The organism is Enterococcus columbae DSM 7374 = ATCC 51263 (assembly GCF_000406925.1).
Taxonomy (GTDB): domain Bacteria; phylum Bacillota; class Bacilli; order Lactobacillales; family Enterococcaceae; genus Enterococcus_E; species Enterococcus_E columbae.
The window spans coordinates 102,202-159,872 of sequence record NZ_KE136350.1; the positions used below are offsets into that span (position 1 = coordinate 102,202).

The following is a 57,671-nucleotide window of genomic DNA, read 5'->3' on the forward strand; positions in this document are numbered from 1 at the left end:
TTTTGTAATCTGTGTATATCGACTAGCTACTTCATCGGATAAGCCAGCCCGGCTGATAAAGTCTTGTAAGCTATGGACTTTTTCGCCTGGCTGGAGCTTATCCGCTCGTAGCTGAGCAAGTCGATCTACATCCTTTATTTCATTGTGACAAATTCTTCGGCACCAGTTGGATGAATGGCTACAGTTTGATCAAAATCCGCTTTGGTAGCGCCCATTTTAATCGCTACGGCAAAGCCTTGAAGCATTTCATCAACACCTACACCTATACCGTGTAAACCAATAATTTTTTCTTCTTCACCTAAGCAAATTAATTTCATTACTGATTTTTCACGGTATTCACTTAACGCATAATGCATAGGTGTAAAAGTTGAACGATAGACCTTAATTTGTTCTTCGCCGTATTTTTCAATAGCCGCTTCTTGTGAATAGCCAATCGTTGCAATTGGTGGATGCGTGAAGATTACTGTTGGTATATTATGATAGTCTAAATGAGCGTTGGTTTGATTATTGAATAAGCGTTCAGATAAGCGCCGACCAGCTGCAATAGCTACTGGCGTTAGCTCCACTTTACCAATAACATCGCCAACAGCATAAATTCCCTTGGCTGTTGTCTGTTGATATTTATCCACAGCAATATAACCTCGTTCATCTAAACGGACATCGGTATGCTCTAAGCCTAGATTTTCCACATTTGGTAGGCGACCACCGGCAAATAAAACATAATCCGTGGTAATCACTTGACCGTTTTCAAACAGCACTTGATATTGTTCACCTATTTTTTCAATAGCTTTTGGTACGTGATTGGCTCGCGTTTCAATTCCACGTTTTTGATAAATGTCCACTAAAGCCTGGATAATTTCTTGGTCAAATTGGCGAAGTGGGCGTTCTTTGCGATAAGCCCAAGTGACTTGACTACCTAAACCATGCATCACCCCAGCCAATTCAGCTGCAATATAACCTGCACCTAAAACTAAAACTTGTTGAGGCAATTGTGTTAAAGCAAAGAAATCATTGGAATCCTTCGCATATTCCCCACCTGGAATCGCTAATTTGGCTGGTCTACCTCCTGTCGCAATCAGAATGTTTTCCCCATAATATTCTTTTTTATCCACAGAAATCACATGTTTATCCACAAATTGTGCATAACCTCTAATCACGTCTACTTTGTTGCTATCTAAGCCTCTTTGATATGCTCCATGTAAAAATTCAATATATTTTTCACGGTTTTCCACAAGTTTCGCAAAATCAAAGTTTTCCACTTGTGGATAAATACCATAACCTTGACTTTCCATTCGGATCGCTTCTAACACATGGCTAGCTTGCCACATTACTTTTTTCGGTACACAGCCGACATTGACACAAGTTCCCCCTAAAGCCTTGCCTTCAACTAACAAAACCTTCGCACCACGCATCGCTGCTCGATTGGCAGAAGCAATCCCACCACTACCACCGCCGATAACGATATAATCATATTTGATTTGCTCTGTCATAATTTTTCCCCTTTATCCATTTATTTTATTATGAGTATAGCACAACTGCGCTTTTTTCTTGGCATGATTCGCACTAAAAAAGAGGAACGCACCTGCCTTCCTCTTTCAATATTTTTCAATGATTAACGCTGCATTTGAAGAACAATCATCCAAAAACCAAGTAAATTGTTCAAGGCATGAACCGCTAAGCTTTCATTCAGCGAGCGATGCTTTTGATATGTATAGGTCAAAACTGCACTCATTGCTAAATACACGACCAAATCCCAGGAAAACGCTAAAACATGCAAAAATGCAAAAATAAAAGTTGCCAGTATGAAAGCCAGCCTTTGATTGGTGAAAGTATGATAAATCAACGCGCGACAAATGGTTTCTTCCACTAACGGAGCCAAAATAACTAAAACTAAACCCATTATCCAAACAGGAACCGCACTAAAAAGACTTTCAACCCCTACTTGATTGGCTGTTGTTTGATTTTTTAAAAGGCCAAATAGATTCAAAACCATAGAGATACCGATATTGGCTGCTATTAAAATCGCAAACATCTTAAAAAGATAAAAAAGCTTTTCTTTATTCAAATATAATTGCCAGCTTTCTAGCCAACCAATTCCTTTAAGATAACGATAAAGGAAAAAGACTATTAAAAATAAACTAGCTAAGCCTAAAAATAAGAAAAACTGACGAAAAGTGCCCTGCAAATAAACGCTCATTGATAGTAGTGCAACTGGTAATTGTTCTAAAATAAATAAACCAATAAAAATCAGCGTCATTTTCAGATAAAAGAAAAAATTCCTTTGAGGCGATGTCATGTTAACCCCTCCTAATTTATCGACTAATCGCAATCGAAAATGGATGCCTACATTTTCAATCAATGATGATTATTGTAACATAAGATGACACAAAAACGAAAATTGCTAGCTAATTTGTAAAAAAATTAATTTTATTTTTTGGTGTATAACCCTGTAGCAAATAAGCTTAGGCCAAGCAAACCAGTCTTTCACCTAGCTAGTTGCAAAGGCTTATTTATAAATAAAAACGCCTAGATGGCTCTAAGCGCCTAAATAAATTAAGCAAATTCTTTTCCCAAATGAATATTTAAGCCAAATTCAGCTAGATCCTGATCTTCTATGTCTAACTCATTTTGAATGGTTAATAGCATCTCATAATAGGCTAAACGCTTACCTTCTAAAAACAATCGATCCCCTTCGTTTTGGATATTTTTAAACTCCGCCTTGACATCATTGGCTTTTTCTATCAATACAGCAATCAAATACTTCAAACTCGCTTCATTCATCATTGATTTCCTCTTTTCTAAATTTTTAATCTAGCTACTTAGATTATAGTTTATAGCTATACTATCCGCAGCTTTTTTTAGCTTATTTTACAAAAAATCTAGACAACCAACGATTAGAGAATAGCATAAACAGTTCAAGGGCTAGCCAATTTCAGCTAACCCTTGGATAGTTTGCTATTTTAATGTTCAAAGTGATGCGCAAAAGGAACTCATTCAATAAAAAACTTGATATATCAACCTTTTACCTTAGCTTTCTTTTTTCTTACGCATCATATCACCAGGTTTGACTGGTTCTAAAACAGGCATCGTCAAAATCATCATTGGATTTGGAGCACGATCAATTAATTCGCCTTCATCATTTTTCATCCATTCAACGGTTTGATGGAAATGATGGAAACCTGGTCCATAGAATTCTACTTCATCCCCTACACTAAAATGGTTCCGTTGTCGGATGGTCGCAATTTTGGTTTCTGGATCATAACTTAGCACTTCACCGATAAATTTGTATTCTGGAATTTTACGACGAGCACCAAATAACTGATCGTTTTCAGTTGGAATATGATAGTAAAAACCAGTAGACAGCTCACGTTGCGCTACTTTCCATAATTCATCAATCCATTCTTGCTTGCAAACATAATTTTCTGGATCAGCCATATAGCTATCGACAGCTGCTCGGTAAACATTACATACTGTTGAAACATAGTGAATGGATTTCATTCGTCCTTCAATTTTAAAGCTATCTACGCCATTTTGAATCAAATCAGGTAAATGCTCAATCATGGACATATCGACCGCACTCATTGAAAATTCCTCAGCCACTGCACCGTTTTTAACCAAGCTCCGACGCTCAGTTCCAAAAGGCATATCATATAAATCATATTTCCAACGGCAAGACTGTGAACAACCCCCACGGTTCGCATCACGCATGGACATATGATTAGATAAAGTACAACGACCAGAATAAGAAATACACATCGCGCCATGAATAAAGGCTTCAATCTCAATATCTGTATTTTTTCTAATCTCCGCCACTTCTTCCATCGACACTTCACGCGCTAAAACCACTCGTTCCAAACCTTCTTCTTTCCAAAACTCTAAGGTTTCAAAGTTGGTAGCTGACGCTTGCGTAGATAAATGAACCGGTAAACCAGGCGCTTCAGTGATACAAATCTCAATTAACGCTGGATCTGACACGATGACTGCCGAAATACCCACATCACGTAATTGACGGAAGAATTCACCCGCACCGGCCTGATTGCCTTCATGGGTAACCATATTTGCTGCCACATAGACCTTGGCGTTATGTGCCTTAGCAAACGCCACTCCTTCTGCCATCTCTTCATAGGTAAAATTTCCCGCTCTAGAACGTAAGCCATAAGCATTCCCGCCGATATATACAGCATCTGCACCATAATGAATCGCTGTTTTTAGCTTTTCTAAAGTACCAGCAGGGGCTAAAATCTCGGGACGTTTTAATGTTTGTTTTGTTGTCATTGTTTTTCCTTTCTCAACTATTTAATTGCATCTGGGTCCATATAATAAAAACCGGTTGTTAATTCTCGATTGGCTGGGTGATGCTGTTCAATCGTTGCATTCAACTGTGCGCATAACGCTTCAGTAAAATGATTAGCTTCAATTGCTTTACGCGCTTGATCAAAGCATTCAGCAATTGCCACAAAATCATCACCTGGACAAAAAATGCCATCTAGTTTCCAAGTTGTAAACTGATATTCGACTAAATCAGTCAGTTCATTCATCAGTTGAATATCCTTATCGGCAAAAATATGCGTGCCATGACTATCCTCAAAAATTGAATAATGCGTTTCTGCTTTTTTCGGCTCAGCTAAGAATAAACCACGCTCTTTAGCAACAGACTCATTTTGTTGGGTAAAATTATAATAATTTTTTAGCAATGGACGTAAAGATTGATGAATACAGGTGGCCCCATATACCAAGACTTCGGCCGGAATAACTAATTCCTGAGACATAATCTTCATCTCTTCAAAAGGAACTTCACGTGCCAAAACAGCTCCTATTGCGCCTTTTTTGGCCCAAAAATTCATTTGGCGCGCACTGGTAACTAAAGTCTCGCCATCATAGACAAATGGTAAAGCTAATTCCGGTTGCTTACGCATAATATAGACAATCCCTGGATCACCCAGAGAAATCACATCTACCTCAATCTCCTTTAAGAAAGCTAGATATTCCGGAACCTCTTTCATTTTTTCCGGGTGCATAATCCCGTTTACCGCCACCATTGCTTTTTTCCCTTGACTGTGGGCTAACTGCACTAATTGACGTTGTTCTTCACGCGAAAAATGATGAGGTAATCTTAAACCAAAGCGTTCCTCTCCAAAAAACAAGACATCTACAGAGGGTAATAACTTGTGTGCTTGTTCTATTGATTCAACTGTTGCAATGATAGTAATCATTTTTTCGGTTGCTCCTTTAAAATTTAATCCTATGTATCACAAAGAAAATTTAAAACTATGTACACACCTTCACTAACGGCTGTTTTTTATGTTCACTTGAATCATTATTCCCATGATACAACAGGCAATAATACTGTATCATTAATCTTTACTTTTGGCAATGGCTGCTCCATTGGTACATAGATCGGATAAAAAACACTAACCTTTAAATTCTCTTAACCTTTATTTGTTATCTTAAAAATAAATGATATGTTAAAAAATCATTATTAAAAGCATATAAAATGGGTTATATAATTAAATAATGATAATGACTAATATATTAAAAATATTTTTTATAAAAGTATTTTATCTATTGATAAATATGATGTAAAATTGCTATGTAAATTCCACTATAAATAAATTTAGTCACTCACTCCCCCCAGAGCTCTAAATGATACGCTTTTAGTGGAGCTTACAATTCATGCTTAAAAGAGGTGAGGTAAGGCTTTATTTATCAACGACTAAATAAAGAAAATCAAAACTAAGCTAGTGGGTGTTTACACTTTGAGTAGTTGAATCAGTTCAACTGAAGGTTAGATAGATAGAAAAGGAAATTGTGAACCTAAACGAATCAAGCTGTATCCATCCCTAATCAGACATTACTTGATAATCATTTACACTGAATTATCCAAGGTACGATTGTTTACAAACGACAAAACAAAAGAACCTCCATACAACGACATAAAAAAACGACAATCGTGTAAATGTATTCTCCATACTATCAATTTACGTAATGTTTGATCAAAAAACTCCATACAACGACATCAATTCAAGATCACAATTTCCCAAGAAAAATATTAAAAAAAACGACATCATTTTAAAAGGCTAGTCCTATAACAAACGGATGATCATCATCTTTTGTTTAGGACCAGCCTTTATTTATTATTCCTTAACTTTCGGTGGCTGTCAAGGCTTCTAGGGGTGTTTGCGCTAATACATCTTTCACATTTAATGTAATTTGCCCCTTAGATGCCCCGATCGTCACTTTATCGCCTAATTGAACTTGACCAGATAATAAAGCCTCACTTAAACGATCTTCAATTTGCTTTTGTAGAGCACGACGAATAGGTCTTGCACCATATTCAGGATCAAAGCCTGCCTTGCCGATCACGTCAATGGCAGCTGCAGTAATTTTCAACTGAATGCCTTGTTCTTTTAGACGAGCGATAATTTGTTTGCTCATAATTTTCACAATTTCATGAATTTCACTTTCGACTAAGGAACGGAAGACCACCGTTTCATCAATACGGTTAAGAAACTCTGGACGATAGGTCTTTTTCAATTCCTCTAAAATCCGTTTTTCCATCGCACGATAATCCTTGCTTTGATCCACTGCATTGAAACCAACACTTTTTTCTTCGCGTAATTGGGTCGCACCAATATTAGAAGTCATAATCAAAATAGTGTTTCTAAAATCAACGCGCCGTCCCTTCGCATCTGTTAAATAGCCATCGTCTAACACTTGCAATAAAATGTTAAAGATATCTGGATGCGCCTTTTCAACCTCATCAAGTAAGATGACCGAATATGGTTTGGTACGAACTTTTTCTGTTAATTGGCCCCCTTCTTCATAGCCAACATAACCTGGAGGCGAACCAATGAGACGAGAAGTCGAGTATTTCTCCATAAATTCCGACATATCAACCCTAATTAACGCATCCTCACTACCAAACATCGCTTGCGCTAAAGCTTTAGCCAATTCAGTTTTACCGACACCGGTTGGGCCTAAGAACATAAACGAACCAATTGGTCGATTTGGATCCTTCAAACCACTTCTAGCCCGTCGAATCGCTCGTGCCACTGCTTCAACTGCCTTATCTTGTCCAACCACTCGTTGATGAAGAATCTTTTCTAAATCAAGCAAACGTTGACTTTCTTTTTTGGCAATCTGTTGAACAGGAACACCTGTCCACTCAGAAACTACTTCTGCTACATCCTCAGCCCCGACAACTTTGCCATTTTCTTGATTAAGGGCCTCTTCTTTTTCCATCTCTTTAATTAGCTTCTCACTTAATTTCTTTTCAGTTAGGCGTAGCTTAGCTGCTTCTTCAAAGGATTGGCTATAAATTGCCTTTTCTTTGTCCGTCACTACTTGTGCTAATTCTAATTGCAATTGATTCACTTTAGATGGCTGACTTGCTGTATCTAATCGAACCTTCGCTGCGGATTCATCAATTAAATCAATCGCTTTATCAGGTAGTTGTCGCGAATGGATATAACGTACAGACATTTGAACAGCTGCCTCAATCGCCTCATCAGAAATAGTTAACCCATGGTGGGCTTCATATCTTGCTCGTAACCCTTTCAAAATTTGTACAGCTTCTTCAGCAGTTGGTTCATCTACTTGAACACGAGCTAAGCGACGTTCAAAGGCGCTATCTTTTTCGATATATTTTTGATATTCATTTAAAGTAGTCGCACCAATTAGCTGCAATTCACCTCTAGCTAAAGCAGGCTTCAAGATATTAGAAGCATCTACTGAACCTTCAGCGCTACCAGCACCAATCAAAGTATGAATTTCATCAATAAACAGGATAATTTCACCGTCTTGATAAATTTCATCAATGATTTTTTTCATGCGTTCTTCAAATTCACCACGGAATTTAGTGCCCGCAACCAAAGCGCCCATATCCAGCATCATCACGCGCTTGCGTTGCATTTCTTCAGGAACCTCACCCATAACAATCCGTTGCGCTAAGCCTTCAACAATCGCTGTCTTACCTACCCCGGGCTCACCAACGAGAACGGGATTGTTTTTCGTTCGTCGACTCAACACCTGCACTAGGCGGCGGACTTCCTTGTTACGACCAACCACTGGATCTAGACGTTGTTCAAAAGCTAAGCGAGTTAAATCACGAGCTAAGGCATCTAGGGTCGGTGTGCCCTCCATTGTTTCAGCCTTAGTTTGATTTTGTGCTTTACGACGTGCATTAGGAATGCCGGTTGTTGAATGACCTTGTTCGCCTAAGCCCATCTTCTTTTTCAATAATTGGCGCATGCGAGATAAGCTCAAGCCTAAATTAAGCATAATTCTGGAAGCTAAAATCTCTTCATCACGCAATAAACCTAAAAGTAAATGTTCAGTACCAATTTTAGGTGAACCAGAACGCTTCGCTTCATCATTAGCATAAGCGATAATCTGCTTAACCCTTGGTGAATACGGCAAATAATAGTTTTCTGGATAAGATTTAATAATACCATAACCCGTAAAATGCTCAATTTCTTCACGGATATCCGCATCCTGGATATTCATCTCTCTTAGCGTTTTACCGGCAATTCCTTCTTGTTCAATCACTAAAGCCAACAATAAATGCTCCGAACCAATTGTTTGGTGTCTGAAAAATTTTGCCTCTTCTTGGGCAATCATCAGCACCTCTTTGGCTCTAGGTGTAAATAGTTCTTCCATTTTACATCCCTCCTATATCTCGTAGCTTAACCTTTGTAATAATGCATGCATTAAGTTTGCACGTATTTTATTTTCATTACCCTCTTTACCTAATACCTGTTTAGCAAGCAACGCCAATAGTAAATGGCCTTCCTTTTGCGTCAATAGCTCTTCTTCATACAGCTTTTGAATGATTGCCTGCGCATCTTTTTCAGATAAGCTATCTGTAAACAAGGCATCCATCTGACTTAAAAAGCTCTGATGGTTGCTGATACGAACCTTTTCAATTCGAATATAGCCACCACCCCCACGCTTACTTTCCACATTATACCCTTTTTGAACAGTAAATCGTGTATTGATGACATAATTAATTTGTGAAGGTACACAATCAAATAGATCTGCCATTTCTGCTCGCCGAATCTCAATCATTGCCTGTTCTTCCAAAAACTTCTTTAAATAAGCTTCAATTAAATCAGAAGTATTGTGATTGCTCATTGCCACGCACCTTCCTTGACTAATATTGACCTTAATTATACAGAATTTTTCCATAATTAGCAAAAAATGCAACTTAGATTCAACCAAAGTGTAACGCTCTACAAAAAGAATAGCTGGTACTATCTAGCAAGGACGCCATACAAAAATAAATCGATTGCTTGATCAAGCGGTATCTGCTTTTTAGAATGACCACTAGGGGATTTAAACATCATATAAGTAGATAAGACCGTAAATAATTGTACGACAATCACCTCTTCTTTAATTCCCTCATATAAGGGTAATTCACTGCTTTTTAGCACACGGACAAATGGCGCTTGAAAGGATTCTTGCCAAATCACCATTAATCGTGAGGCGGACTCTCGTGGTAAAGCACGATGAATATCCTTAAACATCTGTGAAAAATCAAAAGGATGCTCGGTCTGTAAAAAATCTACCATTGCTATCAGTTTTTCTTTTAACGTCCAATCTTTTGAAGCCAAACGATTCAATTCACTAGCTACTTTTTGTGAAATAGATTCTAAAACACTGATGTAGATTTCTTCCTTATTAGGAAAATGATAGTAAAGATTCGGTTGCGTAATCCCTACCTTTTCAGCAATTTGTCTGGTTGATGTAGCATCAAAGCCCTGAATCATAAACAACTGTTCAGCTGCAGTGATAATGCGCTGACGTAAATATTCTTTATTTGCCACCATCGACACTCCCCCGTAAAAAAATTACTCTCCACCTGTATATTTTAGCATTTTACAATTATTTTTTTTATAAAAATTAAACAAAAAATTAAAAAAACTATTGAGAAATTAGCTAGCGCCAAGCTAGCTAATTTCTCATTAGTTTTTGCTTTTATTTTGTTACTTGCTCAGTCAATTGCCCATCCTTCATCTGAAAAACACGATCACAATAATCAACCATGCGAATATCATGTGTCACCATTATAGTTGCTTTATTTTTTTCTTTTGTTTCCTTGGCCAAAATTTCCACTACCTCAAACGCACGCTTTGAATCCAAGCTAGCGGTCGGTTCATCAGCTAAAATAATTGTTGGATTATTATATAAAGCTCGTGCAATCGCCACCCGTTGTCGTTCTCCGCCAGATAAATTTTCCGGATATTTATTCGCTAAATGACTAAGCCCTAATTGCGTAAACAATTCATCCATCAAAGCTGGATTGGCTTGCTGATTGATTTTATCAACTAACCGTAATTGATCCTTAATCGTTAAAAAAGGGACTAGATTAGAGGTCTGTAGAATAAAGCCAATCGATTCAAAGCGTAATTTCGCCCGTTTTTTTTCATTTTCTTCACTAAACGGTTGTTGATTTACCAAAATTTTTCCATTACTTGGTTGTAATAAACCCCCAGCCAAGGTTAGAAAAGTGCTTTTTCCTGATCCTGAAGGGCCAATAATTGCGACAAATTCACCTTGATTAATCACTAAATCAGTCGGCTTTAGTGCCTCAATCATCTGGCTACCATCTTTATATTCTTTATTTACATGAATAAACTCAATTGCACGCATCTTTTTCCCTCCTAACTAATTGCCTTTAACGGATCAATTCTTACAATGGTCGCAACCGAAAAGAGCGCACTCACACTAGCAATCAATAGCATCCCCAAACCAACAACTAAATAAAACGGCCAATGAATCAAAAAAGGAACCGCCTTAGGTAAAACGAAAGAACTCGCATAGGTACTAACTAAACCTAAAACGATACCTAAAAAAGCTAAAATGCTTGTTTGAACCAATACAGATTTACCAATATAAAAGCTAGCAATCCCTTGTGCTTTCATCACACCAAAAATCGCTTTTTTCTGCATCGTTAAGATATAGATAAAAATCCCAATGACAATCGCAGCAATAACAATTAAAAAACCTATCATAAAGCCAAAAGTTAGATTCTGTGCTCGATAACCCGGTAATTCTTGAATGAACGTAGGAATAGCAATTTTTTCTAACTGTTTGGGATAACTATTCACTTTTCCTCTGATGACCACTGCATTAATCGGTAGCGCTTGTTTGGCATCAGCTTGCCCAAAGCGTAACTTTTCGTAGGTGGCAAAATTCATATATAAAATGGGGGCGACATTAAAGGTTGCCTGTTTTGTAAAACCCACTATCTTCACAGCTTGTGGACTACCAGAAATCACCAAATGATCACCAATTGCTAAGCCATACTGTTTTTTTAGACTCTCATCAGCCACTACCTCATTATCCTTGGTAAACATCCGACCTTGTTCAATCTCAGGTTTTAAAAATGCATCTGCTTGAATACCAAAAAAACTAACATCAACCTTCGTGGCCTTTGGCTGATCCTTAGCATAAACCACGCCATTAAATTGGCCTAATAAGGCTTTTTCCTCTGCTTTCACTGCATCAGCCTGTTTCATTGATAAAACTGACCGATTTAAGGTCAAATTGGCTTCATCCGCCAATAAAATATAACGAGCTTGCCACTTATCGACACCTGAACGATTGGCCTGCGCTAACCCATAGGCTAAACCGGTTAAGAAAAAAACTAAATAAGCAATTAAAAAGACCACACCAATCACCAAAGCGTAACGCAGCTTAGCATGTTTCATTTCACTGATTGCTAAAAACATCTGATCACCTCATATTTTTACACTTTATATTTTATCATTCGATAAATTTATCATTTGATAAAAATAGCGTATGGTAAATCAACTAAAAATGCAACTAATAGGCTGATTTTACAGCATTTCATTGAATGATTAGGCAAAAAGCATATTAAAACACCTCTCAGCCTAAAAATACTAAATGAAGTATCAAAGCACCCTTTGGCATCATTGAAAATCGCACTAGTGTATATTCTCAGACTGGACTATAACTTATCCGCTCATGTCTAGGCAAGCTACTTCACATCCTTGATATAATCTGTGTTCAGTAGCTAGACATTTTGAAAATTCGCCTCTTCGCTGAAAAAATCCTCTTTACATTTTCTTGATTTTTTCGCGAAGAGTAACACTCGAATTTTCTCATGTCTGGGCAAGCTACTTCACATCCTTGATAAACAAAACCATCTGTCACTCGTTTGGTACAGATGGTTGGTTTGTCTCATTTAATTATTTAATTGGCTCTACAGACAATACAGCATTATTCGAATTCACTAGCACCGTCGTACCATCTGTAAATTTAATTTGTAATTGTTCTCCTTCATAATCCTTCCAGCTAGCTACCTTTCCCTTTTTCACTGTACCATCTGGTAATTGAACCATCGCATATTTAAACGTGTAAGTTGTATCCAAGAATTGCTTATTGCCACAAGCAGTAAAAAACAGTAGACCACCGACTAGGGTTGTAATGATTGCTAATTTTTTCATCCTAAACGCCCCCTTTTTTTCTCCATTTTAACAAAAATACACTGAACTAGCTATCTATAGCCAGCTTAAAAATAAGTCTAAAAAAAAACTAGTATAGATTGAACATCCATACTAGTTTTTAACCTTAAGGTACTTGAATGGTCGTTGCTTTAGAAACGACAGTAGAAACCTCTTTTTCATTATCGCGCTGAGCATAGATTGTTGCGGTTCCACCTTGTTGCACGGAAACGTCTACGCTCACCCGCTTATTATTATTTGAGGCATCTAAAATAAAGGATTGGACTTGTTTTTTGCTATCGCCAGTCGTGGCATCTTTTACCCAAATCGTAACGGTTTGACTCGCTGAATCTTGGGCATTGCCTTTATAGGTCGCCAAAACATCAACTGTAAAGGTACTCGTGTTGCTGCCCTTTGATAAAGTAACCGTAACCGAACTGTTTTTCTTCACCTTTTGTCCTGCTTGTGGATCCATACTGATGACTTGTCCAGCTGGTGTTTGATCACTATATTCTTCTTCAAAATTAACCTTAAAGCCTTTTTCATCGGCTTGACTTTGGACTTGATCACGTGTCAGACCAACTAAATTAGGCAATTCCACTTGATCAGATCCTGAGCTAACCACTAAGGTAATGGTCGTTTTACCTGGGATAATCTGTGCATCACTCGATGGATTTTGCGATAAAACCGTTCCTTCTGGTTGCTCACTCGTCTGATAGGTTTGTTTAATCTGACTACTTGTAATCCCGCGAGCATTTAAATCTGCAATCGCATCATTCACCTGCATGCCCATGTAATTGCCCATTTTCACCGGCTTTGGTCCTTTGCTGACTACAAAGCTTAACTTATCTTTAGTTGGGGCAACCTCGCTACCAGCAGTAGGTGTTTGCGAAATAATTTTTCCTTTTTCAACAGTATCATCATATTTTTCGGTCTTTTTAATTTGTGCATGCTTAAAGCCCAGCTTCAACAATGCCGTTAAGGTCTCTTTATAATCCGTACCAGTATAGTCTTTGATTTTAATTTTTTGACTACCGCTGCTTAGATATAAAACGATGGTCCGGCCTTTTTGCACAACCGCTTTGGCCTCAGGATCGGTTTTAACCACTTTTCCTTCAGCAATTTTGTCACTAGTAATCGATTCAGTTTGATCAGCGACCTTAAACCCAGCATTAGTTAGTTTGCTCCGCGCAGCTGATTCCGAAAGCCCGGCTACCGATGGAACACTCACTTCATTTTGCCCACCACCATAAACGAAAAAGAGGGTCAACAACGCTGCCAATAACACCAATAACGCGCTACCGATGATCGCCAGCTTTTTCTTACTAGGCTTCTTCTTTTTCGCTGGTTTTCCCTGCGCAGCTAGTGAGTCTTCGTTTTTAGAATGAGTCAATTGCTCTACTTCAGGCTTTACTTCTTCAGCTTGCACAGGTTCTATCTGTGATAAGGTAGCTGTTGGAATGACCTTTGTTTCTTCCATGACGTGATTCGGGTGCCAAACCGGCTCAGCTAAGCGCTGTGGTTCTAAAGCAGTCGCTAAATCAGCACTCATCTCTTCAGCACTTTGATAGCGATCAAGAGGGTCTTTGGCCGTTGCCTTTAAGACAATATTTTCTAATGATTGTGGCACATCCTTATTATAAATACGAATTGATGGAATCTCTGATTGGAAATGCTTAAGCGCAATGGTCACTGCTGACTCCCCATCAAATGGGACTTTACCAGTTAACATTTCATAAAGGATAATCCCAATCGCATAAATATCAGATTGATTAGTAGCCATGCTTCCTCTAGCCTGCTCGGGTGATAAATAATGAACCGAACCCAGCATGCTATTAGTCTGGGTAATCGAAGTTTCTGAAAGGGCAACGGCAATCCCAAAATCGGTAATTTTGACCGTTCCTTGCTCATCAATTAAAATATTTTGCGGCTTTAAATCACGATGAATAATGCGATGTTGATGGGCTAAAGAAACTGCTGATAAAATCTGTTGCATAATATCAACAATCCGATCATAGGCAATCGGATACTGCGTTTGGATATAGCGTTTCAGATCCATCCCTTTGACATATTCCATCACTAAAAATTGCGTCTGCTCTTCTTGTCCAGCATCATATACCGTTACAATGTTTGGATGAACCAATTCTGTTGCGGCTAGCATTTCTCTTTGGAAGCGACGGATAGCCGACTGGTCGTTTAAAAAGTCATAGCGCAAAACCTTAATGGCTACTTCACGATCTAAAATCAAATCTCTAGCCAAAAAGACATTAGCCATACCCCCACTACCGATATTGCCCAAAATCAGATAGCGACCATTAAATTTTTTGCCAATTTCGGTCATCCTTGCTCACCTCCTAATGCAATTACTATTGCAGTAATATTATCTAGTCCACCAGCTGAATTGGCCTTTTCAATTAACTGCTCTAAGGCTTGCTGCAAGTCATCAGAAAACAAAATTGTATTGGCAATCTCTGCATCTGAGACCATATTGGTTAAGCCATCTGAACATAATAAAAGATAATCCTTTGGTTGATAATAATAACTAGCTACATCCACCTCTAAGATCCCTGGCATACCTACTGAACGAATCAAGACATTTTTTCTAGGATGATTAATGGCTTGCTCTGGGGTAATTTCCCCACTTTTGACTAGCTCATTGACTAAGGAGTGATCTTCAGTTAGTTGCTGCAATCGACCTTGTCTTAGTAAATAAATACGACTATCTCCAACATGAGCAATGGTCATTTGCTTTTCAAATAAGGCAACGGCAACGATTGTCGTTCCCATTCCGGATAATTCAGGTTGCTCATTGCCCAAATCAAAAATAGCCTGATTTTCACTTTGAATTTGCTGGATAAACCATTGAGCTGTCTTTTCTGGATCAGCTAAGTCACTTTGCTGCCAGGCAGCACCAATTTCCTCAACTGCTTTTTTACTGGCTACATCGCCGGCACGATGTCCTCCCATACCATCAGCTAAAATCGCTAATGGGTAATTTTCTTGATTGTAAAAAACAGCGGCATAATCTTGATTGGTATTCCTTTTTTTGCCAACATCCGTTTGAAAACGAATCTCCATCTACCCTCACCTCTTTATTTTTTTCGTAAACAACTAATGAAAAAGCCATCCGTATGGTACTGATGTGGATAAATTGTTAACATTCCTGAATCTAGGCTTTGTGACAGATAATTTGAGACTGATAACGGCACTAGCTCAAAATCGGTATGTTTACTTAAAAATTGTTTGATAATATTTTGATTTTCTTCCGGTACAATTGTACAGGTGCTATAGACTAATTGTCCATTTGATTTTAACACACTCGCCGCACTTTCCAAAATCTCCATTTGAATTTTAGGTAATTGTTTAAAATCTGCCGGCTTTTTCTGATACTTAATATCCGGTTTTCGCCGCATCAGACCTAAACCAGAACAAGGGGCATCAACTAAAATACGATCAAACGTCTCTGGCGCAAAGACTTCCTTCACCTTGCGTGCATCTAATTGCTTCGTTTGCACGACCTCATCAACACCCAAGCGTTGCGCATTTTGTTGAATTAATTGAATCTTGTGGGCGTGAATATCTAATGCCAGTACTTGACCGCCTTGGGTTTTGTCTAAGAAGCTTGCGATATGAGTGGTTTTTCCACCAGGGGCAGCACAAGCATCTAAAATATAATCACTTGCTTTAGGCGCTAAGAGTGGCGCAACTAGCATGGAGCTTTCATCCTGAATTGTAAGCAAACCTTCTTGGTAAAGTCTGCTGCCGGCTAAAAAGCCTTTTTCTGCTACAATGCCATCAGCAGCAACCTGACTAGGCTTAGCGGTAATCCCTTCTTGAGCGAGGCGTTCAAGCGCTTGTTCTCTGGAAATAAAGGGCCGATTAATTCTAGCACTGACTTGACTTGGTAGAAATAGCGATTGACCCAGCTTTTGAGTTTCAGCTATGCCCAATATCGCTACTAACTTTTCAACCAACCATACAGGCATACTGAGCTCGATGGATAAACGTTCAAGCGGATCTTGAATCGTTTGTAAATCACGGACACCCTGTCTTTGGACATTCCGCAAAACGCCATTGACAAATTTAGCAATACCTGGATTGCCAAAAGCCTTAGCTAATTCAACGGCTTCATTGAAGATAGCATGACTCGGAACCTTATCTAAAAATAGTAATTGATAAACGGACATTTCTAACAATAACTGCACCCAATCATCTATTTTTTTGGCTTTAGCTGTAAAGGGGGCTAAATAAAAAGCTAACAAATATTTACGCGCAATACTTCCATAAACAATTTCGGTAAATAAGGCCGCATCTTGCTTGGATAATTGACCCTTATCAATAAATTCTCTCACTAACAAATTAGAATAAGAGCCACCCTTTTCTATTCGGTATAAAGCTTTTAAACAAGCAAAACGTACGGTTTTTGTAATAGGACCCGTTACTTTACGCTTCATCTTGACCCAGCCTCATTTCTACTTGAACCTGCTGACCACTACCATTTAAAAAGGCCTGAATTGTTTGCTTCGATTTGCCAGCTGGCTGCAATTCTTCAATAGCTAAGACCGTTTGTTCACCACAAGCAATCCATAATTTACCTTTTTCTTTGGCAATAATCGTTCCAGGTAAGGCTTGTGTCGTTTCCTCAACAACTTGACTGCGATAAATTTTCCAACGTTGCCCTTGATAAGTCGTATAAGCGACTGGCCATGGATGCATACCGCGAATTTGGCAATCAATCGCCTGTGCCGATTTTTGCCAATCAATTTGCTCTTGTTCGCGCGTAATATTAGGTGAGAAAGTAGCTAGAGCTTCATCTTGTGGGGTAGCTTTTAAATCATTAGCTAAAATTTGAGGTAGTGTTGCTAATAATAGCTTACGACCCAACAAGCTTAATTTAGTAAACATTGACCCGACATCATCTTGATTCGTAATTGGCAGACTCTCTTGTGCATAAATACCACCCGCATCCATTTTTTTAATCATTTCCATAATCGTTACACCAGTTTCCTTTTCGCCATTAATAATCGCATAATGCACCGGTGCACCCCCTCGATATTTCGGTAAAAGAGAGGCATGAACATTGATTGCTCCAAATTGAGGTGCTTGTAAAAGTTTTTCTGGTAAAAACTGGCCAAAAGCAGCCGTTACAATGACATCTGGTTGTAGGTCAATAAGCTGTTGCATTTCAGGTGAGCCACTGATTTTTTCTGGTTGCAATACAGGTAAGCCTAAGCGTAGCGCCGCTTGCTTAACCGGTGGCGCTTGAATCACTTTTTTACGCCCAACTGGACGATCAGGCTGTGTTACAACGGCTACTATTTCATAACCAGCTTCCACCAAGCCCTCTAGAATTGGTACTGAAAAATCTGGAGTACCCATAAAAACCATTTTAGTCATTCGTTTCTTCCTCCGCATAGTAATTTTCTAACTCTTCTTCGTCAATATAGTCAATCACCTTATCTGTAAATAAAATACCATTAAGATGATCAATTTCATGCTGCATCGCTCGCGCTAAAAAATCATAAGCTTCCACTTCGATTTCTTCGCCTTCACGATCATAATAGCTCACCGTAATTTGACTTGCTCGCTTCACTGTTCCATAGGTATGAGGAATGCTAAGACAACCTTCTACATCAATCTCCTCGCCACTTTTTTGAATAATTTTAGGGTTAATCATTTCAAAAAGATCCCCTTCTTCTACTTCGACAATAGCCACCTGCAGATTTTTTCCTACTTGAGGAGCAGCAATTCCTACGCCATCATTTGCCAGCATGGTTTCATACATGTCATCAAGCAAGGTGTGTAATTCATCGGTAATTGCCGTAATTTCCTGATTTGCTTGGCGCAAAATAGGATCTGGATCAAGTACAATTGGGTATTGCATTATGCTCACGCATCCTTTCTATTGTAAAGCTATTCCTTAAAAAATTTGGTGGCAACTTGCCATTTTTAAATAAATTGTAAGGGTTCATAATCCACCGAAACAAACAGTCCTTGTCTTTGTTCAAGCTGACTATTGTAAACAATCTCTCTTAGTACTCTAGCTAATTGCGGTTCACGCTTATATTTAATGACTATTTGATAGTAATACCGATTTTTTACGCGCATAATCGCACTAGGGGTAGGGCCTAAAAAGATACTTTGTGGACTCAGGTTTTGTTTTAGCTGCTGAAATACAGCAAAAGCCTTTTGCGCCGCTTTTTGTTCCTGCTCATGACTAAAGGTTAATTTCACCGTAAAATAATAAGGTGGATAATCACTCTGATGACGAATAAACATTTCTTGTTGGTAAAAAGCTTCATAGTCTTGGCTTTGTGCCAACGTAATTGCATGATGGGTCGGATTAAAGGTTTGGATAATAACCTTCCCTGGCTTATCCGCTCGACCTGCTCGACCACTTACCTGAGTTAATAGCTGAAAAGTACGCTCACTCGAACGAAAATCAGGTAAATTTAACGAAGTATCGGCATTTAATACGCCCACTAAAGTAATATCGGGAAAATCTAGTCCCTTGGCAATCATCTGCGTCCCCAAAAGAATATCCGCTTTTTTCTCACCAAAGGCTTTTAATAAACGTTCATGCGCACCTTTTTTTCGGGTCGTATCAACATCCATGCGAATAATTTTGGCTTCCGGAAATAATTGCTGTGCTTCTTCTTCGACCTTTTGTGTACCCGTACCATAATAGCGAATCTTATCCTGACCACAAGATGGACAACGACGAGGAATCGGCTCTTCATGCCCACAATAATGACATCGCATACGTTTAACATCCATGTGTAAGGTTAGTGAAATATCGCAGTTAGGACAAGGCAGTACATACCCACAATCTCGACACATCACAAACGAAGAATAGCCACGACGATTTAATAATAATACGATTTGCTCATGCTTATTTAACCGTTCATGAATCTTATCCTGTAATACTTGTGAAAAGGTTTGAGTAGCACTATTATTGGCTTCTTGGCGCATATCAACAATGGAAACTTTAGGCAATTGTGCCAAAGGATTGGCTCGCTTTGTCAGCGTTAGCAAGCGATAGAGCTTTTTTTGGGCACGAGCTCTTGACTCTAAAGAAGGGGTCGCACTTCCTAAAATTACCGGACATTGATGATACTTTCCTCGCCAAATCGCAATATCACGCGCATGATAGCGTGGTGTTTCATCTTGCTTATAGCTAGCTTCATGCTCTTCATCAATCACAATGACCCCGATATTTTTTAACGGTGCAAACACAGCCGAACGGGCTCCAACCACAACTTGGGCTTCTTCTCGTTCAATTTTACGCCACTCATCATATTTTTCCCCTTGCGATAAACCACTGTGTAAAACCGCCACACGATCAGAAAAACGGGCCTTAAACCGCTCCACCATTTGCGGTGTTAGCGCAATCTCTGGAACTAGCATCATGGCAGTTTGTCCCTTGGCTAAAACCTGCTCAATGACTTGCAGATAGACCTCTGTCTTACCACTACCCGTAATCCCTTCTAGTAAGAATACTTGGCTTTGCTGATTTTGATTGGCTTGCAAAATTTCTTGGCAGGCAGCTTGTTGTTGCACATTTAACTGCATCGCTTGTGTTGGTGTAAACTCGTAAGCAGCATAAGGATCACGGTAAATTTCGACCTCTTCAAAGCTTAGCCAGCCTAGGTCCATACCTTGATTCAAATGAGCCGTACTAATGCCTTGTTCTTTATAAAAACTAACCGGATGAACCTTCTGCTCACTTAATAACTGCAGAAGTTGGATTTTACGTAAAGCAGATTTTTTTTGAACTGCTTGGAGTGCCTGATATTCCTCACTAGTTAAACTAGGCTTTACATAGCGAAGCGTCTTTACCTGATTTTTAGTCTTCACTTGATATTCTAGCCGAACAACTCCTGCTGCCTGCAATTCTTTAAATTGCTTTAATGCTTGTGCTTGTTCAACACTTTGCCAGTCAATGACCGATCTATCTTTAAAAAATTGAGCCTTAATCGGATGTGTCTCATCTAATAGATGAAATTCCTTGTCATAATTCGCTTTTAATAAAGCAGGTAGCATCGTCTGTAAACAAGTAATTTTAAACGCATAGGTCACTTCCTGCATGTAATCAGCAATCGCTAATAATTCTTGATTTAAAACAGGCTGTAAATCAAGACAGCGAACAATCGATTTCAAACTAACTAAATCTAATGAATCCATTTGTTGGCTCGTACTAGTTTTTAAACCGACTACAAAACCTTGAACATGACGATTGCCATTGCCAAAAGGAACTTCTACTCGCATACCGATTGCAATGACTTTACGCAAACTATCAGGGATTAAGTAAGTAAACGGTTGATCCGTTTGCATCGTGGGTACATCTACAATCACTTCGGCCAATTCATACATAAAACGCTTCGCTCCCTTCCTATTCATTTTACTTGATTTTTCGTATACAGAAAAGCCGGTTATAAACAACACATAAAGCGTAAAATAGCAAAAGCTGCTGCCTTTGTATTTTACGCTTTATCCCAATCATCCACTCATTTTGAAAAATTAAAAGTCCTAGCTTAAGCTAAGTGATCTGCGTGAATCTTTTGTTCTAGCTCACGTTGTTCCATTTCTCTTCTAGCTTTACGTTCGTCCTCTTCCATTTTTAAACGAGCGCGTTTAATTTCTGGATTTGGATCATTAATCACCGTTTGTGCATCAATTTCTTCTAAGGCACGCCCAACATTTTTTACTGAATCAAAACGATCTAAAGTTGGTTGTGCACCTTCATCTAATTCATGTGCTCGTTTACTAGCTAGAATAACTAAAGAATACTTAGAATTGACTCTATCCAACAATGAATCAATCGATGGTTTTAACATCATGATAAATTACAACTCCTCTATCATTTTTCGATATTTATTAATTACGCGATCAACGCGAAAATGCTCACTAGCAATAATTTCTTTGATACGCTTCACCGCTTTAGGCACTTCATCATTAACAACTGCATAATCATATAATGCCATCATTTCGATTTCCTCTTTGGCTACACGCATCCGTTCATCAATCACTTCAAGCGAATCCGTACCTCGACCAACAATACGTGAACGTAACTCTTCTAAATCAGGTGGCGTTAAGAAAATAAAGACACCATCTGGCACCTTTTCTTTTACTTGCTTAGCCCCTTGAACTTCAATTTCAAGGAAGACATCTTTACCTTTAGCTAATGTCTCTTCTACATAGGATAATGGGGTACCATAGTAATTGCCTACATATTCAGCATACTCTAACATCTCACCCTTGGCAATAAGCTCTTCAAATTCTTCTTTACTGCGGAAAAAGTAATCGACGCCATCTACCTCTCCTGGGCGCATTTGACGAGTAGTCATCGAAATAGAATATTGAAAATCATTATCATCACTTTCAAAAATCGCCTTACGAACCGTTCCTTTACCTACTCCAGACGGTCCAGATAAAACTATTAATAATCCACGCTCTGTCATAATGAGTCCTTTCACACTTGCATTTGTTTACCTTCCATTTTGCACTTTTTTTTGAAAAGTTTCAAGAAGTATTTAGCATATTTTGTGAAATATCCTTAAACTCTCATTATTCATTCACTTTTTACTCAATATTTTGAATTTGCTCTCTGATTTTTTCCAAAGTGGTTTTCAATTGGATAACATAATTTTTAATCTCAATTGCGCTAGATTTCGATCCGATGGTATTAACTTCTCGATTCATCTCTTGTAATAAAAAGTCTAATTGTCGACCAACCGGCTCCTTAGTTGCTATTAGCTCTTGGTAATGCTGACAATGAATCGCTAGCCGGTCAAGCTCTTCATGAATGTCTCCCCGTTCTAAAAGAATGGCCAGTTCAGTTAACAAGCGTTCCTGTTGAACCTCGGCGGCTAAATACTCTTGGAGCTTCTTTTCATAGCGTGCTTGATATTCCTTTTCATAAAGCGTATTAAACGAAGCTAATTCCTGACAAATTTCAGCGACCATTTGCCCGTTTTGCTGCAAAACCTTAGCAATTGCCTCGCCTTCTTGTAAACGGACCTGATCTAGCTTCGTCACAGCCGCTAAAACCGCCCTACTCATCAAAGGTGCTAGCTGCTCAGCAGATAAGCTAGCTGGCTGTACCTCAATAAATTCTGGACGTAAAATCAGCTTTTCAACTAAATGCGTCATTGACAAAGAGGTACGATAATCCCCCCTCATTTTATCATTGAGTAGCTCCATCGCTTGCTTTAATGAAGCCCAGTGAATCTTCACCTCTTGTGCTTGATTATCCGGCAAATCAAGCTTCAACATCACTTCTACCCTGCCTCGTTGTAACACATTAGCAATTTGTTTTCGAATCATTAATTCAAATTCATTTAATATGCTAGGCAAACGTAGCTGGACATCTAAAAAGCGATTATTCACGCTCTTCATCTCAACGGTTACACGATAGCCTGCGTCTTCTAAAACCGCCTTACCAAAACCTGTCATACTCTTCATCATTCATCACCTTAACCTACATCGATAAGATTGCTTGTTTTAAAGCTGCAAATTCTTCATTGGATAGCGTAATCCCTTTGCCCATCTTTTCATGCTCAGGGCTCCAATCACGTAAATCAAATTTTGGTGGACGACCATTCCAACTCACCAAATTCAACTCCTTGCGCCAGCCCTTAGGATTCTCTGATAAAACAGCGATTTCTTCTAAAATTTCAAATGAAAATGCTTCAGCCATAAAGATAGCCTCCTTTTCTTTTTGTCTCACTGATTAATTACGTCTTTTTTCACTTCATTTCTTTTTTATTATACAACAAGATGATTTACCTGCCAAAAATTCCCTTTGGCCTTTAACAATATTTCAAGTTATGAAAACAGCTTTGAAAGAAAATGATTTTCTAAGAAAACGGTTCAATATAATCTTTTTGTAATATATTTTTAAAATAAAAGAAATGAGTAATTTTCCTTAGTTTATTGTAGAATGTAGTCAGACTGGAGAAAGGATGGTAAGTAATGAATTCCGCAATTTTTGTACATATGGATACAACAAGCAATGTCGTTTTAACCCGCGGGCTACATGCGGATGATTTTCAACGGGTAATCATCCACCGACCAAATAATTTATTACTACTCAATCCTGCTATCTCTGAAGGCGAATTTGAAACACATACCGGCTTAAAGGTCATTCGTGGACATTATGAAGTAGAGCAATTTTTCCAAATGATTGCTCGTAGAAAAAATAATACCGATATACGCTGGATTGACTTTACTGATTTAACCATGGTCAAAGAGCTTACTCCTTTAGAAATATCTGAACTCCTCTATCTTGGCCATATGAAAACACATCTACATTCACCATTCTTTTATAAGCTACAAAATGACTTTGTCTATTTTGATATGGGGGATGATTTATTACGCGTTTATTATCGCTATATCGACGAATTTTATCGTATCCTTGCCAAAAAAATTACTGCAATTATTTATCAAGAAGTCAATGATCAGCGCCCTTTCTTTAGACGTAAACTAATTGAGGTGCCTACCTTGCCGATTGATTTGGTCAAAGAGCTTCGTGAATTACTCAAAGACGGTCTGGCTTTTAATTTTCCAAAAGCCAAGCTAACGAGCAAGGCTGTGGAAATTCCTCTTTATGCAGTCGAAGAAGCGGGATCACGTTTAAGCAATCAAAGTCTACGCCAAAAAGAAAAAGTTGGGACACTAACTTACTTAACTAAGCAAGCACAGTGGCAATTGGCCATTGATCCAGAGTGGATATAAAAAACACGGCTATTAAGGCCGTGTTTTTTTTATTATATTACTTCCCTAGCGCGGACTGTATTTCGTATTGACACTACTTACCCGCAATAACTGTGGCGCTAGATTATAAACGAATACAATGACAATACTTGCGACAATACCACTGGCTAACCCACTTGCACCATTCATCACTAGTGAAAATAGCCATGGTTTCATGCCCCACAAAGCATACGAACCCCAGAAGACCCAGCCTGCGACAAAATGCCAGAAAAAGCGGGCACCTACACCAACTAAGCTCGCATAGACGATTAATTTTCGCACTTTAGCCACTTGTTGGCTGGCAATCGCATGTTGAACGCTGGTAGCATAAACACCAGCAAAACCGGCAAAGGTAAACGCGATTGGATATTCAATTAATACTTGAACCGGCGTTAAAAAGTAGACCTGACCTGTAACAAAGTACAACATTCCCCATAAAAAACAAGCAAATAACGCTGGCTTTAATCCTCTACGCAAAGCAAAAATCGTCATAGGAATTTGCCCTAAAGAAATGGTAAAGCTACTACCGATATTTAACGGTACAAAATGTAACGCCATTGCTAATGCTGCCATCAACGTGCCTTCCAATAGAATTTCTGTTTTCTTATTCATCAAAAAACTCCTCCTTTAGAATCTTCACAATTCACAAAGGAGAAGTGGAATAATCGAACACTTCTACTCGTCACAATTCCTACGATCGCATAACCGAAACAGGTACGAAGGGTTTAGAGTTACCTCAATCTCAGCCAAATGGCTCCCCTTTGTGAGTAGATTCTATTTAATTTTTACGACCTAAGCATAGCATACTTTAACAAATTTGCAAGCTTTCAGCTCAAGAAAATTTATTAGCTTACCTTTCATAAAAAAAAACAGGAGCCTTCAAAGACTCCTGCTTTACATAATTATTATGATAAAGGTTGTTTACTTTCAAATAATGGACTAACTGGTTTGTTCTCATGAATTCGCTTGATTGCTTCTGCGACCAACTCACCCACACTAATCTCATCAATTTTATCGATTTTACGCTCTTGTGGTAAATTAATGGAATCAGTCACCACTAAACGTTCAATTGCAGAATCCTGAATTCTTTGTAAAGCTGGACCAGATAAAACTGGATGAGTACATGAAGCATAAACGCTCTTAGCACCAGCTTCTTTTAAAGCATTGGCAGCTAGGGTAATGGTCCCTGCTGTATCAATCATATCATCAATTAACACACAAACTTTACCATCTACGTGCCCAATAATATTCATTACTTCTGCTACATTCGCTCTCGGACGACGTTTGTCGATAATAGCAATTGGTGATTTTAAAAATTCGGCTAACTTACGTGCACGGGTCACGCCACCATGGTCTGGAGAAACAACGACCACATCATCGCCTTTAATATTGTTTTCCAAGAAATAATTAGCAATCAATGGTGCTCCCATCAAATGATCCACTGGAATATCAAAGAATCCTTGGATTTGTGCCGCATGTAAATCTAGCGTAACCATCCGAGTTGCACCGGCAGTTTGTAACATGTTTGCGACTAATTTAGCAGTAATTGGTTCACGTGAACGAGCTTTACGATCTTGACGAGCATAACCATAATACGGCATCACCACATTAATTGTTTTGGCACTCGCACGTTTTAAAGCATCAATCATAATTAATAATTCCATTAAGTTATCATTAACAGGTGAACTTGTTGATTGCACCACATATACGTGTGCTCCACGGATACTTTCTTCAATGTTTACTTGAATTTCCCCATCACTAAATTGCTTCACAGTACATTTTCCTAGCTCTACACCAACAGCTTTGGCAATTTTTTCCGCTAGCGGACGGTTAGAATTTAAAGCAAAAATTTTTAACCTTGGATCAGAATATTGGTTTGACATGAGAACCTCCACTTTCTTTTTTACAAACAGAATGACTACTATTTGTGATATACACTTCCACATAAAATAGTAGTCATTTTTGAACAATAAATCAAGTTTTTTCGGGTTACTTATTCAAAATAAGGGATTTTTTTTGCCAAATCCAGCTTATTCACCTGTCTTGCACGAGCAATTGCTAAGGTATGTTCGGAAATATCCTCGGTGATTGTTGAACCCGCAGCTGTTGCACTATTTGGTGCCATCGTAACTGGCGCAACAATATTCGTGCCTGAACCAATAAAGCTGTGATCGCCAATAACGGTATGATGTTTGTTTTTACCGTCATAATTCACAAAAACAGTCCCACAACCAACATTGATTTCTTTACCTAAAGTAGCGTCACCAACATAAGTTAAATGACCGACCTTTGTTCCTTCACCAATGCTAGCTTTCTTCACTTCTACAAAATTACCGATATGCACTTTTTCACCGATATCTGCTTGCGGACGTAAATGAGCAAATGGACCAACATCAGCAAATTTACGTACAATACTTTCTTCAACCACCGATTGTTTAATCGTCACATGATCTTCAATCACACTATCCACAATCTCAGAATGAGCAGTGATATAGCAATCTTCACCAATTTTTGTCTTTCCTCTTAACACAACACCCGCTTCGATGACAGTATCAGAACCAATCTCTACATCTGCTTCAATATAGGTGCTAGCAGCATCCATAAAGCTCACCCCATTTAGCATATGCTTACGGTTAATTCTAGCCTGCATCAATTGATTGGCTTGTGCTAGGGCAACACGATCATTAACTCCTAGCGATTCATCAAAATCAGCCATTTGATAAGCTGTTACGGTATGACCCGCTTTTTGTAAAATCTCTAAAACATCAGTTAGATAATACTCGCCTTGTGCATTATCTGTTGTAATCTGACCTAGTGCATCAAATAATAAGGCATTATCAAAACAATAGGTCCCCGTATTAATCTCTTTCACGGCAGCCTCTTGACTAGTTGCATCCTTTTGTTCAACAATCTTCATTACATTGCCTTGCTCATCGCGAATGATTCGACCATAGCCAGTTGGATCGTTTGCTTGGGCAGTTAAAACAGTAACCGCCGCTTGTTTTTCCTCATGAAAGGCAAACAACTGCTCAAGCGTGGCACTGGTTAATAGTGGAGTATCCCCACTAAGCACCACCGTTGTTCCTGATTGATTGGCCAACAAATCCTTCGCTTGTAAAACCGCATGACCCGTTCCCAATTGCTCTGCTTGTAGGGCATAATCACTACGGCTACCTAGACGTTCTTTGACTAGCTCAGCGCCATGACCAACAATGGTAATAATTTGCGTTGGCTTCATTGCCTCAACTTGTGTTAATACATGGTCAACCATTGCCTTTCCACAAACCGGATGTAAAACCTTATATAATTTTGATTTCATTCGTGTTCCCTTGCCCGCAGCAAGAATCACTGCATATCGATTGCTCACGAAATAGCCTCCTTATTCTTTATTCATTCTCAGGTACTTGATAATCTTTAAAATAATTTCCCGGTACAACTGAAATGGTCTTTGTCTGTGTATTCACATCTTTAACATATAACAATGAACTATATTCGTCAATGACACGTTTGCCTTTAAAATTACCTTCAGCAAAAACAGTAATACCAACGAGCTCTGCTTCAAATTCTTCAATCAGGCTCTTCATCCCATTAACCGTGCCGCCGCCTTTCATAAAATCATCCACCACTAACACTTTTGATCCACGACGTAGGCTACGCTTGGATAATTCCATTTTTTCAATTCGTTCTGAAGATCCAGAAACATAATTCACGCTGACTGTCGAGCCTTCTGTAATTTTTGAATCTCGACGAACAATAACAAAAGGTACATTTAAATAATAAGAAACAGCCTGGGCAATCGGCACACCTTTTGTAGCCACTGTCATCACCGCATCAATTTCTTTATCTAAATATTTAGAAGCGATAATTCGACCAACTTGTCTAAGTAATTCTGGTTCCCCCAACAAGTCAGATAAATAGACATATCCACCTGGTAATAGACGATCTTGTTCAGATAAACGTTCAGCTAACTGGTTAATATATTGATACGCTTCATCTTGTTCCATTACAGGCACAAACACCACCCCACCAGCAGCTCCCGGTAAGGTCTCTAAAATCCCAATCCCACGCTCTTTAAAAGTCTTTTTGACAATACCTAAATCCTCACTAATAGACGATTTAGCTGAGTCATAGCGTTTAGCAAATACACTTAATGAAATTAATTCATGTGGATGTGACAATAAATAATTGGTCATATCAATTAACCGCTCACTACGACGAATCTTCATTCAATTCCGCTCCTTTTTTGCTCATTTCTTTCATTATAATCAAAAAATCCGAATTTTTCTAGATGTTTTTCTAATATAACCATTAAATGTTCGTAAAATTACCCTACCATCTGCCATTTTACCGAGAATCTTTCGTTTATTCATTAAAAATTACTGAACATTCTTCATCAAATTCACACCAAAAAAGCATTCAACCGCTATTAGTAAGAAATTGAATGCTTTATAGAGACTACTTTTCTATTTAACACCTTGTAGAGATATCAACACTAACATACCTATTCATCGATTATAATTTTGATAACTTTTGATTCCAGCGTTTCATTAAAAAATAGCTTCTTAGATACGTGATGACCCAAATAAGCATGAAAATAACTGTGTAGATGAATAAAAATACAACATAGCTGACTAAATGGAACACTACCCATTGATTGAGATGTGCAACCAGTAAAGTAGCACTAACTGTAATTAAATAATAAAGCAAACTTCTCTTTAACAGCGACCACTCTTCCTTGTCCCAAATCACGCGACAAGCCATAAATAAAGCACCTAGCATCCCAGCCCAAAAAGTTTGCCAGCATACAGCCCATAATTCGCCATCAAGGGACTGTGCTAAACTAGGAGGAACTGCCAAATACTGAACTTTGCCTGAAAAATATGTGGAAACCAGACTGATAATGATACTAATGCTCTGACTAATAGCCATCCCCAATGGAAAGCCTAACAAACTCGTTACCAACCACTTTTTCTTTGTTTGCATGATTCTCACCTTCCTAAAATTTGTTTTAATTTTCCTAAATATCTTCTAGAAACATAAGTGGTAACACCATTTTTCAACTGAACCAAAATCGTTCCATTAAAATGCACATCAAAATATTGCACTTGCTTTAAATTAATGATTTCAGATCTAGAAATACGGACAAATTGTGGGGCATTCAGATAATTTTCAGCCTCATACAAACGAATATTTAATTCATAATTGGCAGTTAACGTAGCAGCATAAACTTTTTTATCTAAGGCATAGAGATGAACGATATCAGCAATGTCTAAAATAACGAGTTGATGATGCAAGCGACCAGTTAATAAAGGCTGATCCTGTTGATTTAAAAATTGCACTAACCTCGTGACCTCTGTACTAAGCTCAGCACTATAAATAATGACTTTTGGCTCAAGGTACGTTGCATCAATTAAGAGTTCGTACTTCATCTGCCATCCCCTCCTTTCAACCTAATTATAGACAATAAAATAAAAAAATTCGACCGTTTACAGATAGACGGTCGAATCTAATAGACAAATGGTTTTTTGGGAAAAATAGCTGGATTTTTACTAACTTTCATAAGCCAATCAAACAATCACCATGAACATACTAGGAGCGAATTTGCTTTTGGCGATTGAGGCGAATCCAGAAAAATTTAATGATGTTCACTACTAAGAAAAGTGCAATAAATACCAAGGTAATGGTCGCACCCGGTGGCGTATCTAGATAAAATGAGCTAGTTAAACCAGTGAGCATGCCGATTAAACCAATGAACATGCTTAGATAAATCACCATCGTAAATCCACGACCAACGCGTAAGCTAATCGCAGCAGGTAAGACCATAATCGCTGAAATTAACAACGCACCAGCAATTGGTATCATAATCGCAATCGCCACACCAGTTAAAATATTAAAGCACATCGACATTAAACGCACAGGCAGGCCATCGACATGAGCGGTTGCTTCATCAAAGGTTAGAATATACATCGGCCGCTTAAAGCGTAAAAAGGCAAAAAACGTTACGATAAATAAAATTCCTAAGAACCAAACCTGCTCATTGGTAATGGTCACAATTGAACCGAATAAATAAGATTGGATACTTGCAGCAGAATTTCCCCCACTAAGCTTCATCAATACTAAGGCCAAGGCTAAACCACCAGACATTAAAATCGCAATCGAAACCTCGGAATAGCTATGAAACATCGTACGTAGATATTCTAAAACAATGGCCGCTAAAATAACGATGACTAGGGTGGTTAGGCTAGGATTGAATTGTAAGAAAAAGCCTAAAGCCACCCCAGCTAATGAGACGTGCGATAAGGTATCCGCCATTAATGATTGTCTACGTAAGACCAAAAAGACCCCTAACATCGGTGCAATTCCTGAAATAAAAATCGCGGCTAAAAATGCGCGTCTCATGAATTCATATGAAAGCAACGCCATGGTGAATCCTCCTTTCGCACAAGACGAATTTGCCGATCAGCATAATGCTTGATTTCTTCATGATCATGCGTAATCATCAAAATCGCTTTTTGGTGTTGGTGCGCACTATGCCGTAATAAACGGTAAAAATCCTTACGAGATTGCTCGTCCATACCAGTAGTTGGTTCATCTAAAATGAATAAATCTGGATCAGTCGCAAAAATACGTGCTAAACTAATACGCTGCTTTTGTCCGCCAGAAAGCTCACCAATTCGCTTATTACGCATCTCCCACATGCCCACAGCATCTAACGCCTTTTTAACATGCTCATGATCGCGGCTAGTCAAGCGTTTAAACCAACGATCTTTAGGATAACGGCCAGATTGCACCAATTCTAAGACCGTACTTGGAAAGCCAACATTAAAGGAAGCAATCTGTTGAGGGATGTAGCCGACACTTAACTTTTTACCTTCGATATTTTCTTTAGCAATCGTAATTTTTCCTGACATAGGCTTTAGTAAGCCTAAGGTTGCCTTAACTAGCGTAGATTTTGCGGCTCCATTTTCACCAGTCAAGGTAACAAATTCGCCCGCATCCACATAATAATTAATGCCACTTAAAACCGGCTCTTCATCATAATAAAAGCTCAAGTTTTCGACTTCAATATAGCGCGCCATAACTCCTCCACTTTTCTTTTCGTCAAATATAATTTATTGAATACTTTCTTTTAACGCTTGTAAATTCTCTGTCATCACCGAAAGATAATCTTCTCCTGCTTGCATTTGTTTTTTGGTCAAGCCCTCTAAAGGATTTAAAACAGCTAATTTTACGCCTGTTTCTTTTGCTAAGGTTTGGGCAACCTTTGAAGAAGCATTTTCTTCAAAATAAATGACCTTCACTTGATGTTCATCCACAAATGTTTTTAAACTAGCTAAACGACTTGGACTAGGCTCTTCATCAGGTGAAATGCCAGAAATAGCCACTTGAGTGAGCCCATACTGATGTGCCAGATAGCCAAAAGCCGCATGTTGGGTGACAAATGTTTTATTCGTAGCCGTTTTAGTCGCATCAACATATTGTTGATTTAACTCAGCAAGCTTAGCGAGATAAGCACTAGCATTCTTAGTAAAAGTTGCTTTATACTTTGGATACTTTTTAATCAAGGCATCGCGAATGGTTTTAACCTCTTCTTGTGCTAAAACTGGATCTAACCAAACATGTGGATCCACTTTCGCATGCGCATGTTCCTCTTCATCCGCCTCATCTTCATGTTCTTGCGCACTATCTAATAATTGAATGCCTTGGCTCGCTTGAACAAAGGTTGTTTGGGTATCCTTGGCATTTTTCTTCACATCTTTAATCCAGGTTTCAAAATAATTGCTATTATAAACCAGCATCCCCGCTTCACTAATCTTCGCTAAATCCTTGGCGCTTGGTTCATAATCATGCGCCTCAGTGCCAGCTGGAATTAATAAATCTACTTGGCCGCTATCACCGACAACTGCCTTAGTAAAAGCATACATTGGATAAAAAGTCGTCATTACCTTCACCTGATTATCTTTTGATTGCTGACTAGCAGCAGAACAGGCACCTAAAAAGAAGAGACTGATTAAAAAAAGTAAACCTAAAGCTGTTTTTTTCACAAAAAAACCTCCTGATAAATCGGAATGTAAATCGTAATATTACGATTTATTTAGCATTCCCTAATGTATCAAACTATCGAAAGTGCGTCAAGCAATATTACTTTATTTTTTTCTACAACTTAAAAAATCATTTACAGAATTCTAACTTTTTGTTCAAAAAAACTTCAAATTTACCCTTTATATTATAAGTATCCCAATAAACAACCCTATATAAACACTTTTTCATTTTTAACTCCTTAAAAAGAGGCAACGAAATCGTTGCCTCTTTCCTTTTATCTATAACTATACTTCCAATTCCTTAACTAGGGCTTCTAGTTCATCAAGACGTTGTTCAAAAACACGCATTGCTTCTTCTAAATAGTCTGGTTTCGTCATATCTACACCAGCTTTTTTCATCACCTCAATTGGATAATCGCTACTTCCGGCTTTAAGGTAAGCTAGATAGTTCGTTAACGCTTGAGGATCATCCGATAAGATCTTCGCAGCCAAAGCAGAGGCCGCACTAAAACCAGTTGCATATTGATAAACATAATAATTGTAATAAAAGTGCGGAATACGGGACCATTCATAGCGAATCTGTTCATCCTCACTAATTGCCGAACCATAATATTTTTGATTGAGCTTTCCATAATGCTCATTTAAAAATTCCGCAGTCAATGGCGTGCCCTTTGCATCTTCTTCATGCATAAAATGCTCAAATTCTGCAAATTGGGTTTGTCGGAAAACGGTCCCCTTAAAGCCATCTAAATAATGATTGAGAATATACGCTCTTACCTTTGGATCTTTTTGCGTCTGTAATAAATACTCAGTCAACAAATTCTCATTGGTCGTGGAAGCAATTTCCGCCAAGAAAATAGAGTAATCACCATAAACATAAGGCTGATACTTACGTGTAAAGTAGCTATGAACAGAATGTCCCATTTCATGAACTAAGGTAAATAATTGATCTAGTGTATCGTGCCAATTCAACAGAATATATGGATAAGTATCATAAGCCCCTGAAGAATAAGCCCCACTTCTTTTGCCTTTATTTTCCACTACGTCGATCCAACGATTTTCAAAGGCTTCCTTAACCACAGCTAGGTATTCTTCCCCCATTGGTGCTAACGCTTTAAAGGCTTCTTGAGTGGCCTGTTCATAGGTATATTTCAATGAGCTTTCCCCTAAAAGCGGTGTATAAACATCATACATATGTAATTCATCTACCTTCAATAGACGTTTTCTTAATTCCATATAACGATGTAACAATGGCAAATGCTTATTTACCACCTCCACTAGCGTATCATGTACACTTTCAGGAATATGATTTCCGCTTAAAGCTGCTTGACGAGCCGATGCAAAGTGACGTACCTTGGCTGAATAATTGTGACGTTTCACATTAGCACTAAGCGTAGAAGCAAACGTGCGAGCAAATTGTTGATAGACTTTATATAAGCCTTCAAAAGCTGCTTTACGTACACGGCGATCAGTGCTTTCTAGTAATTGCCCGTAGACACCATGAGATAATTGAATTTTTTCTCCTTGCTCATCTTCTATCACAGGAAATTCTAAATCAGCATTATTTAAAATGGAAAAAGTATTTGCTGCTGAACCAAAGATTTCCCCAGCTGCGGCCAATAAAGCCTCTTGCTCTGCGGGTAAAATATGTGCACGATTATCAACAATTTGTTGCACATAATGACGATATTGCGCTAAGGCTGGCTCTGCATCAAAATATTGCCAAATCACTTCATCAGCCAAAGACAACACTTCTGGTTCAAACCAGGCAATTGCTTCCCCAGCTTGTGCCCATAGACTAGTTGCGCGGGCATATAAGGCTTGATCCTTAGCATTGGTGGTATCTTGATCATTACGCAAATGCGTATAGACATAAATCGTCTCTAGCTGACGACCAATAGCCAGTTGATATTCTAAAGCCGCTAAAAAGGCCTGTGCACCTTCTTTTAAGGTTCCCTTATATTGATCAACCTTCGCTAGATCGGCTTGTAGCTTAGCAATCGCCGCTTCAAAAGCAGCTTCATCGGCAAAAATCACGCTAAGATCCCAGGTCAACTCCTCTGCGACTTCATTTCTTAAAGGTAATTGTTTAGTTTCTGACATATCTGCACCTTCTTACTTGTTTCATTAGCGTTAGTATAGCACAAAATAATTATAATGAAAAAAGCTTGAACGCAATGAAGCAAATCCCCTCAGCTTATCTTTCATCATTTAACTACGCAAAAAGGTCTCCAAAAATTTGCAGACCTTCAATCATTTTTTTCATTTTTCTAAGGTAAGGTACGGACTAAATAAACCTCCTCACAAAAACCCTTTAACGCATTATAAATTCGCTGTGCTCGTGAGTATTTCTGACATAGTGCAAAAACTGTCGGACCACTGCCACTCATCAAAGCCACATCCGCACCAAATTGCAGCATTTTATCTTTTACCTTGGCAACAATCGGATATTTGTCAATCGTTACCTGCTCCAAGCTATTGCCCATATGCTTTTGCATTTGCAGATAATCCTTCGCTTGAATCGCAGCAATCAATTCATCAATATCTGGATGAAATAATTGGGCTACATCCACCAATTGAAAAATCTTCCGCGTTGAGACACTGATTTTAGGCTTTACTAAAACCACCCAGCACTGCGGCATCGACTCAATAGGCTGGACAATCTCGCCCTTACCAAAAACAGCTGAGGTCGTTCCATATAAACAATAGGGAACATCTGTGCCTACTTGCATTCCTAAATCAACTAGCTCACCCAGCGACAAGTCCAATTGCCACAAGCGGTTTAATCCTCTCAGTGCTGCTGCACAGTCACTACTTCCTCCACCTAAGCCCGCTGCTACTGGAATATTTTTTTCAATCGAAATTTTAATGCCCTTTTTAATATGATAGCGCTGCTTTAATAATTCAGCCGCTTGATAAACATTATTTCGTTTATCTACTGGTAAAAAAGCTTTGTTGGTCTCAACAATAATTTCGTCTGTGGGTAAAGTTTCAAATTTTAAATGATCCGCCAAATCAATACTTGCCATCACCATTTTTAATTCATGATACTGATCAGGGCGTTTATATAAAATATCCAAGCCTAAATTAATCTTGGCCGGTGCTTTTTCATAAATTTCCATGCTTTCACCTATAATCATAGACATTATCTCAATTATTTTACCATATCTCCAACTTTCTTGTATAGCACAGAAACTGACAGTCAAAAAAGCGCTAGGTCCACTAATTGATTGATCTTAGCATGAAAAATTTTCTTTCTAAGATAAAGCGCTGCTATCAAAAATTCTTTTGACTTTAACGCAACCGGTTGCTATACTATAAGTATCAAACAAATAGATACCACGGCATCAATCGAGCTGCTATTCGGTAAATTAAGTAACTACCCCCAAAAAGTGTTAAAAGTTACGCACTTTTTGTGACTAGTTAACCTTATTTACTCATAGCAAAGCGCTCGTTTGATAGCCTCTATAATCAGCATGAGTCAAGCTGGTTTTCGGCAATAAGCTTGCAATCGAAAAAGTGTTAACATACACGCACTTTTATCGCCTGCTTAAACTTTTGCTCAAACCAAGGCGCTTGTCTCATAGCCTCTGAAGTAAACGGCATGTTGTTGAGCTGATACTCGATAAATAAGCCAAGTTGCTGAAAAAATCTCAAATATGGTGGATTTTTCCATCCACTTGGAACTTATTTACTCGTATCAAAGCGCTCAACACATAGCCTCTAAAGTAAACCGCATGAACCAGCTAGTCACTCGACAAATAAGTCAAAGTGCTGTAAAAGTCTTAAAAGTAGCGGACTGTTCCATCCCTTTGAAGCTTATTTGCTCGTGCCTGAGCGAGCTGTCTCATAGCCTCTAAAATAAAAGGAGTTGTTCTTAATGAAAAAAGGATTTGTTTTTGATTTAGATGGTGTGATTACCGATACTGCCAAATATCATTTTATTGCTTGGCAAGCTTTGGCTGAGGAGTTAGGTATTACGATTGATTTAGCCTTTAACGAGCAATTAAAAGGGATTAGTCGTATGGAATCTTTAGAGCGAATTTTAGCATTTGGTCACCAAGCTGAGAAATTCACTGAACAAGAAAAACAAGCCTTAGCCGAAAAGAAAAATACCCATTATGTTGAATTATTACAAAGTTTAACGCCAAACGATTTATTGCCTGGTGTAAAAGCATTTTTAGATCAAGCAAAAGCCTTAAATATCCCATGTGCCATTGCTTCAGCTTCTAAAAACGCCCCTTTTATCTTAGAAAAACTTGGCGTAAAAGAAGACTTCCAGGCAATTGTTGATCCTAATACTCTAAGCAAAGGAAAACCAGACCCTGAAATTTTCATCAAAGCCTGTCAACTCATTCAAGTACAGCCATCTGACGCAATCGGTTTCGAAGATGCGCAGGCTGGTATTCAAGGAATAAAGGCGGCTGGAATGTATGCTATCGGCGTATCCGTAGGTGAACCTTTAGATGGTGCAGACCAAATCATTCATAGTTTCACAGAGATTACCGCTAAAGAATTACAACAACGCTAAAAAAGACGTGTACGCCAATTGCGTACACGCTCTTTTTTTTTTTCTTAAAATAGAACATCTATCAACATCCAGATAAACAAAACAACACTCATTAGCGTTAAAGCTTGCCAGATTATTCGACCGATTTTATGATAGGGATTAATCGTAAAGCCTATCCCATACACTCTAGGAACAAAAAGTGGCCCCTGTTCATCAATCACGCCGACATAATACTCTTTTAGAATCCTAAAAGAAAAATGTAGTAAGCTAAAGAGAAGGACTGTCATGAACAAACCAATCAGGCCAATCACTTCTTGCGTATTCGGATAATGACTGAGACCAATCGTTATTCCCGTCAGCCCAATCATCAGCCCTAAAATAACTCTACTATAACACTGATACTTTTTATTTTTAAGATTTGGCTGCATCTTTTGTAGCTGTTTATTGCTTCGATGATTATAATTATTTTTCATCTTTATCGCCTCTTTTAGTCAAACATCCTCTGTAACTGATTACACTTATAGTATAGTCTGAAAATCTACAAAAACAAGTTGATGGCCATTTTATTTGTGAATGATATTCAGTACCTTATCAGTTTTTACAATGATATTCGTGAACACTTTGCTTACACTATACCTAGCCAATAATGTCAGAAAAGATGCAATGAAGCAAAAATAATCTCCTCAAAATTAACTTCACGGCTAATCTTGAGGAGATTGGTACTTTATTCTTTTTTGTTATTTCGCATAATCAACAGCACGTGTTTCACGAATAACCGTTACTTTAATATGCCCTGGATAATCTAGCTCATCTTCAATCTTCTTACGGATATCACGAACCAAACGAACCGCCTCTAAATCAGAAATTTCTTCTGGTTTAACCATGACACGAACTTCGCGACCGGCTTGAACAGCAAAGCTAGAATCTACCCCATCAAAGCTATTCGAGATATTTTCTAGATTTTCTAGTCGACGAATGTAGTTTTCTAGCGATTCACTACGCGCACCTGGACGAGCAGCAGATAAGGCATCGGCAGCAGCTACTAATACAGAAATAATTGAAGTTGCTTCTGTATCCCCGTGGTGGGAAGCAATTGCATTGATAACCACCTTATGCTCACGATACTTCGCAGCTAATTCGGCACCGATTTCTACGTGAGAGCCTTCGATTTCATGGTCTAAAGCTTTACCAATATCATGAAGTAAACCTGCTCTTTTAGCTAATTGGATATCCTCACCCAATTCAGCTGCCAAGACACCAGATAATTTGGCTACTTCAATTGAATGGTTTAACACATTTTGACCATAACTAGTTCTAAAGTGTAGACGGCCTAAAATCTTAATCAAATCTGGATGTAAGGTATGTGCCCCTACTTCAAAGGCTGCTTGTTCACCATATTCACGGACACGCTCATCCATCTCTTTACGTGATTTTTCCACCATTTCTTCAATGCGAGCTGGATGAATCCGACCATCCTGAATTAATTTTTCCAAAGTCATTCGCGCGATTTCTCGGCGAATTGGATCAAAACCTGATAACACGACTGCTTCAGGGGTATCATCAATGATTAAATCAATCCCTGTTAGTGTTTCTAATGTACGAATATTACGGCCTTCACGACCAATAATGCGACCTTTCATCTCATCATTTGGCAAAGTGACTACCGATACTGTTGATTCAGAAACTTGATCTGCCGCACAACGTTGAATCGCTAATGATAATAAGTTTTTCGCCTTACGATCAGCTTCTTCTTTAGCACGTTGTTCAGATTCCTTCACCATTAAAGTCAACTCATGACTTAACTCTTCTTCAGTTTGTTTCATGATGACTTGAGCGGCATCTTCTTTAGATAATTCAGCAATTCTTTCTAGTTCAGTTTGCTGTTGTTCAATTAACTTTTCAACTTCTTTTTCTCGCTCATCAATTAATTGTTGTTTCGCAGTCAATTTATTTTCTTTTGTCTCTAAAGTGTATTCACGTTTTTCTAAAGAATCATCTTTACGATCTAAAAGCTTTTCGCGTTGTAATAAACGACTTTCTTGCGATTTTAATTCTAGTCTGCTCTCTTTTAACTCGCTTTCAATTTCCGAACGATATTTTTGATTTTCTTCCTTAGCTTCTAATAAAGCTTCTTTTTTTAAGGTTTCAGCTTCTTTATTAGCAGCATTAATAATACCAATTGCAGAATTTTGTGCATCTGAAATCTCTTTTGCATGGCGAGAGTTAGCTACAAAAATACCAATACCTAATCCGACAATCAACCCACCGATGATAGCGAGGAGAATGTAAAGTCCCATTGAATCACCTCCATACTATCTTATTTTTTTCACTGTAGTTTTCTGATAAACTATTAACTTATAAAATTATCAATATGCCTACTTGCATATGTGTAATATACACAATTTTATTCTAATGTTTGCATGGCAGAGTGTCAACTTAAAAAAGCATCTATTCTACTACTCATCTTTACTTAGTTCCCCATTATATAACAAAACCAACTAGATTAGAACAGGAGATGTTCTACCTAGTTGGCTCAATAATATAATCAATGGTTTGTCATTATTCGATATCTAAAGTATCTTGAAATTCATCAGTTGCTTCGATAGTTTCGCTAGGTACATCGCCAATACCATAAGCATTTCTAACTAGCGCTGAAACTTCTGCAACCATTTCAGGGTGTTCCTTCATATAATTCTTCACATTTTCTCGGCCTTGACCAATTCGATCGCCTTTATATGAATACCAAGCCCCACTCTTGTCGATAATATCTACGTCTACAGCCATATCCAGTAATTCACCTTCTTGGGAAATACCTTCACCATACATAATATCGATTTCTGCTGTCTTAAATGGTGGCGCAACCTTATTTTTTACTACTTTAATTTTCGTACGGTTACCGATAATATCCGTTCCTGATTTTAATTGCTCTGAACGACGGACCTCCAAACGAATCGTCGCATAGAATTTCAATGCACGACCACCAGGAGTTGTTTCCGGATTACCAAACATTACCCCAACCTTTTCACGAATTTGGTTGATAAAGATAGCAATTGTCTTGGTCTTATTAATAGAACCAGATAACTTACGCAAAGCTTGCGACATCAAACGTGCTTGTAAGCCGACATGCGTATCACCCATTTCACCATCGATTTCAGCACGTGGAACTAAAGCCGCTACTGAGTCGATGACAATAACATCCACTGCACCACTTGAAACTAATGCATCGGCAATCTCTAAACCTTGTTCACCTGTATCTGGCTGAGAAAGCAATAGCTCATCAATATTCACACCTAATTTTTTGGCATAAGCTGGATCTAGGGCATGCTCAGCATCAATAAAGGCAGCCGTTCCACCATTTTTTTGTACTTCAGCAATGGCATGTAAGGCGACTGTGGTTTTACCAGAGCTTTCTGGACCATAGACCTCAATAATTCGACCTCTTGGATAACCACCTACACCTAAGGCTACATCTAAGGCTAACGAACCACTTGGGATGGTAGAAATCTGTTGATCTGCTTTTTCCCCAAGCTTCATAATCGCACCTTTACCAAAATTCTTTTCTATTTTCTTTAATGCAGCATCTAAGGCTGCTTTACGATCATCTGCCATATATTATATCCTCCTCATCGCTTGTTTAAACGATTACTCACATTCATAATCATACCTGTTTCAAGGTAAAAAAGCAAGGAAAAGCGAACAAACATTCGCATTTTGTTTACTTAGCCCTTGAATGATCTGCTAATACTGCTTGACGAACCATATTTAACCCATACATAACAGCTGCTTGACGAATCTCATTACGACCGTGAGGAAAGACTTGGCAACTACTAATTGTCCCATTAGGAGTGGCTAAAGCTAGCCAAACAGTCCCTACAGGTTGATTTTCTAATGAATCAGGTCCAGCAACACCTGAAAAAGCAATCGCATAATCAGCCTGTGTGATTTGTTTGGCTTTTTGCGCCATCATTTCAACACAAGCCTGACTCACGGTACCCACCTCTGCTAGCCAGTCAGCATCAAGTTGCAGCAAGCTTGCCTTCATTGCTGGTGAATAGGTCACAAAACCTCCTTTAAAGACAGCTGATGCTCCAGGAATAGCACCTAGAGTAGCCTGAAACAAACCGGTAGTCAGACTCTCTGCCGCTGCTAAAGTAACCTGTGCTTGTTTTAGGGTATCAACAGTCGCCTCCACTAGTGAATAATCATCGCCATAACCATAAAAATAACTACCCACTCTTGCCATAATCCTTGCTTCTAATTCATCTAACAAATGGTTGCCACTTGCTTCATCTTTCGTTTTTACCGTTAGTCGCAAAGTTACCTCATTTGTTTTGGCATAAGGGGCAATCGTTGGGTTGGTTTGTTGCTCAATTAAATCAGATAATTCTGTAACTAAGCGTGATTCTCCAATGCCATAAAAACGGAGCACACGTGAAATAAATTGTTCGTTTTCATCATTAAACCGTTGTAAAAGTGGGATAACGCCTTGTGCAAACATGGCCTTTAATTCACGAGGTGGACCAGGTAATAATAAATAATGGGTATGGCTAACCTTATCTTCATAGTAAATCCCTACTGCTAAACCATTAGGATTTTGAATGCCTTCACCATCCTTAAAAACAAGTGCTTGTAATAGATTATTTTCAGTCATCGGCCGCTTACTATTCGCAAAATAATCCATTAAACGCTGATAGCCTTGTGTGTCATAAACTAACTCTTGATGGACGAATTCAGCAACCGTTTGTTTGGTCAAATCATCCGGCGTTGGTCCCAAACCACCACAAAGAACGATTAAATCACTACGTTGTTTCGCCGTAGTCAAAACATCTGTCAAACGTTTGACATTATCCCCAACCGCCGTATGGTAATACACATTGATCCCTTGCTGAGCTAGCTGTTCTGACAAATAAGTGGCATTTGAATTAACAATTTGGCCAATTAGTATTTCTGTCCCTACAGCAATAATTTCTGCATTCATCGTGATTTCCCCTTCACTAATTAGATACGAAAAAAAGTCCAGAATAAATCTGAACTTATTTTTTTACATTGAACCTTTAAATACATCTTTATTTTTAATAAAGTAATCCGCACCGGAATACACGGTAAAAATTAAACAGATATAAAGCATAATCAAATCAAGTGGTACATTTATTAAGCTAAATGGTAAATTATTTAATAGCAGTAAAATAATTGCAATCATCTGTGTTGCAGTTTTAATTTTTCCGGGCCAAGCAGCTGCCATCACTTCTCCATGCTCCACTAGCAATAGACGTAAACCTGTGACTGCTAATTCGCGACAAACAATAATTGCAATCACCCAAGCTGGCGCTTTTCCCAAAGCTACAAGCATGATAAAAGCGGTCATAACTAACATTTTGTCGGCCAATGGATCAGCAAACTTACCGAAGTTTGTCACCAAACCACGTGCACGAGCAATTTGTCCATCTAGCCAATCAGTAAAGCTAGCTAAAGCAAAGACAATCGCTGCAATTAAATGTGTCATTAATAGACTTTGATCTCCTACTTGGATTTGACCCAAATTCATCGGCACTGCCAACAAGACGATGAAAATAGGAATCATAAAAATTCTTAGTACCGTTAACTTATTTGGTAAATTCAACAGTTACACTTCTCCTTCCAAATATCTACCTAATCTAAAAGCATTCTCTTTTATTATGTACTTTGATAGGAAATTGTCAATTGAATATTTTTCTTAGTTGCCGTATAGGCTGCATTTTTAAAGGCTAATTCCTTTTTATTTAGCTGAATATTCACATTATCGCTTGCCCCTAAGACAATGGTTGCTTGCGTTGTGCCTTCTGGTAGAGTGTAGCTTTGGCTTTGACCAGCTTGCATCGTATATTGATAAACATAGCTACCACCAACCATCACACCAATCCAGCAAGGACCATTTACCCCACTAAATTGTAACTCAAGCGGTGCCTTAGCCTGATTCACCGCAACCTGTGTCTCAACAGCACTTACTTGGGTTACATTCATTTCTAATTGATTTTCACTAGTTGTCGACGAAGTACTTGTTTGGCTACTAGTTGAACTAGTTGAAGTGCTAGAAGCCGCCTCGCTACTAGTTGAGCTAGACTTTGATTTTGTACTACTACTGTTTTCAACAACAATTTTCGATTGATCAATCATCGAAGTTGACCGATAATCTTGTAAGGTAGTATACCCCACAATGAGAATAATCACTAACGCAATGCTACCCAAAACAATAATCGGCACCATATCTCGTTGTTTACGTTTGCGACTAAATGTCTCCTCATGGACTGCTGTTCTAGTTGTTTGGATTTCTTCGGGTGCTTCCCGTTTTGGTAATTCTGGTAAAATTTGATCCTCATCACCATCAAAGGCTGCAACTAAACGATTACCATCTAAGCCAACCGCTTGTGCATATTGACGAATAAACGTCCGTACATAATAATCTCCTGGTAAGCGATCAAAATCACCCGTTTCCAAAGCCTCTAAATAGCGCTTTTGAATTTTAGTTTTTTGTTGTAACTCATCTAAAGATATTTTTTTATTTAAACGGGCCTCTCGCAATTGTGCACCAATAATTGTTTCGTTACCCACTCGTTCATCTACCCCAGTCTTTTACATAATTCACTTTAATATTTTACTATCAGCTCTATAAGAATAACATAAAATATTGAAAAAACCTGTATTTTTTAAGCAAAGTTCTTAACAATTTTCAAAAAATTAAACTTTTTCAGGACCGTAATTGAAAATTCACCTCAACTTGCTGATTTGAGGTGAATTAGTTAGCCGTTATTCTGCGTTTTCAGCCGTTACTAGTGGGATTAAATCGAAACGACTAAAGGCCTGAGGAACAATAAATACTTCTGCTGCCCGATATAAATCAGCTAATGTTAATGACTGAATAATTTCCGGCATATCAAACAAAGTATATTCGCCAAATAAATCTTGCGTAAATTGATTAGCGATATGCTCTAGAGAATTGAGCGATTGGAAATATTTGCCTAACGTTTTTTTCTTCAATAGAGCTAAATTAGCTTCATTTACTTCTGGATCTTGACGATAATTCAATAAAATAGCTCGGATTTCTTTTTCAAAAGTAGCTGGATCGTCTGTATCTGTTGAAAAATCAGCAAAATGAAAGGCCCGATCTAAATTAAATTCAAAACCAAATGTATCGTCAATAATGCCTTGATTATACAAACGTAAAAAATTCGCTGAAGTATTACCCAAAAGCATTTGGAACAATAGATGAAGTGCACTTCGGAAAATCATTTTTTCCTTTGCATCACTTGGTAGCTTTTGCTGCAAGCCTTTAATCCCCAGAACCGTCTTTGGACGACTAATCGGCATCGCTAGCTGATCATAAGGCTTGATTGTATCATAGCTATCTTCTGGAAAAATCCGTTCAATTGGGCGAATTGGAGCAAATGTTTTGGCTGCTTGGTTATCACGAACCCATTGCATCACTTCTTCTACATCGATATTGCCCACAATAAACAAAGTCATATTACTTGGATGATAAAAGGTATGATAGCATAAATACAAATCCTCAGCAGTAATATCGGCAATACTTTCTACCGTACCAGCAATATCAATGCCTACTGGATGATTTGGATATAAATTGCGTAGCATGCCGAAAAATTGCCGCCAGTTTGGATCATCATCATACATTTGGATTTCTTGACCAATAATCCCTTTTTCCTTTTCAACTGTTTCCTTAGTAAAATAAGGCGCTTGAACAAAATCAAGTAAGGTAACTAAATTGTCTTTGATGCGATCAGTGGCTGAAAATAAATAGCTCGTTCTAGTAAAGCTCGTAAAGGCATTAGCCGAAGCTCCCTGTTGCCCAAAAATTTGAAAAACATCGCCCTCTTCTTTTTCAAACATTTTATGCTCTAAAAAATGTGCAATCCCATCAGGAACCTGGTGTAACGCTTCATTTTCATAGCCAAAATAATTATCAATGGAGCCATAGTTCGTTGTAAATAATCCATAGGTTTTATGAAATCCCATCTTAGGTAATAAATAGACCTTTAAGCCATTGGGTAAAACCTCGGTATAAAGTGTTTCATTAATTTGCGCATATTCTTTTTTAATCATTCATATCCCCCTCAGTTGCCAAGAAAAAGATTGCTTGTAATTGAATTTGTTTGGCAATTGCTTGCACATCCTCACGACTTACCTGCATCAATTTTTCAATATAAGCGGGTGTATCCATCGCACTTTCTGGTAACCATTGATGTAAGTACTTCATCTCAATTAGCACCTGCGCATTATCTAAGGATAGTAAAATTTGATTTTTTAGCATCGCCTTCGTTTGTTCAAAAGCTAAATCGGTAAAATCCCCATTAGCCAAGCTAGTTAATTGCTCTTCAATCAATTGTAAAACCTGTTGACGATTGCTAGTCTCAATACCGGTTTGAACGGTTAGATAACCTCTAAAGGTATCCACGCTACTTGAAGCATAATAAGCCAAGCTTTCCTTTTCACGAACATTCATAAACAGCTTAGAATGTGGGAAGCCACCAAATAAACCATTAAAAACAGTCAGCGCATAACGCTTCTCATCCGTATAATAAATCCCTGTATGATAGCCTAGATTCAATTTAGCTTGCGTGACTGCCTCTTTGACCGTACGCTCCTTCACTTTTGCTTGAAGCTCTTGAGTATAAAACATCGTTGGCACTTGACGCTTAGTCTTTGGAAAGTCCCATTGTGCAAATAAATCATAAACCCTCTGCTCTTCCACATCACCAACAACAAAAATATCCACTATATCATTAGCCAATAACTCACGATAGGTGGCCATTAAATCCTCATTGCTCGTCGCCCGCAAATCTTCTACCAACCCAAAGCTCGGTACCCCTTGATTGCTCTCTTGACCAAAATAAAGCTCTTGTAGCTGTAAAGAAGCAAAGGCCTGTTTATCCTCAGGTACACTGGTAATATAGTCAATCAAATTTTCCTTTTCTAAATTGAAGGTTTCTTCATCAAAAAGCCCTGCCTGTTGATTAGGATAAAAGAGGACTTCCTTTAAGAAATCCACCCCTTGCGCTAAAATTTTTTCATCATTGATATATTTCCCATTCACCAAGTTCATCGTAACATTTACTTGGTGTAAATTTCCTTTTTTGCTGACATTCATCCCAAAACTAGCCCCATAAAGCTCAGCTAATTGACTACTCAAGTCCGTTTGCAAAGGATATTTTTGACTGCTTGTTTCTAACACACTGGTCAGTAAGGTTCTTCTGACAGCCTGTAAACGTGTATGTACTGTTGAAAATCGGATAAAAATCCGAATAGTCTTAAATTTCGTTGTTGGAATAACTGTTAATTGAATACCTTCTTGTAATTGCCGCATAATCTACTTCTCCTATATTCTTACCATCGTTTAACTCTCATTATAACATAGTTTTGTCAGAGTTCTGTTAAATGCGCCTAAATCCTGATATTTTATTATTTTTGAATAAATCATTATAGAAAACGTTTTTGTAAGCTAATTGATTGATTTTCTTTAATTTACTCTTTTATAATTGGAGAGTAAAAAGATTTTTAAAGAAAGAGGGATGAGAATGAAAAACATGTTGAAAGAGTTTAAAGAGTTTATGATGAAAGGCGACGTATTAGACCTAGCTGTTGGTATCGTTATTGGTGGTGCCTTCACAGCTATCGTTAAAAATGTCGTTGACGGCTTAATTACTCCGTTAGTAGGTTTAGTCGTTTCATTAATCACTGGGACAAAAGATCTTAAAGGTGCATTATCAGTTCTAGATTGGACACCAGTTAAAGGGGTAACCTTCCAATTTAGTCTAGTTATCAGTGCAATCATTACTTTCATTATCACTGGTTTTGTATTATTTATGATTGTAAAAGCTGCTAACAAAGCAAAAGCTGCTCGTAAGAAGAAAGAAGAAGCTGTGGAAGCTGCTGATCCAAAACCAACTGCTGAAGACTACTTAGCAGAAATTCGCGACTTATTAAAAGAACAAGCGAAATAATTAAATAAAAAAAGACCTAGCAATGTCCGGTAACCTAAAAAATTAGCCTTTTTTATGCCGGTACAAAGCTAGGTCTTTTTATTATCCTATTGATAAACACATATCCACATGCTCAATCCCATCTTCTAAATAAGGGGTTGAAACTTCTTGAAAGCCAAAAGATTGATAAAATGATAATAAGTAACTTTGAGCGGCGATTTGTAGGTTAGTATGGATATTCTGCTGACGAATATAAGCTAGCGTCTGCGTTAATAGCTGCTTAGCTAGTCCATGGCTACGATAAGTTGGGGCAACTAAAACTCTGCCTAAATGTAGACCATCTGCTAACTGATAAAGGCGCAAATAAGCCAAAATCTGACCCTTTTCTTCAAGCCACACATGTTGCGCATTGACATCAATCTCATCCACCTCTTGATAGGCACAATCCTGTTCAACCACAAACACCGCCACACGTAATTGATAAATTTGCTGTAACTGATAAACCGATAGATCAGCAAAAGATTGAATCTTAAATTCCATCCACTCATTCTCTCCTATTCTTCAATTGACAATTTTATCTTCTCATACGACAAAGCAAGTAGCAGCCAAATTTTCTCGTAGCTGAGCAAGTCGTTTCACAACTTTAAATAAAAAACCATTAGATGAGTTTTACTCAAATAATGGTTTTCGTGCGAATTTATATCTTTTTGAAGGGTTTAATCCTTCAATGATTCGCTTATCATTCGGTGTTGCTAAAAACTACTTCTTACGTTAGATGGCTTCTGATAAGAACTCTATTTCCACGGTCTTGGTTAATACATCTGAGTAACTATAAGACACGCGTTCAAAAGCATTTTCATTTGGATCCAAGTCGACTACAAACACAGAAGGATAAGTCTGGGTTAAAATTCCCTTACGCTCCGTCTGACGTTTTCTACCAGTCTGTGCAACTAACATAATCTCACTGCCAATATGACCTTCAAGTTCTTTTTTAATTGTTGCCACGGTTGTTGTCATCGCATTCACCTCGAACGCCATTATAACATAAATAGATAAAAATATCAATTTACCACAGATATTTCTCATTTTCAAGTAAGAATCTCAAATAATTTGATACTTTTAATCAAGTAAGCGATTTTATTTTTTTGTTTAAAATTAATGGTGCATCAGCCAAATTAACTTACTTCTCAATCTGGATTGCGCACTTCGAACTTTTTTGTTGAAACGGCCAATTGTTGGGCAATTTGCTCTAAAGCTAGCCCGCGCTGTAATAATTGAAAGACTTGTAACTCAAAATCAGATAAAAAATGGGTAAATTCTTCTAGTAGCTCTTGTAATAATACTTCTTGTTCTGGCGTTTGATTAGAGGTTAACGAGGTTAAATATTCCGGATGTTCTTCTGAAATTCGTTCTAAACTTGTTGATAGATAATCTGTTTGGCGCTTAAAGGCTGCTTGATAGCGAATCAGGCTAATCAAACGATTACTCAATGCGCGACTATAGAAACTACCAAATGCTGCAGCATGTTTTTCATCAAAATGCTTTAATGCCTGATAAAAAACAATCCGTGCTTCTTGCTCAACATCTTCTTTAGCAAAACCGATCAAGAAAAATCGATGCTGATATTTCTGCAAAACTGGCCGATACTGCTCAAATAATTCCGTAAATGCTTCACTATCTCCCATTTGTGCTTGTTCAAAAATGCCCATAAAAAAACCTCCTATTTGTTAATTACGCGCTTATCGTAACACAAAGTCGGAGGAAATTTTCTCATAAAAGTGTTTTATTTTTTTTACTCAGAATTTTTTTTTACTTAATTCCGCTAATTTTTGGGATAATTTTGCCAATTGATCTTCATTCCACGGTGAATTACGGCGATAATGGGTGAAATGAATTTCCTTTTGGTGCTGATGGATTTGTTTTTCGACCTTTTGCACTGACTTGTATAATTCACGAGCCGAGGTTCTTAGCGCACCTTGCGAGAAGACCACCCATTGCTCGGCTAAATCACTTGTTGCAACCGTGACTTGAGTCAAACGGGTATTTAATTCACCAGCGACTCGTTCAATATAACTATCTGCCGTTTCGCCTTCTTGCGTAAAAATGACTTGTAACTGATACTTGGCATAGCTTTGTGTAACCCCTGGAACTAGCTGCGCATCAAAGACGACCATCACACGAAGGCCCTCGTATTTGGCATAGTTGGATAGACGATTTAATAGCGCTTCTCTGGCTTCTTCTAATTTATCTTGTTTCTTTAATATAGCTAATTCCGGCCAGGCACCAATCATATTGTAACCATCAACAATCAGTAATTGTTCTTTCATCATTGAGCCCCTCTTTGGTAAAACGCCTCATACATCAATAGACTCGCAGCGACACTCGCATTTAAGCTTTGCACATGACCAGTCATTGGAATAGTCAACATTTGATCGACTTCTTTTTTCAAGCCTTGCGCCATGCCTTTGCCTTCATTACCGATAATTAAGGCAATTGAACCTGTCGCATTCCACTGACGATAATTCACGCCTTGCATATCAGTCCCAAAAATCCAAAAGCCTTGTGCCTTTAATTGACTAAGCGTCTGTTGAAGATTGGTTACTCGTGCAATAGGCACATGCTCGACCGCCCCTGTTGAAGTTTTCACGACAATAGGCGTAATGCCGACCGCACGATGCTTAGGAATAATTACGCCATCCACTCCAGTCGCATCAGCTGTACGCAAAATCGAACCAAAATTATGTGGATCTTCTAAGCTATCCAAAACTAAAAAGAAAGGATTCGCCGGTGCTTTGGCTAACAACTGCTCTAAGGATAAATACTCATAAGGCGTAATCGTCAAAACAACCCCTTGATGGACCGCTTGATTGCTTAGACTATCCAGCTTGGCTTTAGGCACCCATTTGATGGGTAAATGTTGTTCAGCAGCTAAGTCTTTTAACTGTTGAACTTTTTCTCCTTTTAAGCTATCTTGGATAAATAATTTATTTCCACGCCCTTGTTGTATCGCTTCAATCGTCGCATGCATCCCAAAAACAAATTCATCGCTAGCTAAGCCTTGATTTTCACTTGGCTTACGCACAGCTTTTTCTACTTTTTTAGGCTGATTGTTGCGTTTTTTCATGAATTTTTCTGACCTACTCATTTTTCGCCTCCTATTCTTTCAATACACCAATTAATTAACTCTTCCATTCGCACTTGCTGTTTCGTTAAATAAAGATAACCCATCAAAGCTTCAAACCCCGTAGAAATACGATAGGTTAAAATATCCGCATTCTTCGCACTAGTATGACTTTTACTATTCCGCCCTCGACGATAAAAATCAATTTCTTTTTCATTTAACATTTCATTATCTAATAAAGCTTGCATCAGCTTAGCCTGTGCTTTGGCTGAGACATATTTCGTTGCCGTATGGTGCAATTGATTGGGTCTGGTCTTGCCCTGATTTAAAAGATATTCCCGAATATAAACCTCATAAATCGCATCACCCATATAAGCTAAAGCTAGGCCGTTTAACTGTTCAAAATCTCTCATTAGGCTTTTCTCCATCGAGTTCCTTGGGCAGTATCTTCTAAAATGATTCCTTGTTCCTTTAACAAGTCACGAATTTCATCACTGCGCGCAAAATTACGACTCTTTCTCGCTTGATTCCGTTCTTCAATCAATTGTTCAATCTCCGAATCTAATAAATCCTGACTAAATTCAATACCAAAAACAGCTAACCACGCTTGTAATTGTTGCATCGCCTGTTGTAAAACAACTTGGGAAACGACTTCTTGATTACTATAAACATTTAACCATTTAGCTAGCTCATAAGCCACGGTAATTCCGTTAGCGGCATTAAAATCATCATCCATCTCTGCAACAAATTGTTCTTCTAATTTTGCTAACTCAGCAAGATGCTGACTATCCTCGGCTAAAGATGCTTGTGCTTGCGCCAATCGAAATGCTGCATTATCTAAAGCTGTTTTTAATTTTTGTAAGTTATTTTCGGCCTCAGATAAGGTCTTTTCACTGTAACAAATTGGTCGACGGTATTGTGTCGTCGCCATAAAGAAGCGTAACACTTGTGGATCGATTTCTCGAATGATCTCATGCACTGTCACAAAATTACCCAATGACTTACTCATTTTTTCCTGGGTTTCCCCCACCGTTACAAAACCATTATGCATCCAATAATTAGCAAAAGGATGCCCCGTCTTAGCTTCACTTTGCGCAATTTCATTTTCATGGTGCGGAAATTCCAAATCTTGGCCACCACCATGAATGTCAATGGTATCTCCAAGATGCTTCGTTGCCATTACTGAACACTCGATATGCCAACCAGGACGACCCTCTCCCCATGGTGAAGCCCAAGAAATTTCACCCTCTTTGGCTTTTTTCCATAAAGCAAAGTCTAACGGATCTTCTTTTTGCGCTTGTTCACTACCCGTTCGCTGACTTGCACCAATTTCTAATTCGTCAATAGATTGATCACTTAGTTTGCCGTAATCCTTAAATTTGCGCGTACGGTAATAAACATCCCCATTAGATTCATAAGCATACCCTTTATCAATTAACACTTGGACAAAATCAATGATGTCTTCAATATGATCCATTACACGTGGATTTAACGTGGCTGCTTTGATATTGAGTGCCTTGGTATCTGCTTTAAATGCATCAATAAAACGTTGCGCCACTTCAGGAGCGGTAATCTGCAACTCTTTAGCAGCTTTGATGATTTTATCATCCACATCTGTAAAGTTTGACACATAATTGACTTCATAACCTCGATATTCAAAATAACGACGAATGGTATCAAAAGCGATACTGCTGCGCGCATTCCCAATATGAATATAATTATAAACCGTTGGACCGCAGACATACATCTTCACCTTGCCAGCTTCTAAAGGTTTGAATGTTTCTTTTTGTCGTGTTAATGTATTGTAAATTTTAATCATGAGCTACCTTCTTTCCATTTAATCGAACGACTTTGGCTGGTGCTCCAACAGCAGTGGCATTATCCGGAATATCATGTAATACCACTGACGAAGCGCCAATTTTACTGTTTTCACCAATTACTACTGGACCTAAAATCTGGGCATGAGCAGCAATTAAGGCCCCATTTTTGACTGTCGGATGACGTTTTCCTGTATCTTTACCCGTACCACCAAGCGTTACGCCATGAAATAACGTCACATAATCCCCCACTTCAGCCGTCTCACCAATGACTACACCCATGCCGTGATCAATAAATACCCCTTTGCCAATGACTGCTCCTGGATGGATTTCAATACCGGTAAAAAAGCGCGTCAATTGTGATTGAATCCGAGCGAATAAAAAGAGACGATGTCGATATAAAAAATGTGACCAACGATGCCAAAACAGCGCATGAAATCCTGGATAGGTTAAGACAATTTCTAAAGTAGTGCGTGCTGCCGGATCATTTCGCTTGGTAGCCGCAATTGCTTCTTTCATCCATCCCATATAACCCCTTCTTTCTATCTATTTTTTGTAATGCTATGTATCTGTATCCTGTCTAAAATGAAAATATAAACAGTGAAACGACCTAGGCTGTCCTGCCATTTCGAATAATTTTAGCTACTCGATTTGGCTCACAGACTTGGTAATCCGTGTTCAACAAGTAACTCCTCGGAAAATTCGCCCTACCGACTTGAAAATCTCTAAGCCTAGTAGGTTGTTTTTCATTCGACGAGTAACCCTCAAATTTTCTCATGCCTGAGCAAGCTACTTCTCATCCTGTAATTAAAAAGCGTCTTTTAACCGTTGCTGGGTTAAAAGACGCTTGTTTGGCGTGGTTCCACTTTTATTTACAGAAATACTCTGCCTTAAATAGCTAACGGTCTATTCTCCGTTTTTGACTTGCGCCAAAACCACTCCCAGGTGCATTTCATCACAGCGAATAATTGCTTACACCAACCGCAATCTCTCTAAAAAACGCTATTGATTACTTCGTCTGTTCATTGTGTTTATATTTTATAAAACTTGTTGTAAATGGGCTAAAGCTTTTTCTTTACCTAGTAGTGCAACCGTGTCTGGTAATTCTGGACCGTGCATTTGTCCAGAAACAGCCACTCGAATTGGCATAAATAGGTTTTTACCTTTAACACCGGTTTCTTTTTGTACTGCCTTGATAGCTGCACGAACATTGTCACTAGTAACTTCTTCCATCGCTTCTAATTGAGCTTTGAAGGCTGCTAAAACAGTTGGCACCGTTTCGCCAGCAAGTACTTCCTTCGCCGCATCGTCTAAAACAGGATGTTCGATAAAGAATAATTCAGAAACTTCTACGATTTGGGCTGCATAACTCATTTGTGGTTGATATAAAGCCACTAATTGTTTCACCCAAGCTAGATCATCAGCGGATAATTCTTCCTTAATGCGACCAGCTTTTTGTAAGAATGGTACACACATTTCCGTTAAACGGTCAAGATCCATTTTCTTCATGTATTGGTTGTTAATCCATTCTAGCTTCTTCGCATCAAAGGCAGCTGGTGACTTGCTTAAACGATTTGGATCAAACATTTCGATTAATTGTTCTTGACTAAAGATTTCTTCTTCACCCACTGGCGACCAACCAAGTAAAGCGATAAAGTTAAACATCGCTTCTGGTAGGTAACCTAAATCACGATATTGTTCGATAAATTGTAGAATCGTTTCGTCACGCTTACTTAATTTTTTACCAGTTTCGCTATTGATAATTAAAGTCATGTGACCAAATTTTGGTGGTTGCCAACCAAATGCTTCATAAATCATCAATTGTTTTGGCGTATTGGCAATGTGGTCATCCCCACGTAAAACATGAGTAATCCCCATCATATGATCATCTACTGCTACGGCAAAGTTATAAGTAGGCATGCCATCGCGTTTTTGAATAACAAAATCACCGCCAACATTATCTGATTCAAAGACGATTTCTCCCTTGACGATATCATCAAAACGATATTCACGATTTTTTGGTACGCGGAAGCGAATCACCGGCTTAATTCCTTGTGCTTCTTTTTCAGCTTGTTGCTCTGGGGTTAAATGGGCACAAGTTCCAGCATAACGAGGAATTTCTCCACGGGCACGTTGCGCTTCACGTTCAGCTTCTAATTCTTCCTCTGTACAGTAACATTTATAAGCTAAATTGCTAGCTAATAATTGATCGATTAAAGGTTGATAGATTTCTTTACGCTCAGATTGACGGTAAGGGCCAACTGTTCCAGGTTTTTGCGCTGACTCATCCCAGTTCATTCCTAACCAATCTAGGTTCTCTAACTGGCTTTTTTCTCCATCCGCAATATTACGTTTTAAGTCTGTATCTTCAATACGGATAATGAAGTCGCCGCCATTATGACGAGCATACAGATAGTTAAATAACGCTGTACGAGCATTTCCGATATGTAAATGCCCGGTTGGACTTGGCGCATATCTTACGCGTATTTTTGACATATTCTGTTCATCCTTTTCTTTCTAATTTCCAAAACGACCTAAGCCTTCATACTTACGATTCAATTTTGGTACACAGCTAAAATTGTACCCCCAAACATGAAAATAGTAAAGTGAAAATTATGAAAATCAGCGTTCGTGTTCATGGCTTTCTGAGAATTTCATATACAAAAGTGAATGACTTTGACATTTCCTTTCCATAGGTTAACTAAAAACTATAGATAGAAAATACGATTTTTAAGTTCGATAATTTTTATGATTATTATTCATCTGCTATATTTTTACAAATGATTGACAATGAGAAATGATCTAACTGTGTATTTGTATAACCAAAAGAACTGTTTCACGTGAAACATTAAAGTTCTGCAAGGTAATAAAAAATAAATATACTAAGCAATTCAATCTTAATATTCTCTACTTCATTTATTACCACTCAATTTTTGGTAATCAAATAGTAATTTATAACAATATTCATTCAACTTTGCGAAAAAAATACTAAATCAAGCACTAACTATACAAAAATATATCGAGCGAAGAACATTTAAAATGATTGTTTCATATTAAAAATATTAAATTCTGACTATTATTTGATACTTTCCTGTTTATGTATTCTTTAATCTGTCATTATACTCTACCAACCATTTCTTTCTACTTTGAATATATCCTTCTTCTGAATAAGATATAACATATTTTGTATTTCTACTTTTTCCAATCTTTTTAATAATTTGATCCTCTAAAAGAGTATTTATTGCTGTTCTGTAGGCATGTTCAGTCATTTTTAAATCTACTAAAGCCATAGATTTAGTTACTGAACCACTCTGTAATATTTCTTTTAATAACTTTTGCTCTTCTAATGATCGAGTCTTATAATAACTCATTGGTTCAAATTTCCAAATGCGAATAGTTGTATCTTTATCTGTTGAATAAATCTCAGGAATTTTCAATCTATGTCTACTTACAGCATCAAATATTCTTGGCCCACCAGATCCTGCTCTCTCAACAAAACCTATACGTCTAAACAAAATAGAAATAACACTATTTCTCACTCTTGATGTCCCACCATGTATAAATTCTTCTTTAGTAACTTTCATGTCTCCAGGATTATAGAATTCCCAATAATCATCATAATCTATTATTTTTATAGTATCACTTGAACCATAGTAAGCGTGAACAATCGAATTTGTTAAAGCCTCTCTAATAGCTTTACTAATATCGTTATAATACGAATCTCTTGCCATTTTTTCATTTAAATGGAATCTATTTTCAACCGATAATATTAACTTATCTAATACTTTCATATAAAATGAGAATATATTCATATCCGGATAATCTTTATCGCCAATAGAAATTCTGTCCTGCCAATCAGCTTCAAAAGATGTTGCTTTTTTTAAATAATCTAGTTGAAAATTGGGATAATATTCTACAATAGAATTATATTTTCCAAAAAACAATAATCCTCCTAAAGTAAGACCATAGCTTTTTTTGTCCCCTAATCTATCTCTTTTCATCACTCCAAGATTTATTAATAATTCCTGCAAACTCATATCTGCATACTTTTCTTCTCCCGTCACTTCAATTAAAAGCGAACGATATGCCAATATATCTTTTTTATTTAAATCATCAATGTCAAAATGTTTTAAAACTACATTGTCTATTCCATCATGAGAATTAACAATCATGTACTTATATTCTTCATCTGTAACTTGCTTATCCTCTTCTCCTATTCGTTTGTATGCCATCTCCTTATGTCCGTTGATATAAATAGGTTTTTGATAGTAATTAGCCTCTGGAACATTAATTTCTATTACTTGTTTTCCTTCTATATCAATAATTTGAATATCCTGTTCATCTAGTAAATTTACGCTTACTTTTTGTGGATTAGTCACTAATTGCCAAAATTTATCAATTCTTTTTTCTGGATTAATTACCCCCGTAACCTCATATTTTCTCTTTTTTACTTCAGAAATACCTAAAATAATTTTTCCACCTTGAGTATTTGCAAATGCACTGTATGTTTCCCACAAATCATTAGGTAAATCATTCTTAGCAGCCTTATACTCTACATATCTTCCCTCTGGTTGCAAAATATTCAACTAAATTACCTCCTCACTGTGAACACGATTTTAACAATATTATATCCAAAATATATTAAGAAACAAAACCACTCAAGATTTTTTATACAAAAAAGAGAGTAGAACTTTCCAAATAAATATTTCATGTAATATCCATAGTATCTAAAGCTATTTTCACGCGAATACTCATGCGAATATTTTCTTATTAAACATTGATATATCAACATTTTCAAAGCATATCAATAGTAGATTTAACTTTTTCGCGCGAATACTCACGCGAATATTTTCTTATTAAACATTGATATATCAACATTTTCAAAGCATATCAATAATAGATTTAACTTTTTCGCGCGAATACTCACGCGAAAAAAAGCTACTTCTCTCTTTTTTATTTGGCTCTATAATAAATTGGACTGATGAATCAAAATCGATTCTTCAGTCCAATTTTTCATTTTAGGTATAAAAAAACATACCGTTCTCTGATATGATTAAATTACCACAAATAACCCAAGAGAGGACGGTATGCTATATGAATCATTCTATCAAAAAAATGTTACGATTAATAGACCCAAATTTAACAATTCTTGAAATTACTCAGGAGAAAATCAACCATCAGATGACTCTTGTCATTAAAGCGAATCTTTCCCCTCAACCTTCACCTTGTAAATGTTGTGGTGCCAATGTGATAGATGATGATGGAAAGTTCGCTGTAGTCAAAAACGGCAAGAAAACAGTCACTGTACGCTTAGAAGCTTTCAACCACTTACCAATGGTCATGCATTTAAATAAGCAACGCTATGTATGTAAAAAGTGTAGACACTATTGGACTGCCCAAAGCTATTTTATTCGCCCCCATCATGCTATCTCTGAGCAGGTGCGATTTAAAATGATGGATTTATTAAAAGAAAAAGTGTCGCTTACTTTTATCGCTAAACAATGTCAGGTTTCTATTTCTACGGTTATTCGTGTCTTGCGCTCATTTAAACCTCAGTTGCCTAAAGCAAAACAGTTATACTTACCGAAAGTTTTACTAGTAGATGAATTCCGCTCACATACTTCTTTAGAAGATAAAATGAGTTTTATTTGTGTAGATGGTGAAACAGGGAAATTGTTGGATGTTTTACCCACTCGTAAATTACCTTATTTGAAAAACTATTTTCAAAACGCCAAAAATAAGGAAGACGTACAATTTTTAGTTTCAGATATGAACGCGAGTTATATGCAATTGATTGCGAGTCACTTTCCTAATGCCCAATTAATCATTGATCGCTTTCATATTGTCAAACATATCAATCAAGCACTCAATGACTGTCGCGTACGCGAAATGAAAGGATTAATCAAAGAGAAAAAAAGAAGCCAAGCTGCAAAATTAAAAAGTAATTGGCGCTATATCCTAAAGAAAAGAGCAAACTTAGATGTTACAG

The 57,671-nt window shown here is 37.9% G+C and carries 54 protein-coding genes, 1 riboswitch and 1 other annotated feature (1 of these 56 running past the window's edge); of the genes, 4 read left to right on the forward strand and 50 right to left on the reverse strand.

Annotation, left to right across the window (positions count from 1 at the left end):
• Window positions 1-134: 134 nt before the first annotated feature.
• From gor to RK02_RS09700, 21 genes are all read right to left on the reverse strand, one after another.
• The gene (gor, locus tag RK02_RS09600; protein ID WP_016184046.1) at window positions 135-1,490 is read right to left on the reverse strand and encodes a glutathione-disulfide reductase; all 1,356 of its coding nucleotides are present in this window, start codon (window positions 1,488-1,490) and stop codon (window positions 135-137) included.
• 122 nt (window positions 1,491-1,612) lie between these two features.
• Window positions 1,613-2,296 carry a CPBP family intramembrane glutamic endopeptidase gene (locus tag RK02_RS09605; RefSeq protein ID WP_016184047.1) on the reverse strand — a complete coding sequence of 228 codons (684 nt, stop codon included), beginning with the start codon at window positions 2,294-2,296 and terminating at the stop codon, window positions 1,613-1,615.
• Window positions 2,297-2,553: 257 nt separating this feature from the next.
• Entirely contained in the window at window positions 2,554-2,784 is a 231-nt protein-coding gene (locus tag RK02_RS09610; protein ID WP_016184048.1) for a hypothetical protein, read from the reverse strand.
• Between the two features lie 243 nt (window positions 2,785-3,027).
• Window positions 3,028-4,275 carry a peptidase U32 family protein gene (locus RK02_RS09615; RefSeq protein ID WP_016184049.1) on the reverse strand — a complete coding sequence of 416 codons (1,248 nt, stop codon included), beginning with the start codon at window positions 4,273-4,275 and terminating at the stop codon, window positions 3,028-3,030.
• Window positions 4,276-4,292: 17 nt separating this feature from the next.
• A complete protein-coding gene (locus RK02_RS09620; RefSeq protein WP_016184050.1) occupies window positions 4,293-5,213 on the reverse strand; it encodes a peptidase U32 family protein in 921 nt (306 codons plus the stop codon).
• A gap of 928 nt (window positions 5,214-6,141) precedes the next feature.
• Window positions 6,142-8,658, reverse strand: coding sequence for an ATP-dependent Clp protease ATP-binding subunit (locus RK02_RS09625; RefSeq protein ID WP_016184051.1), 2,517 nt, complete (start codon window positions 8,656-8,658; stop codon window positions 6,142-6,144).
• A gap of 12 nt (window positions 8,659-8,670) precedes the next feature.
• Window positions 8,671-9,132: a CtsR family transcriptional regulator gene (locus RK02_RS09630; protein WP_016184052.1), complete on the reverse strand. Its 462-nt coding sequence runs from the start codon at window positions 9,130-9,132 to the stop codon at window positions 8,671-8,673.
• A gap of 119 nt (window positions 9,133-9,251) precedes the next feature.
• Window positions 9,252-9,827 carry a TetR/AcrR family transcriptional regulator gene (locus RK02_RS09635; RefSeq protein ID WP_016184053.1) on the reverse strand — a complete coding sequence of 192 codons (576 nt, stop codon included), beginning with the start codon at window positions 9,825-9,827 and terminating at the stop codon, window positions 9,252-9,254.
• Window positions 9,828-9,975: 148 nt separating this feature from the next.
• Window positions 9,976-10,650 (reverse strand): ABC transporter ATP-binding protein, encoded by a 675-nt coding sequence (locus RK02_RS09640; RefSeq protein WP_016184054.1) that lies wholly within the window; start codon window positions 10,648-10,650, stop codon window positions 9,976-9,978.
• Between the two features lie 11 nt (window positions 10,651-10,661).
• The gene (locus RK02_RS09645; protein WP_016184055.1) at window positions 10,662-11,732 is read right to left on the reverse strand and encodes an ABC transporter permease; all 1,071 of its coding nucleotides are present in this window, start codon (window positions 11,730-11,732) and stop codon (window positions 10,662-10,664) included.
• A 480-nt stretch (window positions 11,733-12,212) separates the two neighbouring features.
• Complete coding sequence (locus RK02_RS09650; RefSeq protein ID WP_016184056.1) at window positions 12,213-12,470, reverse strand: hypothetical protein; 258 nt, start codon at window positions 12,468-12,470, stop codon at window positions 12,213-12,215.
• Window positions 12,471-12,594: 124 nt separating this feature from the next.
• Window positions 12,595-14,808: a Stk1 family PASTA domain-containing Ser/Thr kinase gene (gene pknB / locus RK02_RS09655; protein ID WP_016184057.1), complete on the reverse strand. Its 2,214-nt coding sequence runs from the start codon at window positions 14,806-14,808 to the stop codon at window positions 12,595-12,597.
• Entirely contained in the window at window positions 14,805-15,545 is a 741-nt protein-coding gene (locus RK02_RS09660; RefSeq protein ID WP_016184058.1) for a Stp1/IreP family PP2C-type Ser/Thr phosphatase, read from the reverse strand. Before RK02_RS09660 ends, pknB begins: the two co-directional genes overlap by 4 nt.
• A gap of 14 nt (window positions 15,546-15,559) precedes the next feature.
• Window positions 15,560-16,921 (reverse strand): 16S rRNA (cytosine(967)-C(5))-methyltransferase RsmB, encoded by a 1,362-nt coding sequence (gene rsmB / locus RK02_RS09665; RefSeq protein ID WP_016184059.1) that lies wholly within the window; start codon window positions 16,919-16,921, stop codon window positions 15,560-15,562.
• On the reverse strand, window positions 16,911-17,864 hold the full coding sequence (fmt, locus tag RK02_RS09670) for a methionyl-tRNA formyltransferase (protein WP_016184060.1): 954 nt from the start codon (window positions 17,862-17,864) through the stop codon (window positions 16,911-16,913). Before fmt ends, rsmB begins: the two co-directional genes overlap by 11 nt.
• Entirely contained in the window at window positions 17,857-18,351 is a 495-nt protein-coding gene (def, locus tag RK02_RS09675) for a peptide deformylase (RefSeq protein WP_016184061.1), read from the reverse strand. The genes fmt and def overlap by 8 nt, the downstream gene beginning before the upstream one ends.
• A gap of 65 nt (window positions 18,352-18,416) precedes the next feature.
• Complete coding sequence (gene priA / locus RK02_RS09680) at window positions 18,417-20,840, reverse strand: primosomal protein N' (protein ID WP_016184062.1); 2,424 nt, start codon at window positions 20,838-20,840, stop codon at window positions 18,417-18,419.
• Between the two features lie 161 nt (window positions 20,841-21,001).
• Entirely contained in the window at window positions 21,002-21,307 is a 306-nt protein-coding gene (gene rpoZ / locus RK02_RS09685; protein WP_016184063.1) for a DNA-directed RNA polymerase subunit omega, read from the reverse strand.
• A gap of 6 nt (window positions 21,308-21,313) precedes the next feature.
• Window positions 21,314-21,928 carry a guanylate kinase gene (gene gmk / locus RK02_RS09690; RefSeq protein ID WP_016184064.1) on the reverse strand — a complete coding sequence of 205 codons (615 nt, stop codon included), beginning with the start codon at window positions 21,926-21,928 and terminating at the stop codon, window positions 21,314-21,316.
• A gap of 121 nt (window positions 21,929-22,049) precedes the next feature.
• Window positions 22,050-22,931, reverse strand: a complete 882-nt coding sequence (locus RK02_RS09695; RefSeq protein ID WP_018451646.1) for a YicC/YloC family endoribonuclease — start codon at window positions 22,929-22,931, stop codon at window positions 22,050-22,052.
• A 16-nt stretch (window positions 22,932-22,947) separates the two neighbouring features.
• Window positions 22,948-23,166, reverse strand: a complete 219-nt coding sequence (locus tag RK02_RS09700) for a YdbC family protein (RefSeq protein ID WP_016184066.1) — start codon at window positions 23,164-23,166, stop codon at window positions 22,948-22,950.
• Between the two features lie 275 nt (window positions 23,167-23,441).
• Here RK02_RS09700 and RK02_RS09705 point away from each other — a divergent pair, with 275 nt between their 5' ends.
• Window positions 23,442-24,203: a hypothetical protein gene (locus RK02_RS09705; RefSeq protein WP_016184067.1), complete on the forward strand. Its 762-nt coding sequence runs from the start codon at window positions 23,442-23,444 to the stop codon at window positions 24,201-24,203.
• A gap of 45 nt (window positions 24,204-24,248) precedes the next feature.
• Here the strand turns inward: RK02_RS09705 and thiT are convergent, their stop codons facing one another.
• The 11 genes from thiT to ispE all read right to left on the reverse strand — a co-directional run bounded on the left by thiT (window position 24,249) and on the right by ispE (window position 35,385).
• Window positions 24,249-24,833: an energy-coupled thiamine transporter ThiT gene (gene thiT / locus RK02_RS09710; protein ID WP_016184068.1), complete on the reverse strand. Its 585-nt coding sequence runs from the start codon at window positions 24,831-24,833 to the stop codon at window positions 24,249-24,251.
• Between the two features lie 59 nt (window positions 24,834-24,892).
• Window positions 24,893-24,992: riboswitch (TPP riboswitch) on the reverse strand.
• 134 nt (window positions 24,993-25,126) lie between these two features.
• The gene (locus RK02_RS09715; RefSeq protein ID WP_016184069.1) at window positions 25,127-26,104 is read right to left on the reverse strand and encodes a ribose-phosphate diphosphokinase; all 978 of its coding nucleotides are present in this window, start codon (window positions 26,102-26,104) and stop codon (window positions 25,127-25,129) included.
• A 110-nt stretch (window positions 26,105-26,214) separates the two neighbouring features.
• Entirely contained in the window at window positions 26,215-27,588 is a 1,374-nt protein-coding gene (gene glmU, locus RK02_RS09720) for a bifunctional UDP-N-acetylglucosamine diphosphorylase/glucosamine-1-phosphate N-acetyltransferase GlmU (RefSeq protein WP_016184070.1), read from the reverse strand.
• 19 nt (window positions 27,589-27,607) lie between these two features.
• Window positions 27,608-28,447 (reverse strand): pur operon repressor, encoded by an 840-nt coding sequence (purR, locus tag RK02_RS09725; protein WP_016184071.1) that lies wholly within the window; start codon window positions 28,445-28,447, stop codon window positions 27,608-27,610.
• A 286-nt stretch (window positions 28,448-28,733) separates the two neighbouring features.
• Window positions 28,734-29,204 carry a DUF3021 domain-containing protein gene (locus tag RK02_RS09730; protein ID WP_016184072.1) on the reverse strand — a complete coding sequence of 157 codons (471 nt, stop codon included), beginning with the start codon at window positions 29,202-29,204 and terminating at the stop codon, window positions 28,734-28,736.
• A 5-nt stretch (window positions 29,205-29,209) separates the two neighbouring features.
• Window positions 29,210-29,650: a LytTR family DNA-binding domain-containing protein gene (locus RK02_RS09735; RefSeq protein ID WP_016184073.1), complete on the reverse strand. Its 441-nt coding sequence runs from the start codon at window positions 29,648-29,650 to the stop codon at window positions 29,210-29,212.
• A 160-nt stretch (window positions 29,651-29,810) separates the two neighbouring features.
• A complete protein-coding gene (locus RK02_RS09740; protein ID WP_016184074.1) occupies window positions 29,811-30,644 on the reverse strand; it encodes a metal ABC transporter permease in 834 nt (277 codons plus the stop codon).
• Window positions 30,617-31,300 (reverse strand): metal ABC transporter ATP-binding protein, encoded by a 684-nt coding sequence (locus RK02_RS09745; protein ID WP_016184075.1) that lies wholly within the window; start codon window positions 31,298-31,300, stop codon window positions 30,617-30,619. The genes RK02_RS09740 and RK02_RS09745 overlap by 28 nt, the downstream gene beginning before the upstream one ends.
• Before the next feature lie 33 nt (window positions 31,301-31,333).
• A complete protein-coding gene (locus tag RK02_RS09750; protein ID WP_016184076.1) occupies window positions 31,334-32,266 on the reverse strand; it encodes a metal ABC transporter substrate-binding protein in 933 nt (310 codons plus the stop codon).
• 282 nt (window positions 32,267-32,548) lie between these two features.
• Entirely contained in the window at window positions 32,549-34,366 is a 1,818-nt protein-coding gene (gene pepF / locus RK02_RS09755; protein ID WP_016184077.1) for an oligoendopeptidase F, read from the reverse strand.
• Between the two features lie 167 nt (window positions 34,367-34,533).
• Window positions 34,534-35,385, reverse strand: a complete 852-nt coding sequence (ispE, locus tag RK02_RS09760) for a 4-(cytidine 5'-diphospho)-2-C-methyl-D-erythritol kinase (RefSeq protein WP_018451648.1) — start codon at window positions 35,383-35,385, stop codon at window positions 34,534-34,536.
• Between the two features lie 758 nt (window positions 35,386-36,143).
• Between ispE and pgmB the strand changes: the two genes are divergently transcribed.
• Window positions 36,144-36,794 (forward strand): beta-phosphoglucomutase, encoded by a 651-nt coding sequence (gene pgmB / locus RK02_RS09765; RefSeq protein WP_016184079.1) that lies wholly within the window; start codon window positions 36,144-36,146, stop codon window positions 36,792-36,794.
• Window positions 36,795-36,838: 44 nt separating this feature from the next.
• On the opposite strand, the gene RK02_RS09770 is transcribed toward pgmB, so the two are convergent.
• The 8 genes from RK02_RS09770 to yfmF form a co-directional block, all read right to left on the reverse strand.
• Entirely contained in the window at window positions 36,839-37,246 is a 408-nt protein-coding gene (locus tag RK02_RS09770) for a hypothetical protein (RefSeq protein WP_016184080.1), read from the reverse strand.
• Window positions 37,247-37,510: 264 nt separating this feature from the next.
• Window positions 37,511-39,070, reverse strand: coding sequence for a ribonuclease Y (rny, locus tag RK02_RS09775; protein ID WP_016184081.1), 1,560 nt, complete (start codon window positions 39,068-39,070; stop codon window positions 37,511-37,513).
• Window positions 39,071-39,332: 262 nt separating this feature from the next.
• On the reverse strand, window positions 39,333-40,382 hold the full coding sequence (recA, locus tag RK02_RS09780; RefSeq protein ID WP_016184082.1) for a recombinase RecA: 1,050 nt from the start codon (window positions 40,380-40,382) through the stop codon (window positions 39,333-39,335).
• Between the two features lie 106 nt (window positions 40,383-40,488).
• Window positions 40,489-41,751: a competence/damage-inducible protein A gene (locus RK02_RS09785; RefSeq protein ID WP_016184083.1), complete on the reverse strand. Its 1,263-nt coding sequence runs from the start codon at window positions 41,749-41,751 to the stop codon at window positions 40,489-40,491.
• A gap of 63 nt (window positions 41,752-41,814) precedes the next feature.
• Window positions 41,815-42,393 carry a CDP-diacylglycerol--glycerol-3-phosphate 3-phosphatidyltransferase gene (gene pgsA, locus RK02_RS09790; RefSeq protein ID WP_016184084.1) on the reverse strand — a complete coding sequence of 193 codons (579 nt, stop codon included), beginning with the start codon at window positions 42,391-42,393 and terminating at the stop codon, window positions 41,815-41,817.
• Between the two features lie 53 nt (window positions 42,394-42,446).
• On the reverse strand, window positions 42,447-43,361 hold the full coding sequence (locus RK02_RS09795; protein ID WP_016184085.1) for a helix-turn-helix domain-containing protein: 915 nt from the start codon (window positions 43,359-43,361) through the stop codon (window positions 42,447-42,449).
• A 195-nt stretch (window positions 43,362-43,556) separates the two neighbouring features.
• Window positions 43,557-44,867 carry an EF-P 5-aminopentanol modification-associated protein YfmH gene (yfmH, locus tag RK02_RS09800; protein ID WP_016184086.1) on the reverse strand — a complete coding sequence of 437 codons (1,311 nt, stop codon included), beginning with the start codon at window positions 44,865-44,867 and terminating at the stop codon, window positions 43,557-43,559.
• Window positions 44,860-46,128 carry an EF-P 5-aminopentanol modification-associated protein YfmF gene (yfmF, locus tag RK02_RS09805; RefSeq protein ID WP_016184087.1) on the reverse strand — a complete coding sequence of 423 codons (1,269 nt, stop codon included), beginning with the start codon at window positions 46,126-46,128 and terminating at the stop codon, window positions 44,860-44,862. The genes yfmH and yfmF overlap by 8 nt, the downstream gene beginning before the upstream one ends.
• A 220-nt stretch (window positions 46,129-46,348) precedes the next feature.
• Between yfmF and mscL the strand changes: the two genes are divergently transcribed.
• Complete coding sequence (gene mscL / locus RK02_RS09810; RefSeq protein WP_026231340.1) at window positions 46,349-46,765, forward strand: large conductance mechanosensitive channel protein MscL; 417 nt, start codon at window positions 46,349-46,351, stop codon at window positions 46,763-46,765.
• A gap of 81 nt (window positions 46,766-46,846) precedes the next feature.
• On the opposite strand, the gene RK02_RS09815 is transcribed toward mscL, so the two are convergent.
• From RK02_RS09815 to RK02_RS09860, 10 genes are all read right to left on the reverse strand, one after another.
• Window positions 46,847-47,284: a GNAT family N-acetyltransferase gene (locus RK02_RS09815; protein ID WP_016184089.1), complete on the reverse strand. Its 438-nt coding sequence runs from the start codon at window positions 47,282-47,284 to the stop codon at window positions 46,847-46,849.
• 231 nt (window positions 47,285-47,515) lie between these two features.
• Complete coding sequence (locus RK02_RS09820; RefSeq protein WP_016184090.1) at window positions 47,516-47,761, reverse strand: Veg family protein; 246 nt, start codon at window positions 47,759-47,761, stop codon at window positions 47,516-47,518.
• 170 nt (window positions 47,762-47,931) lie between these two features.
• On the reverse strand, window positions 47,932-48,453 hold the full coding sequence (locus RK02_RS09825; RefSeq protein WP_016184091.1) for a sigma-70 family RNA polymerase sigma factor: 522 nt from the start codon (window positions 48,451-48,453) through the stop codon (window positions 47,932-47,934).
• Window positions 48,454-48,540: 87 nt separating this feature from the next.
• Window positions 48,541-49,071, reverse strand: a complete 531-nt coding sequence (locus RK02_RS09830) for an NYN domain-containing protein (protein WP_026231342.1) — start codon at window positions 49,069-49,071, stop codon at window positions 48,541-48,543.
• Window positions 49,071-49,889: a 23S rRNA (guanosine(2251)-2'-O)-methyltransferase RlmB gene (rlmB, locus tag RK02_RS09835; protein WP_016184093.1), complete on the reverse strand. Its 819-nt coding sequence runs from the start codon at window positions 49,887-49,889 to the stop codon at window positions 49,071-49,073. The genes RK02_RS09830 and rlmB overlap by 1 nt, the downstream gene beginning before the upstream one ends.
• Entirely contained in the window at window positions 49,886-50,278 is a 393-nt protein-coding gene (locus tag RK02_RS09840) for a Mini-ribonuclease 3 (protein WP_016184094.1), read from the reverse strand. The genes rlmB and RK02_RS09840 overlap by 4 nt, the downstream gene beginning before the upstream one ends.
• Window positions 50,278-51,684, reverse strand: a complete 1,407-nt coding sequence (gene cysS, locus RK02_RS09845; protein ID WP_016184095.1) for a cysteine--tRNA ligase — start codon at window positions 51,682-51,684, stop codon at window positions 50,278-50,280. The genes RK02_RS09840 and cysS overlap by 1 nt, the downstream gene beginning before the upstream one ends.
• Window positions 51,677-52,210 (reverse strand): serine O-acetyltransferase EpsC, encoded by a 534-nt coding sequence (gene epsC, locus RK02_RS09850; RefSeq protein ID WP_016184096.1) that lies wholly within the window; start codon window positions 52,208-52,210, stop codon window positions 51,677-51,679. Before epsC ends, cysS begins: the two co-directional genes overlap by 8 nt.
• 308 nt (window positions 52,211-52,518) lie before the next feature.
• Window positions 52,519-52,717: a binding site (T-box leader), on the reverse strand.
• 3 nt (window positions 52,718-52,720) lie between these two features.
• Entirely contained in the window at window positions 52,721-54,178 is a 1,458-nt protein-coding gene (gene gltX / locus RK02_RS09855; protein ID WP_016184097.1) for a glutamate--tRNA ligase, read from the reverse strand.
• A gap of 599 nt (window positions 54,179-54,777) precedes the next feature.
• A complete protein-coding gene (locus RK02_RS09860) occupies window positions 54,778-56,268 on the reverse strand; it encodes an RNA-binding domain-containing protein (protein ID WP_016184098.1) in 1,491 nt (496 codons plus the stop codon).
• A gap of 508 nt (window positions 56,269-56,776) precedes the next feature.
• Here RK02_RS09860 and RK02_RS09865 point away from each other — a divergent pair.
• On the forward strand, window positions 56,777-57,671 hold the 5' portion of the coding sequence (locus RK02_RS09865) for an ISL3 family transposase (RefSeq protein WP_016184099.1). Its footprint extends 401 nt past the window's final position; only the first 895 of its 1,296 coding nucleotides appear in the window; its start codon is at window positions 56,777-56,779; its stop codon lies beyond the right edge, outside the window.

What these genes read in the sequence shown, in the direction of transcription:
- RK02_RS09630 (WP_016184052.1), bottom strand. Translation starts at nt 9,132, where the DNA reads ATGAGCAATCACAATACTTCTGATTTAATTGAAGCTTATTTAAAGAAG.
- gor (WP_016184046.1), bottom strand. Translation starts at nt 1,490, where the DNA reads ATGACAGAGCAAATCAAATATGATTATATCGTTATCGGCGGTGGTAGT.
- rlmB (WP_016184093.1), bottom strand. Translation starts at nt 49,889, where the DNA reads ATGAGTAGGTCAGAAAAATTCATGAAAAAACGCAACAATCAGCCTAAA.
- RK02_RS09650 (WP_016184056.1), bottom strand. Translation starts at nt 12,470, where the DNA reads ATGAAAAAATTAGCAATCATTACAACCCTAGTCGGTGGTCTACTGTTT.
- rpoZ (WP_016184063.1), bottom strand. Translation starts at nt 21,307, where the DNA reads ATGATGTTAAAACCATCGATTGATTCATTGTTGGATAGAGTCAATTCT.
- pgmB (WP_016184079.1), top strand. Translation starts at nt 36,144, where the DNA reads ATGAAAAAAGGATTTGTTTTTGATTTAGATGGTGTGATTACCGATACT.
- RK02_RS09825 (WP_016184091.1), bottom strand. Translation starts at nt 48,453, where the DNA reads ATGGGCATTTTTGAACAAGCACAAATGGGAGATAGTGAAGCATTTACG.
- RK02_RS09700 (WP_016184066.1), bottom strand. Translation starts at nt 23,166, where the DNA reads ATGGCTGAAGCATTTTCATTTGAAATTTTAGAAGAAATCGCTGTTTTA.
- RK02_RS09770 (WP_016184080.1), bottom strand. Translation starts at nt 37,246, where the DNA reads ATGAAAAATAATTATAATCATCGAAGCAATAAACAGCTACAAAAGATG.
- RK02_RS09830 (WP_026231342.1), bottom strand. Translation starts at nt 49,071, where the DNA reads ATGAAAGAACAATTACTGATTGTTGATGGTTACAATATGATTGGTGCC.
- mscL (WP_026231340.1), top strand. Translation starts at nt 46,349, where the DNA reads ATGTTGAAAGAGTTTAAAGAGTTTATGATGAAAGGCGACGTATTAGAC.
- RK02_RS09740 (WP_016184074.1), bottom strand. Translation starts at nt 30,644, where the DNA reads ATGGCGTTGCTTTCATATGAATTCATGAGACGCGCATTTTTAGCCGCG.
- fmt (WP_016184060.1), bottom strand. Translation starts at nt 17,864, where the DNA reads ATGACTAAAATGGTTTTTATGGGTACTCCAGATTTTTCAGTACCAATT.
- pknB (WP_016184057.1), bottom strand. Translation starts at nt 14,808, where the DNA reads ATGACCGAAATTGGCAAAAAATTTAATGGTCGCTATCTGATTTTGGGC.
- rny (WP_016184081.1), bottom strand. Translation starts at nt 39,070, where the DNA reads ATGGGACTTTACATTCTCCTCGCTATCATCGGTGGGTTGATTGTCGGA.
- RK02_RS09745 (WP_016184075.1), bottom strand. Translation starts at nt 31,300, where the DNA reads ATGGCGCGCTATATTGAAGTCGAAAACTTGAGCTTTTATTATGATGAA.
- RK02_RS09615 (WP_016184049.1), bottom strand. Translation starts at nt 4,275, where the DNA reads ATGACAACAAAACAAACATTAAAACGTCCCGAGATTTTAGCCCCTGCT.
- ispE (WP_018451648.1), bottom strand. Translation starts at nt 35,385, where the DNA reads ATGGAAATTTATGAAAAAGCACCGGCCAAGATTAATTTAGGCTTGGAT.
- priA (WP_016184062.1), bottom strand. Translation starts at nt 20,840, where the DNA reads ATGTATGAATTGGCCGAAGTGATTGTAGATGTACCCACGATGCAAACG.
- RK02_RS09840 (WP_016184094.1), bottom strand. Translation starts at nt 50,278, where the DNA reads ATGAGAGATTTTGAACAGTTAAACGGCCTAGCTTTAGCTTATATGGGT.
- pepF (WP_016184077.1), bottom strand. Translation starts at nt 34,366, where the DNA reads ATGTCAGAAACTAAACAATTACCTTTAAGAAATGAAGTCGCAGAGGAG.
- RK02_RS09605 (WP_016184047.1), bottom strand. Translation starts at nt 2,296, where the DNA reads ATGACATCGCCTCAAAGGAATTTTTTCTTTTATCTGAAAATGACGCTG.
- RK02_RS09640 (WP_016184054.1), bottom strand. Translation starts at nt 10,650, where the DNA reads ATGCGTGCAATTGAGTTTATTCATGTAAATAAAGAATATAAAGATGGT.
- RK02_RS09715 (WP_016184069.1), bottom strand. Translation starts at nt 26,104, where the DNA reads ATGTCAAACCAATATTCTGATCCAAGGTTAAAAATTTTTGCTTTAAAT.
- RK02_RS09645 (WP_016184055.1), bottom strand. Translation starts at nt 11,732, where the DNA reads ATGTTTTTAGCAATCAGTGAAATGAAACATGCTAAGCTGCGTTACGCT.
- RK02_RS09625 (WP_016184051.1), bottom strand. Translation starts at nt 8,658, where the DNA reads ATGGAAGAACTATTTACACCTAGAGCCAAAGAGGTGCTGATGATTGCC.
- thiT (WP_016184068.1), bottom strand. Translation starts at nt 24,833, where the DNA reads ATGAATAAGAAAACAGAAATTCTATTGGAAGGCACGTTGATGGCAGCA.
- rsmB (WP_016184059.1), bottom strand. Translation starts at nt 16,921, where the DNA reads ATGAAGCGTAAAGTAACGGGTCCTATTACAAAAACCGTACGTTTTGCT.
- cysS (WP_016184095.1), bottom strand. Translation starts at nt 51,684, where the DNA reads ATGATTAAAATTTACAATACATTAACACGACAAAAAGAAACATTCAAA.
- gmk (WP_016184064.1), bottom strand. Translation starts at nt 21,928, where the DNA reads ATGACAGAGCGTGGATTATTAATAGTTTTATCTGGACCGTCTGGAGTA.
- RK02_RS09735 (WP_016184073.1), bottom strand. Translation starts at nt 29,650, where the DNA reads ATGAAGTACGAACTCTTAATTGATGCAACGTACCTTGAGCCAAAAGTC.
- gltX (WP_016184097.1), bottom strand. Translation starts at nt 54,178, where the DNA reads ATGTCAAAAATACGCGTAAGATATGCGCCAAGTCCAACCGGGCATTTA.
- RK02_RS09635 (WP_016184053.1), bottom strand. Translation starts at nt 9,827, where the DNA reads ATGGTGGCAAATAAAGAATATTTACGTCAGCGCATTATCACTGCAGCT.
- RK02_RS09785 (WP_016184083.1), bottom strand. Translation starts at nt 41,751, where the DNA reads ATGAATGCAGAAATTATTGCTGTAGGGACAGAAATACTAATTGGCCAA.
- yfmH (WP_016184086.1), bottom strand. Translation starts at nt 44,867, where the DNA reads ATGATTAAAAAAGAATATGCGCAAATTAATGAAACACTTTATACCGAG.
- RK02_RS09705 (WP_016184067.1), top strand. Translation starts at nt 23,442, where the DNA reads ATGAATTCCGCAATTTTTGTACATATGGATACAACAAGCAATGTCGTT.
- RK02_RS09815 (WP_016184089.1), bottom strand. Translation starts at nt 47,284, where the DNA reads ATGGAATTTAAGATTCAATCTTTTGCTGATCTATCGGTTTATCAGTTA.
- RK02_RS09820 (WP_016184090.1), bottom strand. Translation starts at nt 47,761, where the DNA reads ATGACAACAACCGTGGCAACAATTAAAAAAGAACTTGAAGGTCATATT.
- RK02_RS09730 (WP_016184072.1), bottom strand. Translation starts at nt 29,204, where the DNA reads ATGCAAACAAAGAAAAAGTGGTTGGTAACGAGTTTGTTAGGCTTTCCA.
- recA (WP_016184082.1), bottom strand. Translation starts at nt 40,382, where the DNA reads ATGGCAGATGATCGTAAAGCAGCCTTAGATGCTGCATTAAAGAAAATA.
- RK02_RS09660 (WP_016184058.1), bottom strand. Translation starts at nt 15,545, where the DNA reads ATGGAGATTCGTTTTCAAACGGATGTTGGCAAAAAAAGGAATACCAAT.
- epsC (WP_016184096.1), bottom strand. Translation starts at nt 52,210, where the DNA reads ATGGGATGGATGAAAGAAGCAATTGCGGCTACCAAGCGAAATGATCCG.
- def (WP_016184061.1), bottom strand. Translation starts at nt 18,351, where the DNA reads ATGCAATACCCAATTGTACTTGATCCAGATCCTATTTTGCGCCAAGCA.
- RK02_RS09695 (WP_018451646.1), bottom strand. Translation starts at nt 22,931, where the DNA reads ATGAAGAGTATGACAGGTTTTGGTAAGGCGGTTTTAGAAGACGCAGGC.
- RK02_RS09620 (WP_016184050.1), bottom strand. Translation starts at nt 5,213, where the DNA reads ATGATTACTATCATTGCAACAGTTGAATCAATAGAACAAGCACACAAG.
- RK02_RS09610 (WP_016184048.1), bottom strand. Translation starts at nt 2,784, where the DNA reads ATGATGAATGAAGCGAGTTTGAAGTATTTGATTGCTGTATTGATAGAA.
- yfmF (WP_016184087.1), bottom strand. Translation starts at nt 46,128, where the DNA reads ATGCGGCAATTACAAGAAGGTATTCAATTAACAGTTATTCCAACAACG.
- purR (WP_016184071.1), bottom strand. Translation starts at nt 28,447, where the DNA reads ATGAAGATTCGTCGTAGTGAGCGGTTAATTGATATGACCAATTATTTA.